A 54,036-nucleotide genomic window follows, 5' to 3' on the forward strand; every position below is an offset into this window, starting at 1 on the left:
GGGACCGGGCGGTCGATGACCACCTCCTCCGTCGTGATGCGGCAGATATAGGCGTAGGACTCGACCCCCGCCGCGAGGGCGTGCCGGAAGGCCCTGTCGTAGGCCGGGTCGATGTCGCGGGCCACGTCGAAACGCTCCGCCTCCATCTGGATCACGTAGACGAGTGCGGCCCTGGCGCCCGCCGCCACCATGTCGGCCAGCTCGTAGAGGTGCTTGGCGCTGCGCGCCGCGACGCAGTCGGGAAACTCCGCGAAGCCCGCCTCCCGCATGAGGTGGCAGTTCTTCACCTCGAGGTAGCAGGGCGGCGCGCCGTCTTTCTCCAGCAGGAAGTCGACCCGGCTGTTGCGGCCGTACTTCACCTCCGGGCGGATCCGGTCGTAGCCGGTGAAGGGCGCGAGGCGATTGTCCCGCAGGGCCTCGGCCACCAAGAGGTTCGGGCGCGAGGTGTTGATGCCGACGAGCTGATGCGGGCCGCCGCCGGCCGGAACCTCAATGAACTCCCAGTCGTACTTGAGCTTGCGGGCCGGGTTCCTAGCGCGGGAGAGATACACCCGGCTCCCCGGTTCCTTCAGGCCCATCATGGCGCCCGGATTGGCGCAATGGGCCGTCACCTGCTCGCCCGTCGAGAGAACGATGTCGGCGAGGAAGCGTTTGTAGCGCTCGACGAGCCGTCCTTCGAGCAGGGGTTCTTGAAAACGCATCGAGGTCCATCATGAAAGGAGAACGGCTCCGTAGCAGGGGAGAAGGCTAGCCTTCAACCTAACCCTTGCTTGAGAATTGCCGCATCCGGCGCTAAAGGCCCCAAAAAGGATCCATCGCATGGCCGCTTCCGTGACCGCCGCCCTCCTCGTCATCGGTGACGAGATCCTCACCGGGCGCACCAAGGACAAGAACATCGGCTACATCGCCGAGTACCTGACCGGGATCGGCATCGACCTACGCGAGGTCCGCATCGTGCCGGACGTGGAGGAGGAGATCGTCGGCGCGGTGAATGCCCTGCGCCATCGCTACACCTACCTTTTCACCACCGGCGGCATCGGCCCGACCCACGACGACATCACGGCGGACTGCATCGCCAAGGCCTTCGGGGTCGGGATCGGCCACGATCCACGGGCCGTCGCCATGCTCCAGGAGCGCTACCAGCCGGGCGAGCTGAACGAGGCGCGCCTGCGCATGGCCCGCATTCCCGACGGGGCCGACCTGATCGAGAACCCGATTTCCAAGGCGCCCGGCTTCCGGCTCGGCAACGTCCACGTCATGGCCGGCGTGCCGGCGATCATGCAGGCCATGCTCGACAACATCGCCCCGTCCCTGAAGACCGGCGCGCGCATGATCATCGAGACCATCGACGCCACCGGCCTCGCCGAGGGGAACTACGCCGAGGGGCTCGCCGCCATCGCGGCCGGGCACGAGGGCGTGACGATCGGGTCCTATCCGTCGTTCACCGCCGAGGGCTTCCGCAACCAGATCGTCGTGAGGGGCAAGGACCCCGACGCCGTGGCCCGGGCGGCGGATGCCGTTCGCGAGCTCCTCCGCCGTCTCAAGGGCGACGGGGCACCCCTTTAGAGACTTCTCCACCAGACCTGAACCCAACGAGAGCAAGCCGATGTCTCCCACCTCACCGAAAGCCTTCCCGGTTTCCTGGGACCAGTTCCACCGCGACTGCCGCGCGCTCGCCTGGCGCCTGGCTTCCGCCGGCCCGTTCGAGGGCATCGTGTGCATCACCCGCGGCGGGCTCGTGCCGGCCGCCATCGTGGCGCGCGAGCTCGACGTGCGGCTGATCGAGAGCGTCTGCATCGCGAGCTACCACGACTACAAGAACCAGGGCGAACTGCAGGTCCTCAAGGACATCTCGCCCTCCATCAAGGCCCTGGGCGACGGCACCGGCAAGGGCGTGCTCGTGATCGACGATCTCACCGACACGGGCAAGACCGCCAAGATCGTGCGCGACATGCTCCCCAACGCGCATTTCGCCGCCGTCTATGCGAAGCCCGCCGGGCGGCCGCTGATCGACACCTTCGTGACGGAAGTCAGCCAGGACACCTGGATCTACTTCCCGTGGGACATGGGCCTCGCCTATCAGGCGCCGATCCGGGAAGGCTCCGCGGGCTGACCGCCTGCGGACCGGACATCCCCCATGGCCGAATTCGACGTCGCCACCACACGCAAGACGCTGTTCGGCGCGCTTCTCGATGCGCGCGACCGGTTCGGCCGCGGCAGGGTCGCCCTCGAGGATCCGGAGCGCCAGCCCCTGAGCTTCGGCCGGCTCGTGCTCGGCGCCCTGGTGCTCGGGCGCAAGCTCGCCGGGCTCACCAAGCTGCGCGAGCACGTGGGCGTGCTCCTGCCCAACGTGCAGGGTATCGCCGTCACGCTGTTCGGGCTGAACGCCTTCGGGCGGGTGCCGGCCTTCCTGAACTTCACGGCCGGGATCAGGAATCTCGCGGCGGCCTGCGACGTGGCCGGGATCGGCACGATCGTCACGTCGCGCCGCTTCGTCGAGCAGGGCAAGCTCGACGATGTGATCGCCGCTCTGGGAGAGGGGCGTCAGATCCTGTGGCTCGAGGATGTGCGCGAGACCATCACCAGCTTCGACAAGCTCCGGGGCCTCGTGGATTCATGGTTCGCCCGCCGTGTCCACGCGCAAGCGGGGACGGGCCCGGACGACGACGGCGTCGTGCTGTTCACCTCGGGCTCCGAGGGCCGGCCGAAGGGCGTGGTGCTTTCCAACGCCAACCTCGTGGCCAACGCCTATCAGGTGAAAGCCCATGCGGGCGGCGTGCTGACGCCTGACGACGTCTTCTTCAACCCGCTGCCGATCTTCCATTCCTTCGGCCTGACCGCGGGACTGCTCACCGCCATCCTCAACGGCATGAAGTCGGTGCTCTATCCGAGCCCGCTCCATTACCGGCAGATCCCCAAGCTCATCGCCGGAACGCACGCCACGATCGTGCTCGCCACCGACACCTTCCTGCAGGGCTATGCCCGCGCGGCCGGCGAGAACGACCTGAAGACCGTGCGCTACGTGATCGCCGGCGCCGAGCGCGTGAAGGACGAGACGCGAGCGCTCTGGAGCCGTCACGGCACCGTGATCCTCGAAGGCTACGGCGCGACCGAATGTTCGCCCGTCATCGCCGTGAGCCTGCCCGACCGGAACCGCCCTGGATCCGCCGGGCCGATCCTGCCCGGTATCGAGTGGCGCCTCGATCCGGTGGAGGGAATCCACGAGGGCGGCCGCCTCCATGTGCGTGGGCCGAACGTGATGAAGGGCTATCTCGATCCCGCGGCGCCCGGCGGCATCAGGCCCCCGGAAGGTGGCTGGCACGACACGGGCGACATCGTCACGGTCGATGACAGGATGGTCACGATCCGCGGCCGCGCCAAGCGCTTCGCCAAGATCGGCGGAGAGATGGTGTCGCTCGCCGCCATCGAGGCGATGACCCAAAGCCTGTGGTCGGAGTTCAGCCACGTGGTCGTGTCGCTGCCGGATTCCCGCAAGGGCGAGCAGATCGTGCTGATCACCGAGAAGCCCGATGCCGACCGGGATGTTCTTCTGGCCCACGCGCAGGCGCAGGGTTTTCCCGAACTCTGGGTGCCACGGGCAATCCTCGTAGCGGGAATCCCGGTGCTCGGCTCCGGCAAGACCGACTATGCGGCCGCGACCGAGATGGCGCAGCGCCTGCGTGCGATGCTGTGAAGCGGCTTTCGTAACAAAGCCGATCGTGCTGCGTTTTCCTGTTCAGGAACGGGGCTTTCTCGTCGAGAGCCACCCTGATCAGGAACGATCTCATGAAGAAGTTCGTACTCGCCATCGCCATGATGGCAACGGCCGGCGGCGCACAGGCGCAGCCGCGTCCCTTCACGCCTGCGATGCCATGCGGGCAGGCCCGGCAGATCGTCTTTGCCAATGGAGCCGCCGTGCTCAGCACCGGCACCTACACCTACGACCGCTACGTCCGCGATCGCAGCTTCTGCGAGATCAACGAATATGTCGAACCCGCATGGGTCCCGACTCGCGACACGCCGCAATGTCCGATCGGGTATCGCTGCCGCAGCGGCAGGCCGTTTCCGTTCGACGATTGAGCGATTTCCGTTAGGAAAGAAGCTGTTGAAATTTTGTCACATTCGGTGGGAAAGTTTGTCGCCCTTCCCGTGAATGAACGCTTTTTGTGCAGTTCGGCGCTCGCTGCTCCAAACTTGGGCGTTGAGACGATTGTCTCCGAAATCGGCGCGGGTAATGTTGCATCTGCCGTTGGGGATCAGGCCCCACGAAAATGATTTCGGAGACACTCCATGAAGCTCGTCAAGAGCCTTCTGCTCGGATCTGCCGCGGGTCTCGCCGCTGTCGTGAGCGCCCAGGCTGCGGATCTTCCCGTCAAGAAGGCTGCGCCTGTCGAATACGTTCGCGTCTGCTCCACCTACGGTGCAGGTTTCTTCTACATCCCGGGCACGGAAACCTGCCTGCGCATCGGCGGACGCGCCCGCGCCGACTACCTGTACGGCGAACCCTTCGATCGCCGCCAGGATGCGATCGGCTTCCGCGCCCGTGGCCGCATCCAGCTCGACGCTCGTACGGCGACCGCTTACGGCCTGCTGCGCACGTTCGTCCGCTTCGAGATCACCCGCTCGTCCGGCGCCCCCTTCGGCGCGGTCAACGCCGCCGGCATCGGCACGATCAGCACGAGCCCGGATGTGGCGCAGGCGTTCGTGCAGTTCGGCGGTCTGACCGCCGGTCGCGTGACCTCGTTCTTCTCGAACGGCGACCTCCCGACCGACCACATGGGCACGCTGCGCTTCGACGACGCTCCCGACGTCAACCTGCTCGCCTACACCTTCTCGTTCGGCAACGGCTTCTCGGCCACCCTGTCTCTTGAGGACGGCCTTGATCGCCGCTCGAACGGCTTCCTGGTCGCCAGCACGACCGCGCTCCCGGTGACCTATGCTGGCCAGCGCGCGCCGGACGTGGTCGCCAACCTCAAGTATGACGGCACCTGGGGCACCGCCCAGCTCTCCGGCGCGGTTCACCAGGTTCGCTCCGACGACCTGGTGTTCCCCTTCGGCGCCGCCTTCCCGACCTACCCCGACACCGAATACGGCTTCGCGATCTCGGCACAGGTCGGCGTGAACCTGCCGATGATCGCCGAGGGCGATGCTGCCTGGATCGCGGCCACCTACACCAGCGGCGCGTTCAGCTACATCACTGGCGGCTCCACCGATACGCTCTCCGCGGGCGTGCTCAGCGGCATCCTGGCCGACGCCTACATCAACCCGGTCTCCGGCGATCTCGATCTCGGCAAGGGCTGGTCGGTGGCCGGCGGCTTCCGCCACTACTGGACCCCCGAGCTGCGCTGGAACATCTTCGGCTCCTATGCGCGCTTCGACTACTCGACCGGCGCTCTCGCCTCGGGACTTGCCGACTTCGACGAGACCCGCATCGGCACGAACCTGATCTGGCAGCCGGTCTCGGGTCTCGATATCGGCGCCGAGGTCATCTATGCCCGCCTCGATCCGCGCGGCCGCGTGACCCTGGCGGACGGCACATCGTTCGGCTCGGACAGCGCCTGGGAAGGCCGTCTGCGCGTGCAGCGCGACTTCTGATCCGGTTTCTCGGAAACGATGCAGAAACCCCGGTGGCGACACCGGGGTTTTTCTTTAGCGCCCTTCGCAGACAAGGGTACGCTAACCATGCGGTCGATTGCGCGGTGAACAACTCCCACAACGGATTGACGTCGGGCCGCGCCTTCCCACCATATGTAGGTGTCAGCAGTTCCCCGGATTCGCCTCCGGGGCTAAGAGGGAAATCGGTGCGCCTTCGGGCAAGGCCGATGCTGCCCCCGCAACTGTAAGCGGCGAGCCTTCGTCGAACACGCCACTGGTGATCCGTCACCGGGAAGGCCGACGAGAGCGGTGACCCGCGAGCCAGGAGACCTGCTTCTGACAGTCGATCACGTTCCTCGGGCGGGGTGCCCCGTTGGATCGCTCACCTGTCGTGGCGGGCGTTTTCCGCCGTTCCTTCAGGCCTGCGCGTTCCTCGGCCCAAGCCCCCAACGACATGGGGTTTGCCGAATGTCTCATCTCCACCATCAGGACTTCACGTCCGCTTCGTCGGCCCTGCCGACGACGAGCCTTCCCGCGCGTTCCGACGCAGAGCCCGGCTACGGGGTGATCCGCCGCAACGGCGCCGTGACGCCCTTCGATCCGTCGAAGATCGCGGTCGCGCTGACGAAGGCGTTCCTGGCCGTCGAAGGCAATACGGCGGCGGCATCGCGCCGGGTGCACGACATCGTCGAAGAACTCACGCGTCAGATCGCCGACGCGCTCGTGCGCCGCGCCGATCATGGGCGCGCCTTCCACATCGAGGAGATCCAGGACCAGGTGGAACTCGCCCTCATGCGCGGCGAGCACCACAAGGTCGCGCGCGCCTATGTGCTCTACCGGGACGAGCGCGCCCGTGCCCGCGCGGCGGAGGTGCAGGCTGCGGAACCGCAGAGGCCGAGCCTGAACCTGAGAACCGACGAAGGGCGGCTCGTGCCGCTCGATCTCGAGCGTCTCGCCCGAGTGGTGGAGGAGGCCTGCGAGGGGCTCGCCGACGTATCGGCCGAGCGCATCCTCGCCGAGACCCAGCGCAACCTTTATGACGGCATCTCGGCCGCGGAGTTGGCGCTGGCGCCGATCCTCGCCGCGCGCACGCTGATCGAGACCGAGCCGAACTACAGCCATGTGAGCGCGCGCCTGCTGCTCGACATGCTGCGTCGCGAGGCGCTGAGCTTCGTCCATGGCCGCACCGACGAGGCCCGGCAGAGCGAGATGGGCGAACGCTACGCCGATTACTTCACGGCCTTCATCCGCAAGGGCATCGAGGTCCAGCTGCTCGACCCGGAACTCGCGCGCTTCGACCTCGCGCGCCTCGGCGCGGCCCTCAAGCCCGAGCGCGACCTGAGCTTCCAGTTCCTCGGTCTCCAGACCCTCTACGACCGCTACTTCCTGCAGACGGACGGAATCCGCTTCGAGCTGCCGCAGGCCTTCTTCATGCGCGTCGCCATGGGGTTGGCACTGCGGGAGATCGACCGGGAGGCGAGGGCGATCGAGTTCTACGATCTCCTCTCGTGCTTCGATTTCATGTGCTCGACGCCGACCCTGTTCAATTCCGGCACCCTGCGCCCGCAGCTGTCCTCCTGCTTCCTCACGAGCGTGCCGGACGACCTCGACGGCATCTTCAAGTCGATCAAGGACAACGCGCTGCTCGCAAAGTACTCCGGCGGCCTGGGGAACGACTGGACCCGGGTGCGGGGCCTGGGCGCGCACATCAAGGGCACCAATGGCGAGTCTCAGGGCGTGGTGCCGTTCCTCAAGGTCGCGAACGACACCGCCATCGCGGTCAACCAGGGCGGCAAGCGCAAAGGCGCGGTCTGCGCCTACCTCGAGACCTGGCACATCGACATCGAGGAATTCCTCGATCTCAGGAAGAACACCGGCGATGACCGGCGCCGCACCCACGACATGAACACGGCGAACTGGGTGCCGGACCTCTTCATGCAGCGGGTCGAGGCGAATGCGGACTGGACCCTGTTTTCGCCCGACGAGGCGCCCGATCTGCACGACCTCTACGGCCCCGCCTTCGCGCAAGCTTACGAGGCCTATGAGGCGAAGGCGGACCGTGGGGAGATGAAGGTCTTCCGGCGCGTGCGTGCGGTCGATCTCTGGCGGCGCATGCTCACCATGCTGTTCGAGACCGGGCATCCCTGGATCACCTTCAAGGATCCATGCAACATCCGCTCGCCCCAGGGCCATGTGGGCGTGGTGCATTCGTCGAACCTGTGCACGGAGATCACCCTCAACACCTCCGACGACGAAGTCGCGGTGTGCAATCTCGGCTCCGTCAACCTCGCCAATCACCTGGGTGACAGCGGGCTCGATCTCGCGCGGCTCGAACGCACCGTTCGGAAAGCCGTGCGGATGCTCGACAACGTGATCGACATCAACTTCTACACCATCCCGGAAGCGCGCCGCTCCAATCTCCGCCACCGCCCGGTGGGCCTGGGCCTGATGGGGTTCCAGGATGCCCTGCAGGCCCTGCGCATTGCGGTGGCGTCCGACGACACTTTGCGCTTCGCCGATGCAAGCATGGAAGCGATCAGCTACTTCGCGATCTCGGCCTCGTCAGAGCTTGCGGCCGAGCGCGGGCGCTATCCCTCTTTCGACGGCTCCCTGTGGAGCCGGGGGATTCTCCCCATCGACTCGGTCGAGCTTCTCGCCGAGGCGCGCGGCGGCCTCGACCTCGACCGCTCCTCGACCCTGGACTGGAGCACCCTGCGGGAGCGCGTGCGCAGCGCCGGCATGCGCAACTCCAACGTCATGGCCATCGCCCCGACGGCGACGATCTCGAACATCTGCGGCGTCGCGCAGTCGATCGAGCCGGCCTACCGTAACCTCTATGTGAAGGCGAACATGTCGGGCGACTTCACCGTGGTGAACCCGGGGCTCGTGCGAGATCTGAAGGCGCGCGGGCTTTGGGACGAGGTGATGATCAGCGACCTGAAATATTTCGACGGCAGCCTCGGCAGCATCGACCGGGTTCCAGCGGATCTGAAGGCGCTCTACGCAACCGCCTTCGAGATCGACTCGTCGTGGCTGATCGAGGCGGCGGCGCGGCGCCAGAAATGGATCGACCAGGCGCAGTCGCTCAATCTCTACATCGCCAATCCCAGCGGCAGGGCGCTCGATACGCTCTACCGGCTCGCTTGGAAGCGGGGGCTCAAGACGACCTACTATCTGCGCTCCCTCGGCGCGACCCATGTGGAGAAATCGACCCTCAAGGGTACGGACGGAAAGCTCAACTCAGTGTCCGTCGCTCCCGTCGTGGCGGCACCGGAGCCGATCACGATCCCGGCCGCCCCGATGGCCTGCTCCATCGATGATCCCACCTGCGAAGCCTGCCAGTAAGCCGACGTACGAGGACAAGCACCATGCTCGATTGGTCTGAACCCACATCCGGCCGGACACCGCTGATCCCGATCGGCGGGAACTCCGCGCCCGCCGACGCCACCGGCCTCGGCACGATCGACCGCAGCGGCGGACGCGTCGGCGTCGACGACAAGGCGATGATCAACTGCCGCGCCGACGTGAACCAGCTCCTGCCGCTGAAGTACCGCTGGGCCTGGGAGAAGTATCTCGCCGGCTGCAACAATCACTGGATGCCGACCGAAGTCTCCATGCAGGCGGACATCGCGCTCTGGAAATCGAAGGACGGCCTCACGGAGGACGAGCGGCGTGCGGTGAAGCGCAATCTCGGCTTCTTCGCGGCGTCCGAGTCGCTGGTCGCCAACAACATCGTGCTGGCGATCTACCGGCACCTCACCAACCCGGAATGCCGGCAGTACCTGCTGCGTCAGGCCTTCGAGGAGGCGGTTCACACGCACACCTTTCAGTACATCGTGGAAAGCCTCGGTCTCGACGAGGGCGAACTGTTCAACATGTACCGGGAGGTTCCGTCGATCACCGACAAGGCCGCCTGGGCGCTGAACTACACCAAGAGCCTCGCCGATCCGGCCTTCCAGACCGGCACGCCGGAGGCGGACCGGACCTTCGTGCGCGATCTCATCGCGTTCTACGTGGTGTTCGAAGGGATGTGGTTCTACACCGGCTTCGCACAGATCCTGTCGCTGGGCCGGCGCAACAAGATGGTCGGCATCGCCGAGCAGTACCAGTACATCCTGCGCGATGAATCCATTCACCTGAACTTCGGCATCGACGTCATCAACCAGATCAAGGCGGAGAACCCGCATGTCTGGACAAGCGCGTTCCAAGAGGAGGTGCGCACCATGCTGCGCGAGGCGGCGGAACTCGAGGCCGCCTACGGACGGGACACGATGCCCCGCGGATTCCTGGGGCTGAATGCTGCGTCGTGCGAGCAGTACATGCACTTCATCGCCAACCGCCGCTGCGCGCAGCTCGGCCTCTCTTCCGTCTTCCCCGAGACCGAGAACCCGTTCCCGTGGATGTCCGAGGCCATGGACCTGAAGAAGGAGAAGAACTTCTTCGAGACCCGCGTCATCGAATACCAGAACGGTGGCGCGCTGAACTGGGAGTGATGCGCAGGCAAGGCAAGGCCCGGCTTGAGAGCCGGGCCTTCACCGATCATCGAATGCTCAAGCTCAGCACTCGGTGGTTTTCTTCGTCTTGGTGTCGCCGAACTCGTCGGTCTTCGTCTTGGTCTCGGTGCTGCATCCAACCGATCCGGTGGACTGGACCGTCGTCGAGGTCGACACGCTCGGCTCGGTCTTCTTCTCGATCGTGGTCTTGCTGCCGAGAATGCCGTCTTCCTTCTTGATGGTCGTGGTCGTGTCCTGCGCGAAGGCAGCCGTGCTGAAGGCCGTCGCGGCGAGAACCAATACCAGCTTCTTCATGGCGAATACTCCGTGGTTACGTTCCTAACTTCGAACGTCACCACAGCGGCCCCGGTTCCCGACAGCCTTCACATCGATGTCGTCGATCAAGCTTGGCGGGGCGAGGCCGCCTACTTCATGAGAGTCAGAACCGCCGATGCGATGTTCAGCATCGCGAGCATGCCGAGAAGGGTCGTGATGACCGGCAGGTGCGGCCGGTCGGGGCGGGTCCTGTCCTCGCGCAGGGCCTGATGATGCTCGGAACCGTTACGAAGGAAACTCATCGCTTTCGTCCTCCCAAAGAGGCCAACCGAGAGATTCACAGGAGAATGGACCCGTGGCGGGAAACGGGAGGTGCGTCTTCGCACCTTGCTGCCCGTATCGCGATCCGGGCGGAACTCGGCCATTCACGACCGGTTCAACGTGGCGGGCCGACCTTCGGGCATGAGACAATCGTGCAGTCGCCACATGGGAGACCATCTTCATGACCATCCAGCCGCGCCGCGCCGCCGTCCTGATCGCCGGAACCGCTCTCGTTGCCGCGGCCCTCGGGGGATGCACCGCGACCGCCGACATGGCCTACGGCGAGTACCAGTTCGGCCCGGGCTACGGAGCGGGGCAGGTATATGAGCGACGCGTCTATGCCGATACGGCTCAAGGGCTCGGCAGCGAGGAGTGCCGGACGGTCGTGCGGCGGCACGTGAACCGGTTCGGGGAGGTCGTGCGCCGCGAGCGCCAGGTCTGCGACGCGGCGCCGGAGGACGCGGAGGGATTCTGAAACAGGCCGTGTAAGGGGCGCCGCCGCCTTAGTGGCGCGTGGCCCCCTTGTCGATCTGGAGCAGTTGCCCCTCGATGGCCCGCATCCGCGTCATGAGCCGGTCGAGCTGCGCCAGATAGGCCTTCTCGTCCTGTTCCGCCTTCTCGATGAGATCCGCGGAACGGCTGTGATGAATGCGGTGCAGGGCGTCGGCCAATTGCCTGTCGAGGAGCGACAAACGCTCCTCCAGGCTCGAGAGCTCCTGACGAAGTTGCCGCTCCTTGATCACTGCTGAAAGGTCCGTGAAACGTGAGTGGGATTCAAGCTGGAGTATAACCGAAAGTTCCCGCATCTCCCAGATTCCGGGCGAAAATATCTGCAGCCAAGCTGAAACCGCACTGGAGGGTCACCGTTCTGTGATGGAACCTCCAAAGTAAAACGTGGGCCGGTTGAGGTCTCGCGCATTGGGACCTGACAGATGACCTATGACGATCAATCCGGCTCCAAGCCGGGCCAGAACACAGTCACGACCTTCCGAACCCCCGACGCTGCGATGATGGGGTTCGTCAGTGCGCGCCTGCGGGCGATGTACGACGACCTCTGCAGGGAGCCGATCCCGGCGCGCCTGCTGCAAGTCGTGGAAGGCTTTGATCGTACGGCAGATTCCCAGCGCAGAAGAGGAGACCTAGGGAATGGGACGGAAAATTGAGCCGGCTCGCGTGGCCCTGATCGTCGAGGATGACGTCGAGGTCCGCGAGCTCGCCGCGGCCCTCCTGGAGGAGACCGATCTCCAGGTGGTCGAAGCGGCCAGCGCCGAAGAGGCCATGGATTACCTGCGCCATCACGCGGAGGAGGTGGCCTTCCTCTTCTCGGACGTGCGTCTTCCCTGCCTGATGAACGGGGTCGACCTCGCCCGGACCGTGCGCCTGAAATGGCCGTGGGTCCGCACCGTGTTGACATCGGGCCAGCCGCTGGACGGCAAGTCCGACAGCGTTCCGCGCGACGTCCGCCTCATGCCGAAGCCCTGGCGTGCGCTCGAGGTTCTGATGGAGGCCGAACGGGCCGCCCAGACCAGCCATCGCCTGTCCTGATATCCAACGACGCTCCGAAATGGCGGCACGGGAAAGCCTCGGCTCTCCCGTGCCGCCATGCGGCCCGGCCTCATGCAGGGCGGTTGCCCTTGATGACGCTCGCAATCTTGTCCTCCGGCAGGGCGCGGGCGAACAGGTGGCCCTGCAGTTCCGTGCACCCGGACGTCGCGAGGAAGCGCCTTTGCTCCTCCGTCTCGACTCCTTCGGCCGTGACGGTGAGGCCGATGGTGTGACCGAGGGTCGTGATGGCCTTCACGATTGCGGCGGAGTCCCGGTCGACCCGGTGACCGAGATGCTGCACGAAGGATCGGTCGATCTTGATCTTGTCCACCTCGTAGCGGCTCAGGTAGCTCAGGCTCGAATGGCCGCTGCCGAAATCGTCGATCGCGATCCGGAAGCCCGCGTCGCGAAGGCGCTTGAGCGTGTCGCGGGTGAGGCTGTCGCCCAGCAGGACTCCCTCGGTCACCTCGAGTTCGATGCGGCACGGATCGGCGCCGCTCTCGCGAACGATCCGGATGATGCGCTCCGCGAGATTCGGCGTGCGGAACTGGGCCTGGGACAGGTTCACCGCCACGAAGAGATCGGGCCAGCGCAGGGAGATGGCGCAGGCCTGGCGCAGCACCATGTCGCCCAGTTGAAGGATCAGGCCGGTTTCCTCCGCGATGGGGAGGAACTGGTCCGGAGCGATGAGGCCCCGCGACGGATGCTGCCAGCGCACCAGCGCCTCGAGGCCGATGACCGGCTGGCCGGCGGCGGCCACCTGGGGCTGGTAATGCACCTTGAGTCCGGAGCCGGATGCGAGGGCCTCGCGAAGCTCCTCCTCGATGGTCGCGCGCCGCTTCACGCTCTCGTCCATGACGGGCTCGAAATAGCGATGGCAGTCGCGGCCCTGGTTTTTCGCGTGGTAGAGCGCGATGTCGGCCTTGCGTTGAAGCTCGATGGGGTCCGTCCCGGCGTCGGGCGCCAGTGCGACGCCGATGCTCACGCCCACATAGGCCTGCCCTCCCTGGAGATCGAAGGGCTTTCGCACCGCTTCGAGGATCCGGTTGCAGAGAGCCTCCACATCCCGCTGGCCGCGGATGCCGGGCTGGATGATCGCGAACTCGTCCCCGCCCAGACGGGCGATCGTGTCGCCGCTGCGGAGCAGGCCGGAGAGGCGCCGGCCGAGTTCCCGGATGAGGTTGTCGCCCGCATGGTGCCCAAGGGTGTCATTGACGTTCTTGAACCGGTCGAGGTCGAGCATCAACAGGGCAAGGCCTTCGCCGCGCTCCACCCCGCCGAGCGCGCGCTCGAAGCGGTTGTGGAACAGGGCGCGATTGGGCAGGCCGGTCAGCGTATCGTGGAACGCGAGGTGCTGCGCATGGGCTTCGCTGGCGCGCAGCTCTAAGACGGTCGCCTCCAGCTTCGCCATGGACGCGTGCAGTGAACGGACGAGCAGCGCCATCACGAGGATCATGAGGGCGCACACAAGCGCGGTGCTGGGCCCAATGACGCTGAAGATCTTCGTTCCCGGAAGTTCCGGCTTCCAGATGAAGTAGCCGATCGTCTCGCCGTCATCCGCCAGCAGCGGAACGGAGACCTCGCTTTCCGTCGGCGTATTGACCGCGGAGAAGCGCAGACCCTCGATCAGGCTGCGCTCCGACAGGCGTTTCAGAAACGTGTCGTCGAGGAAGCGGATGCTCACGAGGAGGGGTTCTGTGCCGGATTCCTGCACCACCGAGTTCGTTTCCACGACAATCTTCATCACGCTGACGGCGGCGGGGCGACCGAGCAGCTGGATCACGTGAGCGTCCCGTACTGCCTTTCCCGAAGTCAGATAGGGGCTGTCCGCCGTGCGCTCGGCATGTCCGTAGTGTCCCGACCTTGGGTCGCCGCGCAGTCCCAAGACGATGTTCTCAAGGCTGGAGCGGACGAGATCGTATTCGCCGACCGGAACGCGCTTGCCGTCGATGGTCGCGTCCATCGCCTCGTCCTGGGCATCCAGGATGTAGACTTGGTCCTGCCCGAAGGTCCGGTGCAGCCAGGGCCCGAGATTGCCGTCGAGCCATTCCAGATCGAGCGGACTTTCGCGGAGCTTCTCGACGGCGTCGTTCCAGACCGCGACCATCTCCTGCTGCTGCGCAAGCTCGTCCACGAGGGCGCGGATCGTGCGTTGCGTGGTGCGCAGCTGGCGCTCGACGGAAACCTCGTCGCTCTGCCTGACGGCCCAGAACAGGGAGAAGCCGGCAAGCGCGATCGCCGCCGTGGTCACAAGGGCAACAGGAAGCAGGATCCTGATTGAGAAACGACCGCCCAGGCGCTTGCCTGGAGACATCTGACGCAGCACTGGAGCCCCGGAAGGTTGCTGTTTTTTGGGTACTTATATGCGCCAAGCATTAAAAATATACTTTAATGCTTTGAGCTTGAATTTTCCTGTCGCGATCTTTCCGAGAACTTAGGCGCTACCTAGAGGAAGCAGGGCACGAGAACAAACGTTTCAGAGACGAACGAGCGGTTGTCCTTGGCGCGGATGGTGCCGTACGCCCCCGGTGCGCTGGAATGGAGGAACGAAGTCGTGATCTCGGCCGTTGGGCTCCCGTGGTGCAACAGTCAGGAGGGAAACACCATGAACAACATCATCTGGATCATCGGCGCCGTCGTCGTCGTCCTCGCCATTCTGTCCTTCCTCGGGTTGAGGTAAGCCGTCGAGTTGAGGCCGGCCCTTCGGTTCTCCCACGCCGGGAGCCCGACTGATCGGAAGAGGGCGGTTCAAGCTGCCTTCATCCGTTCTCCTTGCCGGGGTCCGGGGCCGGAGGCGTCGCGCAGGCGTTGATCCTGCGAAACCCCCGTCTCCTGCCCGGTCTGCCTTGTCATGGAAAATCTCCTTCGCATCCTGCCCGCCAGTCCCCCGTCGACTCTCGCGCGCTATGCCCTGACAACACTCATCGTTCTCGTCTTTTTCCTTATTCGTCTCGGCCTGCCGCTAGGCGGTGGCTACCCGTTCCTGGTGTTCTTCCCAGCCGTCTTTCTCTCGTCGATCCTGTTCGACCGTGGTTCCGGCTTTCTTGCCACGGGACTGACGACCATCCTGGCGATCTATTTCTTCATCGAGCCACGCTATCACCTCGTCCCGCCGGTCAATCAGTATCCGCCGCTCGTCCTGTACGTGCTGATCTCCTGCGGAATCGCCGTACTGAGCGAGGCGCTTCGGCGGGCCCTGGAGCGGGCCCAGATGGCCGAGCGGGAGAAGGACCTCCTGTTTCAGGAGCTGGCGCACCGGACGAAGAACAACCTCCAGATCATCGCTTCGGTCCTGGCCCTCCAGGCGCGCAGCGTCGAGGATCCGGAGATGCGCAGGATCTTCGACGCGGCCGTGACCCGCGTGCGTGTCATTGCCAATGCCCATTCCCAGCTCCAGTCCATCGGCGACCGCTCCATGGTCGACATGCGCGCCTATCTGACCGATCTCTGCCGTGACCTCGGAGACAGCCTGAGGGACGTCCGGCCGGTTGCCGTCCGGGTCGAAGCCGATGCCATCGAGCTCAGCACCGAGAAGGCCGTGCCGATCGGTCTGATCGTCAACGAGCTTGTGACCAATGCTTTCAAATATGCCTTCAAAGACGACCAGGAGGGGGCCGTCACGGTGACGTTCCGGCGGATGGAGCCAGACCGAGTCGATCTGGTGGTAGAGGACAACGGCATCGGCTGCCCGACCTTCGTTAGGGAGGGGCTTGGCAGCCGTCTCGTCAGGCTTCTTGTGCAGCAGGTGGGCGGAAGCATCACGCGAGCCCCTGGCTCACCCGGTTGCCGCGTGGTCGCGAGCCTTGCCGTGTAAAGGGAGACAGAATTCACGGTCGATTAGACTATGTTACAACAGGTCGAATTAGGAACGATTCCGCCGCTTTGTCGTCTCCCCTGAAAGACAGGGGAGCGACATGATGCAGGATCCGGCCGAGCTCGTTGCCCGGGCATTCTATGCAGCCGAACACACGGATGAATGGGAGAAGGCGCCCGCCTCCGTGAAACAGGAGTATCGGCAACTCGCCCGTGAGGCCATCGCGGCCCTAAACGATCAGAATGCCGACATCCGATCCATCCTGAGATCGTCGGTCGAGCTGCCGAAGCGTCCTCACGTCAGTTGAGATGTCGGGACTTCTGCAAAAAGAAAGCCCGCTTCGACGGCGGGCTCAAGGGACCTAGGTCTCGAGTTTACGGACCAAGCACAAGGGGAAATGCGGGGGACGCATTTGGAGGTCCGTGTCTTTAAAGTGGTCCGCGCCCATGGCTTTACCAAGGTGGCCGGAGATCAAGAATTCGTGTTTTGACGATGGGAGGCCCGAAATGGGGTGCGACATAATGGCCAAACGTCGCGGCGGCCGTTATGCAGGAGGCGGTTGGCGATGGAAGGCTTCTTCCGCAGGCCAGCCGGCCTCTTGATCCCGAAGAAACCACGGCCGGTCTCGACTGTTGATCTAGGGCCGGGACAGGCGGCGGAAACTGCTTCGCGGACCCCGGTCGGGGTCGAACCCGTTCCGATCCCGCAGACCAGTTCAGGGGTGAAATGATGCCGCGGTACTTCTTCAACGTCCATCTCGGCAAGGATGTGCTGGGCGATCCGGAAGGGCGCGAGCTGCGTGACGCCGATCAGGCCTGGGAGGCCGCCAGAGCCATGGCGCAGAGCCTCCTTGGCACCGAGTTCCCGCAGCCGATCAACTGGGCTGCGTGTCATATCGAGGTGAAGGACGAGACCGGCGGGATCGTCTTGGAGTTCCCGATCCTTGAAGCGCTTCAGGTCACCCGCGACGCCGATTGATCCCTGATCTATCCTTTCGGTTGAAGCCTTATAACTCTCGGTTGATCATCCACATGAACCTTGGTCGGAAGGTCGGTCGCATGGCAGCGTGTCGGCACGGCTGCGCGAGCGGCCGTCGCCCGTCCCGTCTTCGGGGAGGATCGCCATGCCGGACAGTGCGAGGAGAGCGGAGACGCGGTCGGTCGGTGCTGTACGGCGGCAGACCCTCGGAGAACGAATTCCCGGCCTGTGGGTCTTCGTCGGGCTCCTGATGGTGCTGCTGGCGATCGCCATCCATCCCGCGCTCCTCCGTGCGTTCGAAACCCCGGAGCCTCAGGCGCAGATGGTCGCCATGGACGTGGGGCCCGACACGACAACTTCGCTTCATCAGGTGGAGCAGGACCTGCTGGCGAGGCTGCGCGCCAGAGCGGACGCCCAGATCCGTCCCGCCGCACGGCCTCAGCCGGAGGACCCCCGCGGCGCTGGTTCCGACAGGCCGCAGGCCGCACCGGAGAAGTCGCGTTAAACTATGGTTGGTGTTCGTCGGCTAGGCTTTCCGTGACGTGGCGGCCTGGAGGAGAGACGGGCATGTGCGGACGGATCGTGCAGTATCGCAGCCCTGAGGATTATGCGGCCGCACTGCGCCTCTCCGAACCGGATCCCGGCCTTTCTCTTCGTCCGGCGACCTTCAACGGCGCGCCCGGACAGGACTTCCTGATCGTCCGCCAGGAGGGGGAGGGGAATGAGCCGGTCCTCTGCATATCTCAATGGGGATTCGCGCCGGACATCGCGGGAGATCGCAAGATGTCGGCAAGGCTTGCGACCGCCCATGCCGAGACCGTCGTGACGGAGGGGTCGTTCTGCGCGGCCTACCGCTACCGGCGGTGCCTCGTCCCCGTGGACAGCTTCTACGAATGGAAAAAGCTCGGGCCCATGGGCAAGCAGCCGCATGCGGTCGGCATGGAGGATGGCCGGCCCTTCACGCTCGCCGGCCTCTGGGAAAACTGGAGGGGTCCGGAAGGAGCCTGGCTCCGCACTTTTGCGATTGTCACCATCACGAGCAACAAGCTCCTGGCCGGCATCAACGACAGGATGCCCCTCATCATCGACCCGCAGGACCGCGCGCGCTGGCTCAGCGACGAGGGCCATCCGGGCGATCTCCTGCGCCAGCACCCGTCCGAGGGCATGGCCCGGTGGCTCGTATCGCCGGAGGTGAACAGCCTCAGGAACAACGGACCGTCGCTGCTGGCGCCGATGGCTGCCGCGGGATGAGCTTAGAGAGGCAAAAAGGGCGGATAGGCGCGCTGCCGGCGGCTGCGGACGATCTCAGCTTCCCTTCTGCTTGACGATAACCGGGACGATCATATCGCCCCAGAAGCCTTCCTCGGAATGAAACCGCTTCACCCGCTGCAACTCGACGGACAGCCCGTGATACACGCAGTTCATCACGGCTTCGTTCACACGGTGCAATTCGTTCGCCAGGATGCGGATGGCCGATTCCTGCTCGGGCGACATCGAGGTGGTGATCTCCTCGATCCTGTTCTTCATCTGCGGCTTGTCTGACGTGGTCATCGCTGCATCCCTCACGTTGTCGGCGATCGCGCAGTCCGGTCACAATGATACGGCCACGGGCGGGCGACCCCCATTCACCCTTTCGGCGGATCGGCCGTGAGCTTCGGCAACTCCTTGGTCATCCAGGCCACCATCTCGTCCCTCGTCGTCAGATGGCCGGGCATCGGGATGAAGGATCCGCCCGAGTCGTAGATTTCAATGCGATCCCGCGCGCCCATGATGGGATCAATCGCCGTGCGCTTCGGCCGCCGGCGAACCGGGGGCGGCCGGTGGCGGACCCACATCAGCTGGAGCCCTATGAATCCCGCCAGTCCCGCGAAGGACAGGAGAACCACCAGTTCGATGGACGACGCCACGGCTCATCCCTCCGGTCGAATGTGCTGTTGATCAGGGGAATTCAGGAATGGGGCTTCATTGGGGACGATGACGCACCCGAACGACCGAAAAGGTGCAGCGCATCGGCTGGCCCGACGCTCGAAAGCCTTACGGCCAAGGTTTAGTTAAGGTTAAGACTTTCGCGCCTAGGCTCGGAGCTCCACATCGAAAGGAGCCTGATCATGCGTCCCCTGAAACACTCGCTCGTCGCGCTGGTGTCCGCCGCCGTCCTGGGCCCCTTCTTCGTCGTGTCGGCCTATGCGGCGACCGTCATCGCCTCCGCGCTTATGCTTCCGTGACCCGATACGAATCCCGAATCGTCCTGTGATCCGGGCGTGGAGAATATCCACGCCCTTTTTCCTGGCTCACGGGAGCTGGCGGTCGTCGTAGCCCAAGTCCTGTCCTGCCAGGAGTGCTCACCTGGACGGCGGGGCGCTCCGACCGAAGTGATGAACGACGCCCCCCAGCAACATTCAGATGAAGTTCAATCCGCGTATCCCACCATCACGTCCATTGCAGGAACCGCGTAGAGAACGAGCGTGTTGCATTCTACACGTTCCTCTCATTGGAGGAGATCATGGTGTCTGCTCGTATCTTGAAGACCGGTCTGGCCGCTGCGGCGCTTTCCGGAGCTCTTGCCGTCTGGACGGCTCCCGTGCAGGCGGGCGCCGGCACCGGAACTTGGCGCAACGGGATGGTGGAGGGGCCCTACGGGCCCGGCTACTACACGCCCGACGGCCGCTATTATGGGAATGGCCGCCAGCAGCGGCGCAGGACCTATACCCGCGAATACTATCGTCCTCAGCGTGACTATGGATCCTATTACGAGTACCGCGACCCGTATGCCCGCCCGAGCGGATATCGCTGGCGGGGCGGCGGCTACGGCTATCGTCAGGGGCCCGACTGGGATGATGGCGGCTGGTAGGGCCGAGCCTTCAGGGGTAGGTCTGTCGAGAATAATGGTGCGGACGGCGGGGATCGAACCCGCACGGGCAAAGCCCGAGAGATTTTAAGTCTCTTGCGTCTACCAGTTTCGCCACGTCCGCGTGGCAAAGACGGTTATCGGGACGGCGCGCCGGACGCAAGCCCGGGCGCTGTGGATCAAGCCGGCGGGCGATAGCCGTAGAGCCACCCATAGCGTTCCGTCATGCCCTCTGGGCCGAGCCGGCCCATGACGATGTTGCGGCCGAAGCCGATCAGGCCGCCCGCGTGGTAGACGCGCCCGTTCTGCCGCGCCGCGCCCTGCACGCGCTTCACCCGCGACAGGCGTTCGGCCTCATACCGGGAGAGGGCCTGCGGGATGGCCGGTGCGTCGTGTCCCAACAGGGATGCGAGAGTGGCCGCGTCCTCGATTGCGAGCGCCGCCCCTTGGGCCAGGAACGGCAGGACCGGGTGCGCTGCGTCGCCGAGGAGCGCGATGCGGCCCCTGGCCATCGCTCCCGCCGGATGGTCGAACAGCGACCAGCGCAGCCATTGCGACGGAGCCGCGAGAAGCTGGCGCAGGGCCGGGGCCGCAGCCGCATAGCGGGCCGTCAGCACAGCGCCGTCGCCCGGATCGGCCCAGCCGTCGACCGGCTCGCGGCTCTCCTCGATCGCCACGATATTGATGAGGCGGCCGCCGGCGATGGGATAATGAACCACATGGCCACGCGGGCCGAGCCACAATCCGGTTTCGTCGCCGGTGAGCGGGGCGGGGGCGAGCGAGCGGTCGATGGTCGTGCGCCAGGCCACATGACCCCGGTAGGCGGGTGCCGCGGCCCCGCCGAGAAAGCGCCGCGTCTTGGACCAGACGCCGTCCGCCCCGACAAGCAGATCGAAGGAAGCCTCCTCGCGGGCGCCCTTGGACGTCACGATGCTTACCGTCACCCCGCCGGAGCCTTCGGTCACCTCGTCCACCATGCGGCCCATGACGAGGCGGATGGAGGGCATGGACCGGACCGCGTCGAGCAGGATCGTCTGCAGGTCGGCCCGGTGGACCACCCAGTAGGGCGCGCCGAAGCGCTCGCGCATGAAAGGCCCAAGGGCGATCTGCCCGATCTCTCGGCTGGAGCGGACGTCACGTATGACCACCCGCCGAGGCTCCGTCACGACCCGGCGCAGGGCGGCGCCAAGGCCGAGATCGGTCAGGATCCGGCTGGCATTGGGGGAAAGCTGAAGCCCGGCACCAACTTCGCTGAAGCCGGGGCGGCGCTCGACGAGGGTGACCGCATGGCCCTGGCGGGCCAGGGCGAGAGCCGCCGTCAGGCCGCCGATTCCGGCCCCGACGACCGCGATGGAAAGCCCGGACACCTCAGCGCGAGGCGGGATCAGTCGCGAAATCCGGCTCCCACACGCACTCGGCCGGGCGCGCCTCGTCCGCCTTCAGGGACGGGTCGTACTTGAACAGGGTCGAGCAATAGGAGCAGACCGTCTCACTGTCGTAGCCCATGTCGATGAAGATGTGCGGATGATCGAGCGGCGGCAGCGCGCCGATGCACATGAACTCCTTCGAGCCCACATGAATCACCGGAACGCCCGGCTGGTTGTGGAAATGGGGAGTGCCCTTGTCGGCCATCGTGTCGCTCGCGAGCTATGGAAAATTTGCGCGCACCATAATGTCCGATCGCCCACGCGCCTAGAGCAAAATCCGCCTCCCTTGCAGTGACTGCATGTGGGCGTGGCGATTGCATCCCGGGGGCAGCCTGCCTTAGGGTGCCGACCATCCGACACCCCGATCCCTTCAGCGCCCGGTCCCATGCGGTTCTTCAACTCCAACGGCGTCAGCATCGCCTATATCGACGTCACGCCCGACGAGGGCCACGGCGAGCCGATCCTCCTCATCCACGGCTTCGCGTCGAACCATTCGGTTAATTGGGTCAACACCCTCTGGGTGAAGTCGCTCCTGCGGGCAGGCTACCGTGTCGTCGCCTTCGACAACCGGGGCCACGGCCAGAGCGAGAAGCTCTACCGGCCGGAGGACTACGATTCCTACGTCATGGCCGAGGACGCCACGCGTCTCCTCGACCATCTCGAAATCGAGCAGGCCGACGTGATGGGCTATTCCATGGGCGCCCGGATCAGCGCCCACATGGCGCTTCGGGCGCCCGAGCGGATGCGGTCCCTTCTTATGGGCGGGCTCGGCATCCATCTCATCGAAGGGGTCGGCCTGCCGCTCGGCATCGCGGACGCCATGGAGGCGCCGTCGCTCGACGGGCTGACCGATCCGATGCAGCGCATGTTCCGCGCCTTCGCCGAGCAGACGAAGAGCGACCTCAGGGCCCTCGCGGCCTGCATCCGCGGGTCGCGCCAGGTGCTGACCGCCGAGGAGGTATCCTCGATCACGCTGCCGACCCTGATCTCCGTCGGAACGAACGACGACGTGTCGGGATCCGGCCAGGAACTCGCCAAGCTCATGCCCAACGCCACTCCGCTCGACATCCCGGGCCGCGACCACAATCTCGCGGTCGGCGACCGGGTCCACAAGCAGGGCGTGCTGGACTTCCTGTCCCGTCGGCCGTGACCGGCAAAAAGGGGAGCATCCGCAACCCCTTGGCGTGCGTCCCTCATGCCAGGGCCGTCGTCCGCAGTGAATTTCCATCCTCTGAATCCAACGATTCAGGCACAGGATCCAAGTGCCTGATATCGTTGTTGACCTTTCCCTCGTTCGGTAGGAGATCGGCATGACCCGGCTCGACAGCGCCATCCGTCGGCTCACCGCCCAGCGCGACCTGCTCGACTGGGCAAGCCGGGAGATCGCCCCCACGGGGCTCGTGCTCGAGGTCGGCCTCGGCAACGGCCGGACCTACGACCACCTGCGCGACCGGCTTCCGGGACGGGACATCTACGTGTTCGAGCGGTCTCCGGCCGCCCATCCGGACTGCATCCCGCCCGCCGACAGGCTGATCGTCGGCGACGTGTTCGAGACCGTTCCGTCCTTCATCGAGCGCGTCGGACCGGGATCGGCCGCCCTGATCCATGTGGACATCGGGACCGGGGACGAGGCCCTGAACAGGGCCTTGGCCCAGCGCCTCTCGCCTCTTCTCGAGACGCTGCTCCAGCCGGGCGGGCTCCTCCTGGGCGACCGCGCCTTCGACCTGCCGGGCGCCACCGACATTTCAGCCCGGACCGGCGTGGCCGAGGGGCGCTACTACGCCTACCGTCGGAACGGCTGAGCCTCAGCGCCCGGTGAAGACGGGCGAGCGCTTCCCCAGGAAGGCCTGGCGGCCCTCGACCGCGTCGGCGCTGTCGAAGCACAAATCCGCAGCCGCGACCGGATCGACACCGGGATGGCCGAGGCCCATGGAGTGGTCGATTGCCGCCTTGGCGGCCCGGATCGTCAGAGGCGCATTCCGGGCGATCTCCCCCGCCAGGGTCAGGACCGCGTCCTCCAGCTCCGTCGTGGGCACGACCCGCTGCACGACGCCGAGCCGGCTGGCCTCCTGCGCCCCGAGCCGGCGGGCGGTGAAGAACAGGTCCTTTGCGGCGGGTGCGCCGACGGCGGCCGTGATGATCTTCATGGCGCCGGGCGGATAGCCCACGCCCAGCCGGGCGGCCGGGATGCCGAAGACCGCATCCTCCGCGGCGATCCGCAGGTCGCAGGAGAGGGCGAGGCCGAACCCGCCGCCGAGGCAGAAGCCGCGGATCATGGCGAGAACCGGCTTCGAGCACCGGGCCACGGCCCAGAAGGCCGCTTCGTTCTCGGCCTCGTAGAGGCGCCCGCCCTCGGCGTTCGCCCGCAGGGTTTCGAACTCGCTGATGTCGGCGCCGGACGTGAAGGCGTTCTCGCCGGAGCCCCGGATCACGACCACGCGGACGCGCTCGTCCTCGTCGAGCGCCGTCATGATGGGCGGCAGGGCCTTCCACATCCCCAGGTCGAAGGCGTTGCGCTTCGACGGGTTGTCGATGGCCACGGTCGCGACCGCATCATCCAGGGAAATTGCAAGCTTGGGCGTGGGAGACGAAAAAAAGACACTCATCGGATGCTTGATCTAGGGTAAGGGGCGGGGACTTCCTATCTCATCCTCTTGTTCGCCTCGAGCCGCCAGGGAGATCATCATGGCACAACCCCACATGAAGCCTGCAGCACCGGAGACCGTTGCGGGAACCGTGGACCCGCTGTGGGAACGGTTGCGGGACGAGGCCGAAGCCATCGTGCATAAGGAGCCCGCCCTCGCAAGCTTCATCCTCGGCGCCGTCGTGCAGCAGCCGAGCCTCGAGGCCGCGGTGATCCATCGGGTGGCATGCCGTCTCGGCCATCCGGCCCTCCCGAGCGACATCATCGAGCAGACCTTCCAGGAGGCCGTCGAACGCGACTTGAGCCTGGGAGCGGCCTTCCGGGCCGACATCAACGCCGTGCTCGATCGCGACCCGGCGACGAACCGGGTCGTCGAGCCGGTGCTGTACTTCAAGGGCTTCCACGCCATCCAGACCCACCGGCTCGCCCACTGGCTGTGGCGTCATAACCGTCAGGATTTCGCGCTCTATCTCCAGAGCCGCTCCTCCGAGGTGTTCCAGACCGACATCCACCCGGCGGCCCGAATCGGGCGCGGCATCTTCCTCGACCACGCCACCGGGCTCGTTGTCGGCTCGACCGCCGTGATCGAGGACAACGTGTCCATGCTCCAGAACGTGACGCTCGGCGGCACCGGCAAGGAGCGGGGCGATCGTCATCCCAAAATCCGGCACGGCGTGCTGATCGGGGCCGGCGCCAAGATCCTCGGCAACATCGAGGTCGGCCACTGCGCACGCATCGCCGCCGGCTCGGTGGTGCTCAAGCCCGTGCCGCACAATGCGACGGTTGCAGGCGTTCCGGCCAAGGTCGTCGGCAGCGCCGGCTGCGCCGAGCCGTTCCGCTCCATGGACCATTTCCTCAGCGAGGGGATCTGACGCCCTCCTTCCGGGGGATCGAACTCCGCTTGCCCGCGTTGCCCGGGCGTGGCAATTGCAGCATCCGAGACAATGAAGAAAGGGTGAGTAGTGGATAAGACGGAGATGGCGAAAGTCGAGCGGTACCTGCGCCAGACTTTTGCAAACCACTCGATCCGCGTGGTCGGTCGTCCCAAGAAGACCGATTCGGCGGAGGTTTATATCGGCGAGGAATTCGTGGGCGTCCTGTTCGTGGACGACGAGGACGGAGACCGCTCCTTCAATTTCACCATGGCGATCCTCGACACGGATCTCGAAGACTGACCGGTTTTCATAAGCGGCAGAATCCCCCGGGTTCTGCCGCTTTTTACTTCAGGACCCGTCGATTCCCCAGCCTCCGGATGCGCGATGCCGATCTACAGCCTCGATGACGTTTCCCCAGACCTACCCGAACCGGGCGGTTTCTGGATCGCACCCGACGCCCATGTGATCGGGAAGGTTCGGCTCGGACGGGATGTCGGGATCTGGTTCGGCGCCGTGCTGCGCGGAGACAACGAGCTCATCGATATCGGCGCGGCCACCAACATCCAGGAAGGGGCCATGCTCCACACGGACGAGGGCGCACCCCTGAGCGTCGGGGCCGGCTGCACCGTCGGCCACCATGCCATCCTTCACGGCTGCACGATCGGCGAGAACTCCCTCATCGGCATGGGAGCCACGGTGCTCAACCACGCCCGGATCGGCCGGAACTCCCTCGTGGGCGCCCATGCGCTCGTCACGGAGGGCAAGGAGTTCCCCGACAATTCGCTAATTGTGGGTGCGCCCGCCAAGGCGATCAGGGTCCTCGACGGGGCCGCCGTCGAGCGCCTGCGCTGGTCCGCCCGGCACTACGTCGACAACTGGAAGCGCTACGCGAAGGGGTTGCAGCGCATCGATTGACGCCGCCCGCGGACCGGGTGCGACAGAGCGCCCGAGGGCCGGAATGGCCCCGTCCAAAAGGTTGAAAGCGACCAGCCCCAACCCTAGACCAAGAGAGCCGGGAAACCGACCCGGCGATTGAACGGAAGCAGACCATGCCAGCCAACAGTCGACGGACCATGCCGTCAGAGGCTCGCGCAGCAGGCTGATCGCTCAGCTCTCCTGCGGCCGGGCCTGTGACGGCTGGTCGTATGGAGAGTGTAATGAAGAAGTTCATCACGAACCGGTTCGAAATCCTGTCCGAGTGGATCTCCAACAACCTCGGCAGCCCCTACGCCTTCATGATCGCGTGCATGCTTGTCGTCCTGTGGGCGGTGTCGGGACCGCTGTTCAGGTTCTCCGATACGTGGCAGCTGGTGATCAATACCGGCACCACGATCTGCACCTTCCTGATGGTGTTCCTGCTGCAGAACACCGGCAACCGCACCATCGAGGAAATGCACGAGCGCCTGCGGCGGCTGGAGCTTATGAACCGCGACCTGCTGCTCGAAATCCGCGATCTGCGCACCGGGCGGCATAATTTCGAGGACGCGGCCTGAGTCAGGGCCCGGATCGCGGGTCTCTTCACGGGGCAGGGCGCTCGATGAGGGCAAAATGAAAATGGCCGGGACGAACCCGGCCATTACGAAATTCCCCAACGAACGCTTAGCGATTCGCGGTGGTGGTCGGCGAGCTGGTGATGCCGCCGAGGGAAACCCAGCCGATCGCGTTCTCGCTCTCACGCTTCACGTAGGCGTAGCCCGTGCGGTGCCACGGGAGGACGGACGAGGTCTTGTTGTCGAGCACGTAGTCGCCCTGGTTGGTGCGAATCATCAGCACGGCGTGACCTTCGCCGAGCTCGTCGATGACGACGGTCATGCGCATGGCACGGCGGGGAAGGCCGCTCTCGACGAGGATGCGGCGCTTGAGGAGCTGGTAGTCCTCGCAGTCGCCCTTGCCGTCGTCGGGAAAGCCCCACACGTCGACGACGCCCCAGTGATCGGCGTCGGTGACGGCCTTGACGCTGGAATTCACGCGCTGGTTCACCGACACGATGGTCTTCCAGGTCTGCGGCGTGAGCTGAACGGTCTCCGGCTCCGAGGTGTCGACAGCGCACTCGGCCGGATAGGTGTCGCAGAACTTCACCCAGCCCAGGAGAGGCTTGGCCGCGCCCATATTGGCGATCGGGTTGCTGGCGCTCGGCAGCGACGCAAGGGTCTGAGCCTGCGCAGCCGCACCGAAAAACATCAATGAAAGGCTCAAAAATGCCGTTTTGACGAACTTGGCAGCGAGCGAAGCCTTTTCGTTGTGACCCCTGAACCCGCCGTTCTTGAAATTATCCTGCCGCATGCCCCACCAGCCGGTTAATCTTGTTTTAACCAAGCTGACACGGTTGGATTTCAGGCTCAAGCAGAAAGTAAAGGGTGGGTTAACGCGTCGCGCCCCGGACTGGTTCCATTAAGGTTAACAAAAATTTTACCAAGCGCTGGTCAGAGGCCTGTTCTTTAATCCGACCGAGGGGAAGCCCTTCAAAGGGCCGCATTGCGCCGCACGATTCCTTACGCGGGAGAATCGGCGCCCGGCTTTCGTCCTTCGAAAAGGTGGCCGATTGTGGCCCGTCACGCAAACAATTCGTAAAAAGTCGTCCATGCCCCTGTCCTCAGAACGTCCGGCGCGCGAGCCGATATTCAATCTGCCGGCTGCCGTGACGCTGAGCATCGTGATCCTCGTGGGCATCCATGCCCTGCGCCAGCTCCTCTCAGAGGAATTCGACTTCAAGCTCATCATCGATTGGGCCGTCATCCCGGCCCGCTGGGCCGTCGCGTTCGGGGGCGTCCAGCCGGACGAGATCGTCAGCGGGCTCCAGGGAGCAGCCAACCCTCAGGAGGGAGTCTCTCCGCTCGCGGCCCTGGCGCAGTATGTCCTGGCGGACCAGGAGGCCTATCCCTGGACGGCCCTGACCTACGCGTTCCTGCACGGGTCCTGGGCCCACGTGCTCATCAACTGCGTCTGGCTCGCGGCCTTCGGGACGCCCCTCGTCCGGCGCTTCGGAATGGGGCGCTTCTTCGGTCTCGCGCTGGCCTCGGCCGTGGGCGGGGCGGTCTTCTACGCCCTGATGAACCCTCTCCAGGTCCTGCCGATGATCGGCGCCTCGGCGGCCGTCTCCGGCATGATGGCGGCCGCGTCCTGGTTCATGTTCGCGCCGGCGGACTGGCTGCCCGAGGGACGGCTGACCCAGCCTCATGAGCGGCTGCGCGAGGGGCTTGCCGACATGGCCCGGAACCGGCAGGTCCTGATCTTCCTCGGCGTGTGGTTCGCGGCGAACTACGTCTTCGCCTTCGTCCAGCCGATCGGGGTGACGGATGCCAGCATCGCCTGGGAGGCTCATATCGGCGGTTTCCTGGTCGGACTCGTGCTTTTTCCGTTCATCGACCCGCTTCCGCGCCGTCCGAGCCGCATCCCGGCTTGAAACCCGGCCTGATTCGCCGGATCATCGGCCGACTGACGCAGGGTCACTCCCGGCCCGTCGGGTGTGACGCTCCGCGTGAACGGAGGCGCATCATGCTCGTCAACCGCATCCTTTCGATCAAGGGTCACGACGTCGTCACCATCGGGCCGAACCGGACATTGAGCGAGGCCGCCCGGATCCTCTCCGAAAGGCGGATCGGCGCCCTCGTGGTCCAGGACGGGCAGAAGCCCTTCCTCGGGATCATCTCGGAGCGCGACATCGTCCGGGCGGTCTCCGCCCGCGGGGCTGGCGCCCTCGACGAGCCCGTCTCGCGGTTCATGACCGAAAAGGTGACCACCTGCACGACCCAGACCCCCATCAACGACCTGATGGAGGTGATGACCCAGGGCAAGTTCCGGCACCTGCCGGTGGTGGAAAGCGGGGCGCTTCTCGGGATCGTCTCGATCGGCGACGTGGTGAAGATGCGCCTGGAGGAGATCGAGGCCGAGGCCCAGGCCATCCGCGAGTACATCGCGACCGCCTGAGGGTGCTGGAGGGCGCCTGGATCAGGCGCCCTGCGCCTCCTGCAGGATCTCCATGATGTCCGGAAGCGCCCGCTCGGTCGCTTGGCGACCGAGATTGACGCATTCCTCGGCCCGGTGGAACTCGAACAGCCCCATCCGGGCGAGCTTCGGGGCGATCATGATGTCCGGGGGATCGCCTGCGAGCCGCGACCGCGCGATGCGGTCCTGGGTGATGTTGAAGGCGTCGACCATGACCGTGGCAAGGCCTGGGGCGTTCGGGCGGCGCGGCTTGTCCGGACGGGCCGCCGGGAAGATGCCCCAGCGCCGGGGCATCTCGATCGCCTCCTCGATCTCCTGCTCGTCGCCGGTTTCCGAGTCGTAGGACTGGATCACGGTTCCGCGCACGCGGATCTCGCCGTTGAGGTTGACGCAGATCACGATGTCGGCGCCGAGCGCCCGCGCGGCGGTGATCGGGATCGGGTTGACCAGCGCGCCGTCCATGAGCCAGCGCCCCCCGATCATGACCGGATTGAAGACGCCCGGCAGGGCGTAGGAAGCCCGCATGGCCTGGACGAGCGGGCCGCGGGTGAGCCAGATCTCATGGCCGCTCGTGAGCTCGGTCGCGATGGTGCAGAATTTGACCGGCAGCGTCTCGACGCGCCGGTCGGTGAGGTCCTGCTCGAGCAGACGCTGGAGCCGCCCGCCCGCGATGAGGCCCGATCCGCTCAGGTGAAAGTCCAGGAGGCCGACCACGCGGCGCTTGGTGAGCGAGACCGCGAAGGCCTCGAGCTCGTCGAGCTTGCCGGCCGCGTAGCAGCCCCCGACCACGGCCCCGATGGAGCACCCGGCGATCACGTCCGGCACGATACCGGCTTCCGACAGGACGCGCAGAACGCCGATATGGGACCATCCGCGGGCCGCGCCGCCGCCGAGCGCGAGGCCGATCTTCACCTTCGCTCGAGAATCCCGTTCCGTCGGGCTTCCCGCCTCGGCGACGCCCCCGCCGCCCCCAGACCCGGCGCTGCGCCGGGCAATCCCGTCCCACAACATGACCGCGAACTCCAAGGCACACGATCTTCATGCCATGCGCACATGAAGACCTTATGAATAATGCCTCAAGGGTTCATTTAGGTCACGCTTGCCCAAACTAAACGGTGGCAGGACGAAGCACCCTTCCGGAGACGGCGGTGATCACCAGGGCGAAGACGACCAAAAGGCACAGCGTCGGCCGCAGGCCCATGAGGTCGCCGCCGAAGCCGATCAGGGGCGGTCCGAGCAGCAGCCCCGCATAGCCCATGGTGGCCACCATGGCGACGCCCATGCTGGGCGGGATGCCCTTGGTCTCGCCCGCCGTGCTGAACAGCACCGGCACAGCATTGGCGAGGCCGAGCCCCACCAGCGCGAAGCCGATCGTGGCGGAGACCGGGAAGGGCGCCAGGGTCGCGAGCGCGAGGCCGAGCGTCGCCAGGAGGCCGCCCAGTCTCAGGGTGAGGGCGCGCCCGAGGCGCCGGACCACGAAGTCGCCGGTGAAGCGGCAGATTGTCATGGTGAGCGAGAAGGCCGCGAAGCCCGCCACGGCGAATTCCAGCGTCGCGCCGGTCACGGTCTGCAGATAGATCGCCGTCCAGTCCACCATGGCGCCCTCCACAAGAAGGCAGAGCAGGGTCAGGACGGCGAGCCCCATGATCTCCAGCCGTGGCAGGGCGAAGCCGTGGCCGGCCTCCGCCCGCTCCCGGTTGTCGAGGGCCCAGAAGGCCGCGATCAGGAACAGCAGGCCCATCCCGGCGCAGGACAGGAGCAGGGTGGGGACCACGCCCACGTCGAGGGCGATGAGGAGGCCCGAGGCGGCCGCCCCCGACAAGCCGCCGAGGCTGAAGAAGGCGTGAAACGAGGACATGATCGGCACGCCCCAGGCGCGCTCCACCTCAGTGGCGTTCGTGTTCATGGACACGTCCATGGCGCCGTTGCTGGCGCCCGCCAGCAGTGCCGCGGCCACGAGATAGGGCAGGCTCGGGGAGAGGCCGGGCAGGAGCAGGCTCGCGGCGAACGCGAAGGCCGCCGTGACCGTCACCACCCGGCTGCCCCAGCGGGCCGCGAGAAAGCCGACGACCGGCATGAGCACGATGGCGCCGAGCGCGAAGGCGAGGAGCGCCAGGCTCAGCTCCCCGTCCGAGAGGCCCAGGCCCGCCTTGAACCGCGGCAGCTGCGCCGCCCAGGTGCCGATGCCGAAGCCGTTGCCGAAGAAGATCGCGCTTGCGGCGACGCGCGCGAGGAGGAGGTTCCGGTGTCTCATCCGCCCGGACATAGACCGCGGGGAGGGGTTTTGCACCCCGGCATTTTTCGGCGGCAGGCCGCCATCGCGGAGGGGGCGTCTCGGTGTTGAAGGCGCAGGGGCAAAGTTGTCGCACCCCTTTGTGATTATATCAATTTTCCAGGATTGGGACGATAAGCTTTGATTCACCAGCTAACTGTCAGGCCCGCTTCGCCGCGGTTGATGCAAAAAAGACAGGGCGGGTCGCATAGGGGGCGTGGCGCAGCCGCACTCCGTTTCCGGGCGACCTCGGCGGAAGCCGTCCCATTTTCTTGATAGCAAGAAACGCACGCGCGACAGCTCGACCTCGCGCGAACGATCGAGCATGGGACAAGAGGCATGGCCATCACCATGCCCTCGGGCAGACCCGCCACGTCCCTGGATACGTCCGCAGCAGCGCATTGCACCGCCGGCATTCCCGGCGGCCGCTCAGCCATCGCTCCCCACGCGTCACCAGCCCGCAAGGGTAGCAATAGCCAAGCACCAGCGATAGCCAAGCACAGAGCACCCGATGTCACTCACAACGTTCAACGAATTTCTTCTCGCGAAACAGATCTCCTTTACCAGCGGCGGCGAGCCCGTTCTCACGCAGAGCCAGTTTTCGACTTATTACACCGCGTGGCTGACCAGCATCTTCAGCGACCCTGCCGTCCAGCAATGGCTGCGCGACAACTACAAGATCGATCTCGCGGGCAAGGCGATCCAGGTCAACCTGAACCAGAACAGCGACACTCTGCTCCCGACCGTCAACGGCATCACGGATCAGAAGATCTACGACGCCCTCTTTGGTGAAAAGTCGAGCCTCATCGTCGGCACGGGCAAGACCACGCAGGAGCGCTCGTATGTCAGCGACTTCGAGGACACGGCTCTGAAGGCCATGTTCGCCCCGAAGGTGAGCGGGCCTGTGACCGGACAGGCGACCGAGGACGGCACTGCGGCGCCCCTGAAGGCGCTCGCCAACATAACGGATGCAGACACGAAGCTCGACAGCCTGAAGGTCTTGTATTCCAACCTTCCTGCCGGGGTCACCTACGACGAGTCGACCAAGTCATTTGTGCTCGACACGTCGAACGAGGCTTACCAGCACCTTGCCAAGGGACAGACCGATAAGGTGAGCTTCACGTATATCGTGTCGGACGGAAAGTACCAGACCGAGGCTACTGCCACCTGGACGATCACCGGCACTAACGACGCGCCGGTCGTGTCGGGCGCTGTCACCGGAGTGGCTACCGAGGATGGTTCCGCGTCGACCCTCAACGCCCTCGCCAATGCGTCCGACAAGGACGACGGTACGGTTCTCGCCGTCGTGAACGTGCCTGTCGGGAAGGATCTGCAGGCGGGTGTCACCTATGACGCAGCCACGCACACTTTCAGCCTCGATCCATCGGATGCTGCCTATCAGCATCTCGCCGCCGGCCAAACACACATTGTAACCGTCAACTACGGTGTGTCGGACGGCAGCGTGACGACGGAAGCCTCGGTTTCGTGGACGATCACCGGTACCAATGACGCGCCAATCGTGTCAGGCTCCGTCACAGGCGCAGCCAATGAGGACGGGCTCGTATCGTCCCTCAACGCGCTTCTGAATGTCACCGATAAGGATGACGCCTCGGTTCTCTCCGTTGTGAACGTTCCGGCAGCCGACAAGCTTCCGGCTGGCGTCACCTATGATGCGGTCGCACACACCTTCAGCCTCGATCCGTCCAATGCCACCTATCAGCATCTCGCGGCCGGCAAGACGCAGGTCGTGACCGTAAACTACGGCGTCTCCGATGGTATTGCCACCACCGATGCTTCGGTTTCCTGGACCGTCACCGGCACGAACGATGCGCCGCGCGTGTCTGGCGCCGTGAACGGCAGCGCTTTCGAGGACACAGCGGTCTCCCAACTCGATGCGCTTGCCAATGCCTCCGACCCGGATGACAACTCGGTTCTCTCGGTTGTGAACGTGCCTGCTGCGCAGGATCTGCCGGCTGGTGTCACCTACGACGCCGCAACCAAGACCTTCACCTTTGATCCGTCGAACGGTGCCTATCAGCACCTCGCGGCTGGTCAGAAGGAAGTCGTCGTCGTCAACTACGGTGTGTCGGATGGCACCGCCACAACGGGCGCCTCGGTTTCGTGGACGATTACCGGAACCAATGACGCGCCGACCGTATCGGGAGCTGTCACCGGCACTGCCACCGAAGATGGTGCAGCCTCGACCCTCAACGCGCTCGCCAAAGCCACCGACAAGGACGACGGTGCGGTGCTGTCCGTGGTCGACGTACCAATGGCCGACAAACTCCCGGCAGGGGTGACCTACGACGCCGCGGCCGCCACTTTCAGACTCGACCCGTCGCATGCGGCCTATCAGCATCTCGCCGCCGGTCAGAAGGAGGTCGTAACGGTTCACTATGGCGTGTCCGACGGCAGCGCCACCACCGATGCGTCCGTGTCCTGGACGATCACTGGCACGAACGATGCGCCACGCATATCCGATGTGGTGAAGGGCAACGCCACCGAGGATGGAGCATTCTCGCATCTGAATGCGCTCGCCAATGCCTCCGATCCGGATGACGGCTCGGCTCTCTCCGTCGTGAACGTGCCCGCGACGGGTGATCTGCCGGCCGGCGTGTCCTATGACGCAGCAACGCACAAGTTCGGCCTCGATCCGTCGAATCTGGCGTTCCAGCACCTCGCGGCCGGCCAGGAGCAGGTCGTGACCGTGCATTACGGCGTCTCGGACGGCGTCGACACCACCGATGCTTCGGTCTCCTGGACCGTCACGGGCGTCAACGACGCGCCGAAATCCGTTTCTCTCGACCACAGCTCGGTAGCGGAGAATGCGGCGGGCGCGATCATCGGCAAGCTCTCTGCCATCGATCCGGACGACAACGACGTCGTGTCGTTCTCGGTGCTGAAGGCGGACGGATCCGGTGCGGTGGACAATCGCTTCACGGTCGATGCGAGCGGCAACCTGAAACTCGCGGCAGGCGTTTCGCTGGACTACGAGGCTGCGTCCTCGATCAACGTCGTCGTCCGCGGGATGGATAACGGCGGATCGTTCAAGGACCAGGCCTTCACCATTGCGGTGCAGGACGTGAACGAGGCTCCCACGGCGGTGCAGCTGCTGAACAAGCTCGCATCCACCCCGGAGAACGGCGCCGCCGTGAAGGTCGCGGACATCAAGGTGATCGACGATGCCCTCGGCACCAACGCGCTGAGCCTCTCCGGAGCGGATTCCGGCTCGTTCTCGATCGAAACCAACGCCACGACCGGCGCGAAGGAGCTATGGTTCAAGGGCGGCGCCGACTTCGAGAAGAAGGCTGCCTACGACGTGACGGTCAACGTGGACGATCCGACGGTCGGCGTGAATCCCGACGCGTTCGACACGTTCCACTTCGGCATCACCGATGTGGTGGAAGGCACGCGCGTGAGCTTCGACAAGGGGATCGACGGGGCTTCCTATTCGGAGAATGGCCTCAAGGTTCGCGCGTTAACGTCGGGGGATACGCTCGATTTCGTCGCCGGCACGGGTTCTGGGGACCAGGATCTGAAGCTGCATTCCGGCACGAACAGTCCCTACGAGTTCACCAAGGACGGCGGCGGCACGTTCACGCTTCTAAGCGTGGATCTCGTCGGCTCGGAAGGGAGCGGCGGGACCTGGTACGCCTACAAGGGCGCCACGCTGGTCGGATCGCAGAACGTCTCCACCGGAAGCACGATCGACTTCTCCCTGTATGGCGACCTCTTCAAGGACGTCACCTCGGTGAAGTGGGAGACGGTCAACGACAACCAGAACGCCAACCAGAGTCAGACGATCGACAATCTTTGGTTCATCTAACGCCTACCGGGTGCCGGCTCTGAGGCCGGCACCCGGCACATGCTTTATCCGCATCAACGCAGTAAAGCGAAACGGAGCGACCGGAATCGACCACAGCCGACGGGTTGGGACCGGATCAGCCCCCGACACCCGCTGCCGCGCAGGCCGCGCCCAGTTCCTCCGCGCCGAGGTCCCGACGGCAATAGCCGAGGTCCTGGCAGCCCGAGCAGCCGAGGGCGCCGTCCTTCGCGCTGGCGTCGGCGCGGGTCGCTCCGGGACGATCCGCAGCGCCCGTCTCGAATTCGCTGTTTCCGAACGGTTCGCTCTCGGATGGGAGCGAGTCGCTGCCCATGCCGGGCATGATGAGATGGATGAGCCGCATTGTGTTCCCTCTTGTGCTCCGGAGACACAGCACGGCTCTATCGCGATCGGCTTTGACCTGGCGCAAAAGGCCCTGCATTTCGTGAGGAACGCCGTGATCCGCATCCAAAGGGCTTCGGGGTGCGCACGGCCAAGGCCCACCTCTGTTACCGATTCGGTTTTCTTTCGCCGTTCCGGCAACTCCTCCCGGGCGAGGACATTGACATCGTGATCTCCAGGCAGAGGAGCACGGAATGGCCCAGGACAAGACAGGTCCCCACGGGACGCCGCGCAGCGGGCTCGATACGGGCCGGAAGGCGCTCGAAACCGCGTCCGGTCGCGAGCGGTCGGCCGATTCCGCGCAGGACGATCTGGTGGATGTGGGGTCGGAGGAATCTTTCCCGGCGAGCGATCCCCCGTCCTACATGGGCGGGACGGCCGTCTCGGGCGCCCCCTCCCACGACGGAACCGTGCGCGAGGGCGTGAGCCGGACCCTCGTCGACCCGTGCGAGGCGAAGCCCGCCGGCGACGCACCCCAGGGCACGGATCCTGCCCGTGTGGGCAAGGCACCGCCACGGCCTGGCTACGGCGGAAGCCAGTGACGGCCTCATAGGCCGCCTCGGCTGGCGTGACCGTCCGATTGTACCCGATCACAAAAGCGCCCGACGGACGAGGCACACCATGCATCGCACTGAAAATTGAGGAGAAGCGATGTTCACACTCGAGATCGGCGGTCGACCCGTCGCGGTCACCGACGCGGAGGAGGCGCAGGCGTGGGCCATCTTCGAAAGCGACGAATTCAGGCAGGATCTCACCGTCCTGACCTCCGGCGGTCTGCCCCTCTGGGACGGCAAGGCGCGCCTGAGCATTCGGCCTTCATCGGACGAGGAGGTCTCCGCCTTCGAAGCGCCGGTCCTCGATGCCGCCGATGGCCTGGACGACGATGAGGAGGACAGCCTGTCCGTGACCTTCCTCGTGCCCATCGATCACGATCATTCGGACATGGCGGCCGTTCCGCCGGAACAGCGGCACTGACCTCATCCGGACGTCGCGACTCTAGTGAAGGGCGCACGCGACGATGTGTCGAGGAGGTCACGTTCTCCATCGTCAGAGACAGGTCCGGTCTTAGGGCCTTCCGATCCTGTGCTCGATAGCGCCTGTCTGCCGTTCTGTTGTTGAGCTCGAGCCGACTTCAACCCATCGCTCCTTGAGCGGCAAGCAGAAGCGTGCATTCGTCATTTCGCCCCGGGGCCACCATTGCCCGTCCTACCTTGCGTAAAGGGAAGGGAGCAAGGAGCCCCTTGCGCCGCCCCCCGCCCTTCGCCATAGGGTTCTCCCATGTCAAAGCCCATCGTCCGCTTCGCCCCGTCCCCGACCGGGCTCATCCATATCGGCAACACCCGCGTGGCCCTGCTCAACGCGCTCTATGCGCGCCGCGAGGGCGGCACCTTCATCCTCCGGTTCGACGACACCGACCTGGAGCGCTCGAAGCGCGAATATGCCGATGCGATCGAGTTCGACCTGAGGTGGCTGGGCGTGCCCCCGGACGTGACCGTGCGCCAGTCCGAGCGGTTCGACCTCTATGACGACGTGGCCGAGCGCCTGCGGATCAGCGGGCGGCTCTATGCCTGCTATGAGACCCCTGAGGAGCTGGAGTTCCGCCGCAAGCGCCAGCTCGCCCGCGGCCTGCCGCCGATCTACGACCGCGCTGCCCTGAAGCTGACGCCGGCCGAGAAGGAGAAGCTGGAGGCGGAGGGGCGCCGGCCGCACTGGCGCTTCCTGCTAGAGCACCGGGTCGTGCCCTGGACCGACATGATCCGCGGCGACTGCCACGTGGATTGCGCGTCGCTCTCCGATCCCGTGCTGGTGCGCGAGGACGGGACCTATCTCTACACGCTGCCGTCCGTGGCCGACGACATCGAGCTCAAGATCTCCCACGTGATCCGCGGCGAGGACCACGTGACCAACACGGCGGTTCAGATCCAGATCTTCGAGGCGCTCGGCGCCGTGCCGCCGATCTTCGCCCATCACGGCCTGCTCACCACCGCCAGCGGTGAGGGGCTGTCGAAGCGCCTCGGCCACCTGTCCCTGCGCTCGCTGCGCGAGGCGGGGCTCGAGCCGCAGGCCGTCGCATCGCTGGCGGTGCTCGTGGGCTCCGCGGAAGCGGTTCGCCCGGTTGCGGACGTGGACAAGCTCGCGCGCCTGATCGACTTCAGTCACATTTCCCGCGGGCCGGCGAAGTTCGACGAGCACGAGCTGGAGCAGCTCAACGCTCGCCTGATCCACGAGATGCCCTATGCCGAGGTGCGCGAGCGCCTGGCGTCGCTCGGTGCCAATGGGGGCGAGACGTTCTGGAACGCGGTGCGCGGTAACCTCGGCAAGGTCGCCGACGTGGCCGAGTGGTGGAAGGTGGTGAACGGTCCGGTGACGCCGGTCATCGAGGACCGCGCCTTCATCGCCGCCGCCGCGCAGGCGTTGCCTGATGGGCCGTGGGACGCGACCACCTGGAAGGCCTGGACGGAGGCCGTGAAGGCCGCGACGGGCGTGAAGGGCAAGGCCCTGTTCATGCCGCTGCGCCTCGCGCTGACGGGACTCGAGCATGGACCGGAACTCGGCGCGCTGCTGCCGCTCATCGGGCCGGACCGGGCGAGGGCGAGATTGGCCGGACAGGCGGCGTAGCATGCACCACTCCCTCTCCATGATCGGAGCTGGCGAGGACATCCCGAGGAAATCAAACTCGCCCTCATCCTGAGGAGGGCCGCAAGCCCGTCTCGAAGGATGGTTCCAGTGGTCTCTGGAGACGCCTCGCCCTTCGGGACGCTTCGCTCCTCAGGGTGAGGCTGTGGTGGAGCTTCGGACCGGCATGAGGGCTGCGGGGAGGCCCTTTCCGAGCGTGCGTACCATGCGCTCGATCCTCACGCCTTGATCTTGTATCCCGTGCGGAAGATCCAGGCGACGATGCCGAGGCAGATCAGCAGGAACGTAAAGGTCATGGCGAGACTGACGCCCACGCCCACGTCGGAGACCCCGTAGAAACTCCAGCGGAAGCCGCTGACGAGATACACGACCGGGTTGAACAGGGCGATCGTCTGCCAGAACGGCGGTAGCATGTTGATCGAGTAGAAGCTGCCGCCCAGGAACGCGAGGGGCGTCACGATCATCAGCGGCACGACCTGCAGCTTCTGGAAGCTGTCGGCCCAGACGCCGATGATGAAGCCGAAGAGGCTGAAGGTCACCGAGGTCAGCACCAGGAACGCGATCATCCACACGGGATGGATGATCGTGAAGTCCACGAAGACGCGCGCCGTGAGCAGGATGATCGTGCCGATGATGATCGACTTCGTGGCGGCGGCGCCCACGTAGCCGATCACGGTCTCCATGGCGGAGACGGGGGCCGAAAGCAGCTCGTAGATCGTGCCGGTGAATTTCGGCATGTAGATGCCGAACGAGGCGTTAGAGATGCTCTCGGTGAGGATCGACAGCATGATGAGCCCCGGCACGATGAAGGCGCCGTAGCTGACGCCCTCGATGTTCGCCATGCGCGAGCCGATGGCCGAGCCGAACACGATGAAGTAGAGCGAGGTGGACAGGACCGGCGACGCGATGCTCTGCATCAGCGTGCGCCAGGTGCGCGCCATTTCGAAGAGGTAGATGGCCTTGATGGCGTGGACGTTCATGCGCGCCTCTTCACCAGGTCGACGAAGATGTCCTCGAGCGAGCTCTCGCTCGTCCTCAGGTCCTTGAAATCGATGCGGTGCTCACCGAGGCGGCGCAGCAGCTCGGCGATGCCGGTCTCCTCCTGCTGCGCATCGAAGGTGTAGACGAGCTCCGTGCCGTCCGCAGACAGGCGCAGGGGTTGCGAGGCGAGGTCGGGCGGCAGGGCCGCGAGGGGGCTTTGGAGGTGCAGGGTCAGCTCTTTCTTGCCGAGCTTCTGCATCAGGGCCGCCTTGTCCTCGACCAGGATGATCTCGCCCTTGTTGATCACCCCGATCCGGTCGGCCATCTCCTCGGCCTCCTCGATGTAGTGGGTGGTCAGGATGATGGTGACGCCGCTCTCGCGCAGGCCCCGCACCATCTCCCACATGTCGCGCCTGAGCTCCACGTCGACGCCGGCGGTCGGCTCGTCGAGAAAGAGGATCTTGGGCTCGTGCGACAGGGCCTTGGCGATCATGACGCGGCGCTTCATGCCGCCCGAGAGGGTCATGATCTTGCTGTCGCGCTTTTCCCAGAGGGAGAGGTCCTTCAGGATCTTTTCCAGATAGGCCGGGTCGGGCCGCTTGCCGAAGAGGCCGCGGCTGAAGCTCACGGTCGCCCACACACTCTCGAACGCGTCGGTGGAAAGCTCCTGCGGCACGAGGCCGATCGCCGAGCGGGCGGCCCGGTAGTCGCGGACGATGTCGTGCCCGTCGGCCAGGACGGTGCCGGTGCTCGGGTTCACGATCCCGCAGACGATGCTGATCAGGGTTGTCTTTCCGGCCCCGTTCGGACCCAGCAGGGCGAAGATCTCGCCGCGGCGGATTATGAGATCGATGCTGCGCAGGGCCTGGAAGCCCGTCGCGTAGGTCTTGGAGAGCCCGGAGACCGAGATGATCGGGTCCGCAGCGCCCGCAGGCTGGCGGTTATGGGTGTAATCGGCGGGTTTCATGCGAAGCCTGATAGCACAAAGCAGGAACGGGCCAAACTCCGCCTGCACCTTCAGGCGGAGTCATCCAAAGCAATTTTCAGCCTTCGGCCGTTGCCGCAGGATCAGTTCCTGGCGTTCGGAACCGGCACCACGTTCGGGGCGATCACGCGGATGGTCCGCTTGGTGCCGTCCCGGGCCGTGACCTCCTGCTTCGCGCCTTCGCCCTGGTTCACAACCGTGGCGTTCTCGATCGACTGGGGGCCGATGCCGGCGGATTCCTTGCTGGCGGTCGGCGCGGAGGCGGCGACCTCGGCGGCCTGTTGCGTCTCCTCGTCGGCCTTCTTGTCGGCGGCCTTCTTGGCCTGGGCCTGCTTGGGCCGCGACAGCTCCTCCGACTTCTCGGCGGTGACGATCACGTCCCCCTTGCGCTGCTCCAGCATGCCCTCGGCGCGGCGCAGGACCACGGCCCAGCTCTCGTTCTCGCGCTTGCAGGCGCAGCTCTCGTCGAAGCTCTTGCGGAACTTGAACGCGTTGGCGAGCGAGGTGTAGGGCTGGTTCGACGAGACCGAGACGGCTCGGCTCAGGCCGTTGTCGCCGCCCGGATAGGCGTAGGCATGGGTTTCCGTGCCGGGGCAGAGGGCCTGGCACATCTCCTCGGCGCCCTGGCGGCCGCCCGGGGAGTTGCTTAAGGGGAAGAACGAGCCGTCGCAGCTCTTCACGCAGACGAGCTTGCCGCCGCCGAGCGACTGCTGCTCGTCGGCGATGATCGGCTGGCCCTCGGGCATGATCTCGGACGGCTGCGGCTGGCCGCGTGGCGGGCCGAACAGCGATTCGAAGAAGCCGCGGGGCTGTTCGGTGCTGCAGGTCTGCTGCACGGCGGCCTGCAGCTGCCGGCGGCGGAACTCGACCTCGCCCGAATCGGCGGCCTGCTGCGCCAGACGGGCGTAGCCGGCCTCCATCTGCCGGATCTGGCCCGCGATGGTGGGGCACTCGGCCGGGGGCGGTCCGGCCAGGAAGCCGAGGGGACCGCGCTCGCAGCCGATGGAGCGGTAATAGCGCAGGAGCCGGTTCAGCTCGTTGCGCTGGGTCTGCATGGCGGCCGTCTGCGGGCCGGCGCCGCGGTCGAGGGCGGCCAGTTCCGCGCGGAAGCGCTGGCATTCCGGCGACTGGGCGACGGCGACGCCGCCGGTGACCAGGAAAGCCGCCGCGGCGATGAGGGTGCGGAAGAAGGGTGTCTTTGTCATCAGGCTTGTCGCAGAACCGATTTCGTCAGGGCGCGTGATCGCGGGTCGATGGTCCTATGACCCGTGAACTTGGCCCGATTGTGGTTAACCCCTTGCCCGCCCCGAAGAAGGCCCCTTAGCCTTCCGTGAGAACCAAGTCTCCCGGACCGGATACGAGGCCCTCATGTACAGCCATACGACCATCGGATCAAATGACCTTGCGCGGGCCAGGGCGTTCTACGACGCCGTGCTCGCGCCCTTGGGCCTGGAGGTGCGCTATTCCGACCCGATGCTGCTGGGCTACGGCGAGCCCGGCGGCCGTCCCCAGTTCATCGTCGCGCGGCCCTTCGACGGCCGCGAGGCGTCTCCCGGCAACGGCGCCATGGTGGCACTCCTGGCGCCAAAGCGGTCCGCCGTGGATTCCTGCCATGCCGCCGCCATGATGCGGGGAGGGGCCGACGAGGGCGCGCCGGGCCTGCGGCCGCACTACCACAGGAACTACTACGGGGCGTATTTCCGGGACCTCGACGGCAACAAGATCTGCGTCGTCAGCCATCATCCCGAGTGACCCCTCCCCAAAACGAGGTGCCGTCCCCACATACGAGCTTAACGGTGGGAGTGTGAAATGTTGTCGCGATTCGTTCTGGCTCTGGCGCTGGTCACGGGCGTGTCCCTCGGGTCCGCTTCCGGTGCCGCCGCCCAGGAGCCGGACATGATCTTCAAGAAGTCGACGGTCTGGCGGGCACTGACGCCCGACGACAAGCTCGCCGTCTATGGAATCGACGACCCGCTCGTGGAGGGCGTGGCTTGCCACTACACCACCCCGGAGCGCGGCGGCATCTCGGGCACCTTCGGGGTAGCCGAGGAGGTCTCCGACATCTCGCTCTCCTGCCGCCAGATCGGCCCGGTGAAATTCAAGGGCAAGTTCGGCCAGGGCGACGTGGTGTTCAGCGAGCGCCGTTCGCTGATCTTCAAGAAGATGCAGATCGTGCGCGGCTGCGACGCCAAGCGCAACACCCTGGTCTACATGGTCTATTCCGACCGCCCCATCGAAGGCTCCCCGAAGAACTCCACCTCGAGCGTCCCGCTCATGCCCTGGGGCACGGAGGTGCCGCCGAGGTGCGGGGACTGGGTGAAGTAGGCAGGGTGCGCAGCGGTCGGCCTGCTTCTCCATCAGCGAGAAGCAGGCCCATTCATTCGAGGGTTCTAGTCCTCGACCGCCTTGAAGCGGCCCAGTCCCTTGAGGACGAAGGGGGCCACGAGGGCTACGAGGGCGATGAACAGCAGGGTGGCCGAGATCGGACTCTCGAGCAGCACCATCGGGTCGCCGAGGCTGATCGAGAGCGCGCGCCGGAGCTGGCTTTCCGCCACGGGACCGAGGATCAGGCCGACCACGACCGGAGCGATCGGGAAGTCGAACCGCCGCATCAGGAAGCCGAGCACGCCGAACACCGTCAGCATGACCAGTTCCACCGGCGAGGGGTTCGCCGCGATGGTGCCCATGGTGGCGAAGACCAGGATGCCCGCGTAGAGCCAGGGCTGCGGGATCGACAGAAGGCGCACCCACAGGCCCACGAGGGGCAGGTTCAGCACCAGCAGCATGCCGTTGGCGATGAACAGGCTCGCGATCAGGCCCCAGACCAGGTCCGGCCGTTCGGCAAAGAGCAGCGGCCCGGGATTGAGGCCGTATTGCTGGAAGCCCGCGAGCATCATGGCGGCGGTGGCCGAGGTCGGCAGGCCGAGCGTCAGCAGCGGCACCAGAGTGCCGGCCGCTGAGGCGTTGTTGGCGGCCTCCGGACCGGCGACGCCCTCGATCGCGCCCTTGCCGAAATCCTCGGGGTGCTTCGTCAGGCGCTTCTCGGTCGCGTAGGACAGGAAGGTCGGGATCTCGGCGCCGCCCGCCGGCAGGGCGCCGATCGGGAAGCCGTAGAGGGTGCCCCGCAGCCAGGGCTTCCAGGAGCGCTTCCAGTCCTCCTTGGTCATCCACAGCGATCCGCGCACCGCCTCGAGCTTCTCCTCGTGGATGTGCCGGCGCGAGGCCACGTAGAGCGCCTCGCCGACGGCGAAGAGGCCGACCGCCAGGGTCGTGACCTCGATGTTGTCGTAGAGCTCCGGAACCCCGAAGCTCAGCCGCGACTGGCCGGACAGGATGTCGATGCCCACGAGGCCGAGCAGCAGGCCGATGAACAGGCTCGTCAGGCCGCGCACGGGGGAATCGCCGAACGTGGCCGAGACGGTCACGAAGGCGACGCACATGAGGGCGAAGTAGTCCTCGGGTCCGAACCTCACGGCCAGCTCGACCAGATAGGGAGCGAGCAGCGTCAGGCCGAGGGTCGCGATGGTGCCGGCCACGAAGGAGCCGATAGCCGAGGTGGCGAGCGCCGGACCCCCGCGTCCCGCCTTCGCCATCAGGTTGCCTTCGAGGGCGGTGGCCATCGAGGCGCTTTCGCCCGGCGTGTTGATCAGGATCGCCGTGGTCGAGCCGCCATACATGCCGCCGTAATAGATGCCGGCGAACATGATGATCGATCCGGCCGGATCGAGCTTGAAGGTGATCGGCAGGAGCAGCGCCACGGTGAGCGCCGGGCCGATGCCCGGGAGCACGCCGACGGCGGTGCCGAGCAGGACGCCGATGAGCGCGAAGAGCAGGTTCATCGGCTGAATCGCCACGGTCAGGCCGTGGGCGAGGGACACGAAGGCTTCCATGGCCAGTCCTCAGATCAGGCGTTCGAGCGGCCCTGTCGGGAGCGACAGCGCGAGCAGCTTTGAAAACAGAACGTAGACGATCAGGGCGACCACGAAGCCGATCAGAAGGTCGACCAGGAAGGCCCGGCGCCCGAAGGCGGCGGAGGTGGTGGCGAACAGGAGGGCCGTGCCGATGATGAAGCCGCCGCCGAAGGCGATCAGGAGGATCAGCGCCGCGAGGCCGCCGAGGATCAGGATGATCGGCCGCCAGTCGAGGCTGTCGCGGGCGGGAAGCTCACCGCGGAAGGCCGAGATCGCGTTGCCGATCGCGAGGATCGCCAGACCGGCCGAGACGATGATCGGCATCACCTTCGGGCCGAGATCGTAGGGGGAGAGGATCTGGAGCTTGCTCATATCCCACCAGACCAGGCCGGCGAGGACCAAGAGGATAAGGGCAATAACGAGACCGGCTGCGTCGATGCGCCGATGGGACGATGTGCTCATGGCAATTCCTGGAAAAAAGAGGCGCCGCGCTGGAAAACGCGGCGCCTCCCGAATCGCTTTAATCGGAGACTTACGACTTGACCAGACCCACGGAGGTCAGAACCTCCTTCGTGCGGGTCTGCTCTTCGGCCAGCGACTTGGCGAAGGCGTCGCCGGACTGGTAGGCATCCTCCCAGCCCTTGGCCTTGAGGATCTCCTGCCACTCCTTCGACTTGGCCATCTTGTCCATGGCGTCGGTCAGGGCCTTCTTCTGGTCGGCCGAGATGCCGGGAGGGGCCACGACGGCGCGCCAGTTGGCGATCTCGAGATCAATGCCCTGCGCCTTGATCGAGGGCATGTCGGCCGTGGCCTTGTCGGCCGGGGTCGTGAGGCCGATCAGGCGCAGCTTGCCGGCCTTGATCTGGCTCTCGAACTCGCCGTAGCCGGAGATGCCGGCCGTGACCTTGCCGCCGAGGATGGCCGCCAGGGCCTCGCCGCCGCCGGAGAACGGGATGTAGTTGATCTTGGTCGGGTCCGCGCCCGCAGCCTTGGCGAAGAGGGCCGCCGCGATGTGGTCGACGCCGCCGGCCGAGCCGCCGGCCCAGGTCACCTTGGCGGGATCCGCCTTGATGGCCGCCGCCAGTTCCTTGGCGTCCTTGATGGGCGAGTTGGCCGGCACCACGATCGCCTCGTACTCCGCCGTCAGGCGCGCGATCGGGGTGGTCTGGTCGAGGGTGATCGGCGACTTGTTGGTGAGGAGCGCGCCCACCATCACGTAGCCCATGACCATGAGCTGGCTGCCGTCGCCCTTGGAGTTGTTCACGAGCTGGGCGATGCCGATCGAGCCGCCGGCGCCCGGCACGTTGGTGACCTGCACGCTCTTGGCGATTCCGGACTGCGTCAGGGCCTGCTGCATGGAGCGGGCGGTCTGGTCCCAGCCGCCGCCAGGGGCTGCCGGAGCCATGATCTTGAGCTCCATCTGGGCCGCTGCCGTGCCGACGAAGCCGGCGACGGCCGCCGCGGCGATGGCGGTGCGCCAAAGCCCTTTGCGGAATTGAGTCATCTTGTGTTTCCTCCACGGACGCGTGAGACGCTGGTCGCCCAAAAGGGGGGCGCGTCGTGCCGCGAACGTAAAGGCGGAACCGAAAGGCGGCAAGCCGTCCGCGAGAGCTTCCGACTTTATCGTTGTTGATCCTTGGCGTATGAGCCTCGCCATGAACACTCTCCCCCTGGCCTCCGCCGGACGGCCCGTCTCCGACCTGCGCCTCCGGCTGGCCGAAGCCCTGTGGCGGGCCGGGATGACGGCGCTGGCGGTCATGCCCTTCGCCATGGCGATCGCACACCGCTCGACCCCGCTGTTCCTGGCGCTGAGCGCCCTGTTCTGCCTCGGGGCGGTGGCGGCCGAGGGCGGGCTGCGGCAGCTCGGGCGCGATGCGGCCTCGGCGCTGGCCTCGCCCCTGGGGCTCGCCGTGACGGCGTTTTTCGCATGGTCGGTGGCGTCGATCGCCTGGAGCCCTTTCAAGGAGCTCTCCGTCGCAGCGCTCGGCGAACTCTGGATCCCGATCGCCTGTGGGTTCGTCCTCGCCCTGGTCCTGCCGGAGCGGATGACCTCCGGCGCCTTCAGGCTCCTGGCCTGTTCGGTCGTGGCGGCCTGTCTTCTGATCCTGGTCGACCTGACCACGGGCCTCGCGGCCCGGCAGGCCCTGGGGATGCGCGCCAACACCTTCATCTTCAACCGGCCGACCCTGACGCTTCTCGTCCTGATGCCGCCGCTCCTGGCCTGGCTCGCCACGTCGGGACGCCGCGGCTGGGCCTGGGCCGCCGCGGTCGCCGTGGCCTTCGGGATCACGCTGGCGCATTCCGACAGTGGGGCGGCGCTGCTGGGCCTCCTGGTCATGGCGCCGGTCTTCGGCCTCGCGTGGCTCCGGCCGCGGCTCACCGGCTGGCTCGCCGCCGCTGCCTGCGTCCTAGCCGTCGCGTCGGCGCCGTTCCTCGGCACCATCAGCGAAAGCCTGATCTCGCCCGCCATGCACGAGCACATGACGGAGCACCACACCCGCGAGCGCGTGGACGTCTGGCGCAGCTTCGGCGCGGCGGTGCGCGTGAAGCCGGTCGTCGGCTCCGGCTTCGGGGTGAGCCCCCGCATGCATCAGACGCCAGTGGCCCGGAAGGTCCCGCGGGAGCTGCGCCCGATGCTCGCCATCGGCCATCCCCACAGCACACCGCTCCAGGTTTGGATCGAGCTCGGAGCGGTCGGCGCCTTCCTGGCGCTGGTCGTGCTGCTCCTCCTCCTGCGCAACCTCGGCCGCCAATCCCATATGATCAGGAGCCTCTCGCTCGCGCTCTTCGCGGGCGCCGCATCGGTCGCGCTGGTCGGCCACGGCGCCTGGCAGGGCTGGTGGGCGGCGTCGCTCGGGGCGGCGGTCGTGTGGATGCTCGCGTTGAAGAAAACCCGGTTGGAGACAGAACCATGAGTGAGTTCGATGTGGACCTCTTCGTCATCGGCGCCGGGTCCGGCGGCGTGCGTGCCGCGCGCATCGCCGCGAGCTACGGCGCCAAGGTCATGGTGGCGGAGGAGTACCGAGTCGGCGGCACCTGCGTGATCCGCGGCTGCGTCCCGAAGAAGCTCATGGTCTATGCCAGCCGCTTCCCGCAGGAATTCGAGGAGGCTACCGGCTTCGGCTGGACCCTCGGCGAGGCCCGCTTCGACTGGGCGACCCTGATCCGCAACAAGGACAAGGAGATCGACCGGCTCGAGGGCATCTACCGCACCAACCTGGAGCGCTCGGGCGTCGAGGTGGTCGACAGCCGCGCCGTGATCGAGGACCCGCACACCGTCCATGTGCTCAAGACCGGGCAGCGCGTCCGCGCCCGCACCATCCTGGTGGCGGTAGGCGCCCATCCGACGCTGGAGCCGGTGGTGCCGGGCGGGGAGCTCGGCATCACGTCGAACGAGGTCTTCCACCTGAAGGAGCAGCCCCGGCGCATCCTGATCGTCGGCGGCGGCTACATTGCGGTGGAGTTCGCGGGCGTCTTCGCCGGGCTCGGGAGCGAGGTCACCCTGCTGCACCGGGGCGACAAGCTCCTGCGCGGCTTCGACGAGGACGTGCGCGATGCGCTCGGCGCGGCCTATGCCCAGCGCGGCATCAACCTGGCGCTCGGCCGGACCGCTTCGCGCTTCGACCGGACGCCGGACGGCATCGTCGCGACCCTGTCGGACGGCTCCGTGGTCACGGTCGACCAGGTGCTCGTCGCCACCGGCCGGCGCCCGAACACCAAGGGTCTCGGGTTGGAGAAGGTCGGGATCGAGGTGGACGAGGTCGGGGCGATCCCGGTCGATGCCTATTCCCAGACCCTGATCCCGTCGATCTACGCGGTCGGCGACGTGACCAACCGGGCGAACCTGACCCCCATCGCCATCCGCGAGGGCCATGCCTTCGCCGACACGGTCTTCGGCCACAAGCCCACGATCGTGGACCACGACCTGATCCCGACGGCGGTGTTCTCCAGCCCCGAGATCGGCGTCATCGGCTGCAGCGAGGCCGCCGCCTGGGCCCGCTACGGCGACATCGACGTCTACCGGACCGCCTTCCGGCCCATGAAGGCGACGCTGTCGGGCGCGCACGACCGCATGCTCATGAAGCTCATCGTCGACAAGGCCAGCGACAAGGTCGTGGGCGTCCACATCGTCGGCCACGATGCGGGCGAGATGATCCAGCTCGCCGGCGTCGCCGTCACCATGGGGGCCACCAAGGCCGATTTCGACCGCACGGTGGCTGTCCACCCGACCGCTGCCGAGGAGCTGGTGACCATGCGCACGCCAGCGGTGGTCAAGAAGCCCGTGGCGGTGGGATAGGGGGCCCGTCCTTCCCGCACCCGGTGTCATCCCCGGCCGAAGCGGAGTGGAGGGTAAGGGGAGCCATGACGCTCGGCTGGAGGCTGGATCCCCTTCCCAGCCCTTTTGACCACCGGGGATGACGCCGTATCCGTTCAGGCGCACGGGCAGCCTGCGCCAACGCGTCCACGCTCCGCACTCGCCTTTTTGAATATGTCGTGTATAGGTGCCTTTTCGTGCCGCTTGTTGCGGTGCACGATGAGGATTCCAAACCGACACGGGGGTATGTGTCATGAGCGAGCGGTGGACGCCGTCGAGCTGGAGAAACAAGCCGATCCAGCAGGTCCCGGCCTATCCGGACCTTGATGCGCTGAAGGACGTCGAGCGGCAGCTCGCCGGCTTTCCTCCGCTCGTTTTTGCGGGCGAGGCCCGCAAGCTGAAGCGCGCGCTGGCCAAGGTGGCGGCGGGCGAGGCCTTCCTGCTCCAGGGCGGCGACTGCGCCGAGAGCTTCGCCGAGCATTCGGCCGACAACATCCGCGACTTCTTCCGCCTCTTCCTGCAGATGGCGGTGGTGATGACCTATGCGGGCGGCTCGCCCGTGGTGAAGATCGGCCGCTCGGCCGGCCAGTTCGCCAAGCCGCGCTCCTCCGACACCGAGACGGTGGACGGGGTGTCGCTGCCGAGCTATCGCGGCGACATCATCAACGACATCGGCTTCACGCCGGAATCGCGCATCCCGGATCCGCGCCGCCAGACCGAGGCCTATCGCCAGTCGGCCGCGACCCTGAACCTCCTGCGCGCCTTCGCGACCGGCGGCTACGCCAATCTCGAGAACGCCCATCGCTGGATGCTGGGCTTCGTGAAGGATTCGCCGCAGTCCAGCCGCTACAGCGAGCTGGCCGAGCGCATCACCGAGAGCATCGCATTCATGCGGGCGATCGGCATCGATCCCGAGACGCATCCCGAGATGCGCCAGACCGATTTCTACACCAGCCACGAGGCCCTGCTGCTCGGCTTCGAGGAGGCCATGACCCGCGTCGATTCGACGACCGGCGACTGGTACGCCACCTCGGGCCACATGCTCTGGATCGGCGACCGAACGCGCCAGCCGGACCATGCTCATGTGGAATACATGCGCGGCATCAAGAACCCGATCGGCCTGAAATGCGGCCCGTCGCTCACAGCGGAGGGCCTGCTCCGGCTCATCGACGCGCTCAACCCCGAGAACGAGGCCGGCCGGCTCACGCTCATCTGCCGCTTCGGCGCCGACAAGGTGGGCGATCACCTGCCGGCCTTGGTACGCGCCGTGAAGGCGGAAGGGCGTACGGTGGTGTGGTCCTGCGACCCGATGCACGGCAACACCGTGAAGGCGGGCTCAGGCTACAAGACCCGGCCGTTCGAACGGATCATGGGCGAGGTGCGGGACTTCTTCGCGGTCCATCAGGCGGAAGGCACGCACGCAGGCGGCATCCACCTGGAGATGACCGGCAAGAACGTGACGGAATGCACCGGCGGCGCCCGCGCGCTCACGGATGCGGACCTTTCGGATCGCTACCACACCTATTGCGACCCCCGCCTCAATGCCGAGCAGGCGCTCGAAATCGCGTTCCTGACCTCCGAGCTGATCAAGCGGGAAAGCAATTCCCGCCAGCGCCCGGCGCCGCTCGCGGCCGAGTGAGACCTGCGACACATGAAATCCAGAGGGGGCGCTGAACGGCGCCCCTTCGCATTTTCGGGAACGGCGAAGCCTCGGTGCCGGTTGATGTGACACCGGTTCAACGAGGCGAGTGTCGACCGTGTCGAAGAAGCACTCCTATTCCGCTCCCAAAAGCACCCTGGGCAAGGACTTTTCCGTTTTCCGCGATATGGGGTTCCTCATCACGCTGGGCATCTACGTCCTGATCGTGGCGGCCGCCATCGGCATCACAGTGTGGGCCAACTCCACGCACGGCATTCCGCCCTTCCGTCTCTGACCGCAGGAGCCGGTTTCCGGAACGGGCTTATCCAACGGCTTCTCGACGAGCCTGCTGTTCAACCCGCGCCCGCGCTGCCACGATGCGCCCTGTCTGGAACTGATCCGAGGCCATCGTGTGATCCACCTGGCAGCCTTCGCCCTGATGGCGCTGATCTGGGGCGTGACCTGGCTCCCCATGAAGCTGGCCTCCGAGGTCGTTCCGCCGATCTTCCTTGCAGCGACGCGCTTCCTGCTCGCGGCATCGTGCTTCCTGCCGATCCTGCTCGCCCGCGGGCTGCCGCTGCGCTCCGCAATGTTCGGCCGCATCGTGGTCGCGTCGCTCCTGATCACGACGGGCTGCTACGGCTTCCTGTTCTGGGGCGTCGCGGTGGCGCCGAGCGGCCTGTCCGCGACCGTCAACCTGGCCTTGATGCCGATCTTCCTGGTGGTGATCGGGGCACTCTACGGCCAGGAGCGGATCACCGCGCGCCGCATCGGGGCGATTGCGCTCGGCGTGGCGGGCCTCGTGCTGCTGTTCTCCGGCCGGAACGGCGCGGTCCAGGGCGGCGCGATGGCCGCGCTCGGCCTGGGGGCGGTGGCGGTCGGGACGGTGTCCTATGCCTGGGGCTCGGTGATCAGCCGGCCCCTCACCAAGGCCATGCCGCCGATGGTGCTTGCGTTCTGGCAGAGCCTGATCGGAGGCCTCGGGCTGGTTCCCGTGTCGCTTGCGCTCGAAGGCTACGATCCGGCCCGCTTCGCGGCGCTCGCCGACGGTCGGGCCATTCTCGGCCTGAGCGTCCTCGTCATCGGCGGATCGCTTTTCGCCTTCTCGATTTTCCTGTGGCTCGTGCGGGATTGGGGCGCCTTCCGGGCCGGGCTCTATTCCTTCGTCAGCCCGATCATCGCGGTCGTGATCGGGGTTGTCTACGCGCAGGAGCCGTTCGGGTGGGCCGAAACGGTCGGGATGGGCGTCATGCTGGCCGCCACGGCCCTGACCCTGGCGGAGCCGAAGGGCGCGGCCGGCAGCGAGCGCCCATAAAAGACGCGACGCAGGAGTTTTCCTCCTGCGTCGCTCACTATTCCCGTCTTGCCTCGACGTGCAGGGCCGGTCGAAACCCTGCCTGAGCGATCAGCTCAGGTAGCCGAGGAAGAAGAGGATGAGGATGATCGGCAGCGGAATGCCGATGAGCCAAAGAAGACCGCCTTTCAACATCTCTAATCTCCCAGTGTTTCGTGGGGGAACAACGAACTAGGCTGTGGCGGGTTCCACTTAAGCTTGGGATCCACGATCAAGGTCTTGTTCACGTCTGCACGGGAAGAGCCGGGGCGGCAGAGGCGAAGGCTCCGTTGCTGCTCGCGGGCGCACGCGCTACATCCTGAGGTCATGGCTCAGCACAGACTCACCATCGCCCTCGCGCAGCTCAACCCCGTCGTCGGCGACGTGGCCGGCAACGAGCGCAGGGCCCGCGAAACACGCGCCGAGGCAGCCCGAATGGGCGCCGACATCGTGATGTTCACGGAGCTTTTCCTCGCCGGCTACCCGCCCGAGGACTTGGTGCTCAAGCCCGCCTTCCAGGATGCCTGCCGGGCAGCTGTGGAGCGGCTCGCCCGCGAGACGGCGGATGGAGGGCCCGCCATGCTGATCGGTCTGCCCTGGCGCGACGGCGAGGCCCTCTACAACGCTTATGCGCTCCTCGACGGCGGCGCGATCTCCGTGCGCTACAAGGTCGACCTGCCCAATTACGGCGTCTTCGACGAGAAGCGCGTCTTCGAGCCCGGGCCGCTGCCGGGCCCGGTGAACTTCCGCGGCATCCGCCTCGGGCTTCCTGTCTGCGAGGACATCTGGGCCGGGGACGTGGTCGAGTGCCTGGCCGAGACCGGCGCCGAGATGCTGCTGGTGCCGAACGGCTCGCCCTATTGGCGCGGCAAGACGGAGGAGCGCTTCAACATCGCGGCCGCGCGGGTGACGGAGAGCGGCCTGCCGCTCGTCTATCTCAACGAGGTCGGTGGCCAGGACGAGCTGGTGTTCGACGGCGCCTCCTTCGTGCTCAACGCCGATTGCTCGCTGGCCTGCCAACTCCCGGCCTACGAGGAGACGATCGCCCTCTCGGTATGGGAGAAGTCGGAGGAGGGCTGGGCCTGCATCGGAGCCCCGAAGGTGACGGTAGAGGAGGGCGACGAGGCGGATTATGCCGCCTGCGTGCTCGGGCTGCGCGACTACGTGGAGAAGAACCGCTTTCCCGGCGTGGTGCTCGGCCTGTCGGGCGGCATCGATTCCGCCATCTGCGCCGCTCTCGCGGTGGATGCGCTCGGGCCTGAGCGCGTGCATTGCGTGATGCTGCCCTATCGCTACACCTCGGACGAATCCTTGCGCGACGCGCAGGCCTGCGCCCGCGCGCTCGGCGTCCGCTACGACACGCTGCCCATCGCGCCCGCCGTCGAAGGCTTCGAGGAGCTGCTCGCGCCTCTGTTCGCCGGCAGGCCAAGGGACATCACGGAAGAAAACCTCCAGAGCCGCGCCCGCGGCACGATCCTCATGGCGATCTCGAACAAGTTCGGCGCCATGGTGGTGACGACCGGCAACAAGTCCGAGATGTCGGTGGGCTACGCCACGATCTACGGCGACATGAACGGCGGCTACAACCCGATCAAGGACCTCTACAAGACCGAGGTCTACCGCCTCTCGCACTTGCGCAACCGGTGGAAGCCGAAGGGTGCGCTGGGACCGGACGGCACCGTGATCCTGCCGAACATCCTCGCGAAGGCGCCGACCGCCGAGCTGCGCGAAGGCCAGAAGGACCAGGATTCCCTGCCGCCCTACGACGTGCTCGACGAGATCCTGCGCGGCCTCGTGGAGCAGGAGCTGCGGGTCTCGGAGATCGTCGCGAAAGGTCACGACGAGGAAACCGTCCGCAAGGTGGAGCGGCTGCTCTACCTCGCCGAGTACAAGCGCCGCCAGGCGCCGCCAGGCGTGAAGGTGACCCGCCGCAACTTTGGTCGCGACCGGCGCTACCCCATTGTCAACCGCTTCCGCGACGAAGGCATGGCGGCCCACCGGACCGACGAGGCCCTGGAGCGCGCCACCGGGAAGCCGCGGATCGGCGGGATGGACGCCTAGAACGGCAGAGCCTCACTGATATAGCGCGAGTCCATGAGGTGTGCCGCAAGCATGCCTGATGCAGCGAAGTGGGCTTTCAGGACCGCTTCAGATCGCCGTGCCGCGGCTCTCGTGATCTTTCGGGCGTCGCCTGTCGCGTCTGCCAGCGCGACCGGTGAAGGCATAGCAAATCCTACGCAAAGGTGAGCCTCGCCCCGTCCTTGCCCGTCTCGACCTTCCGGTAGAAGCATGAGCGCCGGCCGGTGTGGCAGCAGCCGCTGTCGCCTGCGACCTTCACCTTGAGCCACAGGGCGTCTTGGTCGCAATCCACGCGCATCTCCACCACCGTCTGGATCTGCCCGCTCGTGGCGCCCTTGTGCCAGAGCTCGCTCCGGGAGCGAGACCAGTACCAGGCCTCGCCGGTTTCAATCGTCTTCGCCAGCGCCTCGGCGTTCATGTGCGCGACCATGAGGAGCTCGCCCGTCTCGGCTTCCGTCGTGACGCAGGTGACGAGGCCGTCGGGGCCGAAGCGCGGGGTCAGGACGGCTCCCTCCTCGAGATCGGCCTTCGGTCCGGGAGCCGGGAAGGGGTGGGACGCGCACATGGGGAACCTCTCGCGAAAAAGGAGCCGGAACGGCGCCGGCTCCCTTCAGAACGTCACTGGGTGAGAAAACTCAAGCCTTGCCGTGCCGTACCAGGGTCAGGAAGCGCACCTGCTCGGCCGGGTCGTCCTTGAAGACGCCGGTGAACTGGGTCGTCAGGGTCATGGCGCCGGCCTTCTGCACGCCCCGCATGGACATGCACATGTGCTCGGCCTCGAGCATCACGGCGACGCCGCGCGGCTCGAGCGCCTCCTCCATGGCGGCGGCGATCTGGGCCGTCATGGTTTCCTGGGTCTGGAGGCGACGGGCGAAGACCTCGACGAGGCGCGCGAGCT

At 66.1% G+C, this 54,036-nt stretch carries 59 protein-coding genes, 1 tRNA gene and 1 riboswitch (2 of these 61 cut by a window edge); of the genes, 37 read left to right on the forward strand and 23 right to left on the reverse strand.

The window, feature by feature from the left end; all coding sequences use genetic code 11:
- Window positions 1–701 carry the 5' portion of a DNA/RNA nuclease SfsA gene (sfsA, locus tag DES45_RS06290; RefSeq protein WP_114769133.1) on the reverse strand. The gene continues 19 nt to the left of window position 1, outside the view, so the window shows 701 of its 720 coding nt (coding positions 1–701); it begins with the start codon at window positions 699–701; the stop codon falls past the left edge of the window.
- A 118-nt stretch (window positions 702–819) separates the two neighbouring features.
- On the opposite strand from sfsA, the gene DES45_RS06295 reads away from it, so the two are divergent.
- The 7 genes from DES45_RS06295 (at window position 820) to DES45_RS06325 (ending at window position 10,088) form a co-directional block, all read left to right on the forward strand.
- The gene (locus DES45_RS06295) at window positions 820–1,566 is read left to right on the forward strand and encodes a competence/damage-inducible protein A (RefSeq protein WP_114769134.1); all 747 of its coding nucleotides are present in this window, start codon (window positions 820–822) and stop codon (window positions 1,564–1,566) included.
- A 40-nt stretch (window positions 1,567–1,606) separates the two neighbouring features.
- Window positions 1,607–2,113 (forward strand): xanthine phosphoribosyltransferase, encoded by a 507-nt coding sequence (gene gpt, locus DES45_RS06300; protein ID WP_114769135.1) that lies wholly within the window; start codon window positions 1,607–1,609, stop codon window positions 2,111–2,113.
- A 24-nt stretch (window positions 2,114–2,137) separates the two neighbouring features.
- On the forward strand, window positions 2,138–3,694 hold the full coding sequence (locus DES45_RS06305) for an AMP-binding protein (protein ID WP_114769136.1): 1,557 nt from the start codon (window positions 2,138–2,140) through the stop codon (window positions 3,692–3,694).
- Between the two features lie 92 nt (window positions 3,695–3,786).
- Window positions 3,787–4,080, forward strand: a complete 294-nt coding sequence (locus DES45_RS06310) for a hypothetical protein (protein WP_114769137.1) — start codon at window positions 3,787–3,789, stop codon at window positions 4,078–4,080.
- Window positions 4,081–4,290: 210 nt separating this feature from the next.
- Window positions 4,291–5,595 (forward strand): porin, encoded by a 1,305-nt coding sequence (locus DES45_RS06315; protein ID WP_114769138.1) that lies wholly within the window; start codon window positions 4,291–4,293, stop codon window positions 5,593–5,595.
- Window positions 5,596–5,744: 149 nt separating this feature from the next.
- Window positions 5,745–5,947, forward strand: a riboswitch (cobalamin riboswitch).
- A gap of 116 nt (window positions 5,948–6,063) precedes the next feature.
- Entirely contained in the window at window positions 6,064–8,940 is a 2,877-nt protein-coding gene (locus tag DES45_RS06320) for a ribonucleoside-diphosphate reductase subunit alpha (RefSeq protein WP_114769139.1), read from the forward strand.
- Between the two features lie 23 nt (window positions 8,941–8,963).
- On the forward strand, window positions 8,964–10,088 hold the full coding sequence (locus DES45_RS06325) for a ribonucleotide-diphosphate reductase subunit beta (RefSeq protein ID WP_114769140.1): 1,125 nt from the start codon (window positions 8,964–8,966) through the stop codon (window positions 10,086–10,088).
- 63 nt (window positions 10,089–10,151) lie between these two features.
- Here the strand turns inward: DES45_RS06325 and DES45_RS06330 are convergent, their stop codons facing one another.
- Both DES45_RS06330 and DES45_RS25035 read right to left on the reverse strand, forming a co-directional pair.
- Window positions 10,152–10,403 carry a hypothetical protein gene (locus DES45_RS06330; protein WP_114769141.1) on the reverse strand — a complete coding sequence of 84 codons (252 nt, stop codon included), beginning with the start codon at window positions 10,401–10,403 and terminating at the stop codon, window positions 10,152–10,154.
- A 110-nt stretch (window positions 10,404–10,513) separates the two neighbouring features.
- The gene (locus DES45_RS25035) at window positions 10,514–10,666 is read right to left on the reverse strand and encodes a hypothetical protein (RefSeq protein ID WP_170151412.1); all 153 of its coding nucleotides are present in this window, start codon (window positions 10,664–10,666) and stop codon (window positions 10,514–10,516) included.
- A 200-nt stretch (window positions 10,667–10,866) separates the two neighbouring features.
- Here DES45_RS25035 and DES45_RS06335 point away from each other — a divergent pair, with 200 nt between their 5' ends.
- The gene (locus DES45_RS06335) at window positions 10,867–11,160 is read left to right on the forward strand and encodes a hypothetical protein (protein WP_114769142.1); all 294 of its coding nucleotides are present in this window, start codon (window positions 10,867–10,869) and stop codon (window positions 11,158–11,160) included.
- 28 nt (window positions 11,161–11,188) lie between these two features.
- On the opposite strand, the gene DES45_RS06340 is transcribed toward DES45_RS06335, so the two are convergent.
- Window positions 11,189–11,428 (reverse strand): hypothetical protein, encoded by a 240-nt coding sequence (locus tag DES45_RS06340; protein WP_147282355.1) that lies wholly within the window; start codon window positions 11,426–11,428, stop codon window positions 11,189–11,191.
- A gap of 189 nt (window positions 11,429–11,617) precedes the next feature.
- Between DES45_RS06340 and DES45_RS06345 the strand changes: the two genes are divergently transcribed.
- A complete protein-coding gene (locus DES45_RS06345) occupies window positions 11,618–11,848 on the forward strand; it encodes a NepR family anti-sigma factor (protein ID WP_114769144.1) in 231 nt (76 codons plus the stop codon).
- Window positions 11,832–12,230, forward strand: a complete 399-nt coding sequence (locus DES45_RS06350) for a response regulator (protein ID WP_114769145.1) — start codon at window positions 11,832–11,834, stop codon at window positions 12,228–12,230. Before DES45_RS06345 ends, DES45_RS06350 begins: the two co-directional genes overlap by 17 nt.
- Before the next feature lie 70 nt (window positions 12,231–12,300).
- Here DES45_RS06350 and DES45_RS06355 read toward each other — a convergent pair whose 3' ends face one another.
- Window positions 12,301–14,481 (reverse strand): putative bifunctional diguanylate cyclase/phosphodiesterase, encoded by a 2,181-nt coding sequence (locus tag DES45_RS06355; protein WP_170151413.1) that lies wholly within the window; start codon window positions 14,479–14,481, stop codon window positions 12,301–12,303.
- Between the two features lie 303 nt (window positions 14,482–14,784).
- Between DES45_RS06355 and DES45_RS26005 the strand changes: the two genes are divergently transcribed.
- The 6 genes from DES45_RS26005 to DES45_RS06380 all read left to right on the forward strand — a co-directional run bounded on the left by DES45_RS26005 (window position 14,785) and on the right by DES45_RS06380 (window position 18,273).
- Window positions 14,785–14,910 carry a hypothetical protein gene (locus DES45_RS26005; RefSeq protein ID WP_281024065.1) on the forward strand — a complete coding sequence of 42 codons (126 nt, stop codon included), beginning with the start codon at window positions 14,785–14,787 and terminating at the stop codon, window positions 14,908–14,910.
- A 171-nt stretch (window positions 14,911–15,081) separates the two neighbouring features.
- Entirely contained in the window at window positions 15,082–16,044 is a 963-nt protein-coding gene (locus DES45_RS06360) for a sensor histidine kinase (RefSeq protein WP_114769147.1), read from the forward strand.
- Between the two features lie 100 nt (window positions 16,045–16,144).
- Window positions 16,145–16,351: a hypothetical protein gene (locus DES45_RS06365; protein WP_114769148.1), complete on the forward strand. Its 207-nt coding sequence runs from the start codon at window positions 16,145–16,147 to the stop codon at window positions 16,349–16,351.
- A 419-nt stretch (window positions 16,352–16,770) separates the two neighbouring features.
- Entirely contained in the window at window positions 16,771–17,022 is a 252-nt protein-coding gene (locus tag DES45_RS06370) for a DUF6894 family protein (RefSeq protein WP_425374265.1), read from the forward strand.
- 145 nt (window positions 17,023–17,167) lie between these two features.
- Window positions 17,168–17,527, forward strand: coding sequence for a hypothetical protein (locus DES45_RS06375; protein WP_114769149.1), 360 nt, complete (start codon window positions 17,168–17,170; stop codon window positions 17,525–17,527).
- 62 nt (window positions 17,528–17,589) lie between these two features.
- The gene (locus DES45_RS06380; protein WP_114769150.1) at window positions 17,590–18,273 is read left to right on the forward strand and encodes an SOS response-associated peptidase; all 684 of its coding nucleotides are present in this window, start codon (window positions 17,590–17,592) and stop codon (window positions 18,271–18,273) included.
- A gap of 54 nt (window positions 18,274–18,327) precedes the next feature.
- Here DES45_RS06380 and DES45_RS06385 read toward each other — a convergent pair whose 3' ends face one another.
- Together DES45_RS06385 and DES45_RS06390 are read right to left on the reverse strand one after the other, a co-directional pair.
- A complete protein-coding gene (locus DES45_RS06385; protein WP_114769151.1) occupies window positions 18,328–18,573 on the reverse strand; it encodes an SMc00767 family acetate metabolism repressor in 246 nt (81 codons plus the stop codon).
- Between the two features lie 74 nt (window positions 18,574–18,647).
- Window positions 18,648–18,929 carry a hypothetical protein gene (locus DES45_RS06390; protein ID WP_114769152.1) on the reverse strand — a complete coding sequence of 94 codons (282 nt, stop codon included), beginning with the start codon at window positions 18,927–18,929 and terminating at the stop codon, window positions 18,648–18,650.
- 596 nt (window positions 18,930–19,525) lie between these two features.
- On the opposite strand from DES45_RS06390, the gene DES45_RS06395 reads away from it, so the two are divergent.
- On the forward strand, window positions 19,526–19,873 hold the full coding sequence (locus tag DES45_RS06395; RefSeq protein WP_114769153.1) for a hypothetical protein: 348 nt from the start codon (window positions 19,526–19,528) through the stop codon (window positions 19,871–19,873).
- Between the two features lie 35 nt (window positions 19,874–19,908).
- Here DES45_RS06395 and DES45_RS06400 read toward each other — a convergent pair.
- From DES45_RS06400 to DES45_RS06410, 3 genes are all read right to left on the reverse strand, one after another.
- Window positions 19,909–19,994 (reverse strand) — tRNA-Leu (locus DES45_RS06400).
- A 55-nt stretch (window positions 19,995–20,049) separates the two neighbouring features.
- Window positions 20,050–21,237: an FAD-dependent oxidoreductase gene (locus tag DES45_RS06405; RefSeq protein ID WP_114769154.1), complete on the reverse strand. Its 1,188-nt coding sequence runs from the start codon at window positions 21,235–21,237 to the stop codon at window positions 20,050–20,052.
- A 1-nt stretch (window position 21,238) separates the two neighbouring features.
- Window positions 21,239–21,502 (reverse strand): zinc-finger domain-containing protein, encoded by a 264-nt coding sequence (locus DES45_RS06410; protein ID WP_114769155.1) that lies wholly within the window; start codon window positions 21,500–21,502, stop codon window positions 21,239–21,241.
- A 180-nt stretch (window positions 21,503–21,682) separates the two neighbouring features.
- Between DES45_RS06410 and DES45_RS06415 the strand changes: the two genes are divergently transcribed.
- A complete protein-coding gene (locus tag DES45_RS06415) occupies window positions 21,683–22,447 on the forward strand; it encodes an alpha/beta fold hydrolase (protein ID WP_114769156.1) in 765 nt (254 codons plus the stop codon).
- Window positions 22,448–22,607: 160 nt separating this feature from the next.
- Window positions 22,608–23,099, forward strand: coding sequence for a class I SAM-dependent methyltransferase (locus DES45_RS06420; RefSeq protein WP_114769157.1), 492 nt, complete (start codon window positions 22,608–22,610; stop codon window positions 23,097–23,099).
- A 3-nt stretch (window positions 23,100–23,102) separates the two neighbouring features.
- Here the strand turns inward: DES45_RS06420 and DES45_RS06425 are convergent, their stop codons facing one another.
- Window positions 23,103–23,903, reverse strand: a complete 801-nt coding sequence (locus DES45_RS06425; RefSeq protein ID WP_114769158.1) for an enoyl-CoA hydratase — start codon at window positions 23,901–23,903, stop codon at window positions 23,103–23,105.
- A 79-nt stretch (window positions 23,904–23,982) separates the two neighbouring features.
- On the opposite strand from DES45_RS06425, the gene cysE reads away from it, so the two are divergent.
- From cysE to DES45_RS06445, 4 genes are all read left to right on the forward strand, one after another.
- On the forward strand, window positions 23,983–24,813 hold the full coding sequence (gene cysE, locus DES45_RS06430; protein ID WP_114769159.1) for a serine O-acetyltransferase: 831 nt from the start codon (window positions 23,983–23,985) through the stop codon (window positions 24,811–24,813).
- Window positions 24,814–24,903: 90 nt separating this feature from the next.
- Entirely contained in the window at window positions 24,904–25,116 is a 213-nt protein-coding gene (locus DES45_RS06435) for a DUF3126 family protein (protein WP_027315475.1), read from the forward strand.
- Window positions 25,117–25,200: 84 nt separating this feature from the next.
- Entirely contained in the window at window positions 25,201–25,731 is a 531-nt protein-coding gene (locus DES45_RS06440; RefSeq protein WP_114769160.1) for a gamma carbonic anhydrase family protein, read from the forward strand.
- 242 nt (window positions 25,732–25,973) lie between these two features.
- Complete coding sequence (locus DES45_RS06445; protein ID WP_114769161.1) at window positions 25,974–26,309, forward strand: low affinity iron permease family protein; 336 nt, start codon at window positions 25,974–25,976, stop codon at window positions 26,307–26,309.
- Window positions 26,310–26,415: 106 nt separating this feature from the next.
- Here DES45_RS06445 and DES45_RS06450 read toward each other — a convergent pair whose 3' ends face one another.
- Entirely contained in the window at window positions 26,416–26,997 is a 582-nt protein-coding gene (locus DES45_RS06450) for a transglutaminase-like cysteine peptidase (protein WP_245571589.1), read from the reverse strand.
- A gap of 400 nt (window positions 26,998–27,397) precedes the next feature.
- Between DES45_RS06450 and DES45_RS06455 the strand changes: the two genes are divergently transcribed.
- Together DES45_RS06455 and DES45_RS06460 are read left to right on the forward strand one after the other, a co-directional pair.
- Entirely contained in the window at window positions 27,398–28,219 is an 822-nt protein-coding gene (locus DES45_RS06455; protein WP_114769163.1) for a rhomboid family intramembrane serine protease, read from the forward strand.
- Between the two features lie 92 nt (window positions 28,220–28,311).
- Window positions 28,312–28,743 (forward strand): CBS domain-containing protein, encoded by a 432-nt coding sequence (locus DES45_RS06460; protein ID WP_114769164.1) that lies wholly within the window; start codon window positions 28,312–28,314, stop codon window positions 28,741–28,743.
- A gap of 21 nt (window positions 28,744–28,764) precedes the next feature.
- Here the strand turns inward: DES45_RS06460 and DES45_RS06465 are convergent, their stop codons facing one another.
- Together DES45_RS06465 and DES45_RS06470 are read right to left on the reverse strand one after the other, a co-directional pair.
- The gene (locus tag DES45_RS06465; RefSeq protein ID WP_114769460.1) at window positions 28,765–29,772 is read right to left on the reverse strand and encodes a patatin-like phospholipase family protein; all 1,008 of its coding nucleotides are present in this window, start codon (window positions 29,770–29,772) and stop codon (window positions 28,765–28,767) included.
- A gap of 97 nt (window positions 29,773–29,869) precedes the next feature.
- A complete protein-coding gene (locus DES45_RS06470) occupies window positions 29,870–31,015 on the reverse strand; it encodes an MFS transporter (RefSeq protein ID WP_170151414.1) in 1,146 nt (381 codons plus the stop codon).
- 529 nt (window positions 31,016–31,544) lie between these two features.
- On the opposite strand from DES45_RS06470, the gene DES45_RS06475 reads away from it, so the two are divergent.
- The gene (locus DES45_RS06475; RefSeq protein ID WP_114769166.1) at window positions 31,545–34,859 is read left to right on the forward strand and encodes a VCBS domain-containing protein; all 3,315 of its coding nucleotides are present in this window, start codon (window positions 31,545–31,547) and stop codon (window positions 34,857–34,859) included.
- Between the two features lie 115 nt (window positions 34,860–34,974).
- Here DES45_RS06475 and DES45_RS06480 read toward each other — a convergent pair whose 3' ends face one another.
- Window positions 34,975–35,220, reverse strand: a complete 246-nt coding sequence (locus tag DES45_RS06480; RefSeq protein ID WP_114769167.1) for a hypothetical protein — start codon at window positions 35,218–35,220, stop codon at window positions 34,975–34,977.
- A 232-nt stretch (window positions 35,221–35,452) separates the two neighbouring features.
- On the opposite strand from DES45_RS06480, the gene DES45_RS06485 reads away from it, so the two are divergent.
- From DES45_RS06485 to gltX, 3 genes are all read left to right on the forward strand, one after another.
- Window positions 35,453–35,800, forward strand: coding sequence for a hypothetical protein (locus DES45_RS06485; protein ID WP_114769168.1), 348 nt, complete (start codon window positions 35,453–35,455; stop codon window positions 35,798–35,800).
- Between the two features lie 109 nt (window positions 35,801–35,909).
- A complete protein-coding gene (locus DES45_RS06490; protein ID WP_114769169.1) occupies window positions 35,910–36,233 on the forward strand; it encodes a hypothetical protein in 324 nt (107 codons plus the stop codon).
- 303 nt (window positions 36,234–36,536) lie between these two features.
- Complete coding sequence (gltX, locus tag DES45_RS06495) at window positions 36,537–37,877, forward strand: glutamate--tRNA ligase (RefSeq protein ID WP_114769170.1); 1,341 nt, start codon at window positions 36,537–36,539, stop codon at window positions 37,875–37,877.
- A gap of 236 nt (window positions 37,878–38,113) precedes the next feature.
- Here the strand turns inward: gltX and DES45_RS06500 are convergent, their stop codons facing one another.
- The 3 genes from DES45_RS06500 to DES45_RS06510 form a co-directional block, all read right to left on the reverse strand.
- Window positions 38,114–38,875: an ABC transporter permease gene (locus DES45_RS06500; RefSeq protein WP_114769171.1), complete on the reverse strand. Its 762-nt coding sequence runs from the start codon at window positions 38,873–38,875 to the stop codon at window positions 38,114–38,116.
- A complete protein-coding gene (locus DES45_RS06505) occupies window positions 38,872–39,843 on the reverse strand; it encodes an ABC transporter ATP-binding protein (RefSeq protein WP_114769172.1) in 972 nt (323 codons plus the stop codon). Before DES45_RS06505 ends, DES45_RS06500 begins: the two co-directional genes overlap by 4 nt.
- 101 nt (window positions 39,844–39,944) lie before the next feature.
- The gene (locus DES45_RS06510) at window positions 39,945–41,066 is read right to left on the reverse strand and encodes a DUF2865 domain-containing protein (RefSeq protein ID WP_114769173.1); all 1,122 of its coding nucleotides are present in this window, start codon (window positions 41,064–41,066) and stop codon (window positions 39,945–39,947) included.
- A gap of 163 nt (window positions 41,067–41,229) precedes the next feature.
- On the opposite strand from DES45_RS06510, the gene DES45_RS06515 reads away from it, so the two are divergent.
- Entirely contained in the window at window positions 41,230–41,613 is a 384-nt protein-coding gene (locus tag DES45_RS06515) for a VOC family protein (protein ID WP_114769174.1), read from the forward strand.
- 57 nt (window positions 41,614–41,670) lie between these two features.
- Complete coding sequence (locus tag DES45_RS06520; RefSeq protein ID WP_114769175.1) at window positions 41,671–42,186, forward strand: CreA family protein; 516 nt, start codon at window positions 41,671–41,673, stop codon at window positions 42,184–42,186.
- A 65-nt stretch (window positions 42,187–42,251) separates the two neighbouring features.
- Here DES45_RS06520 and DES45_RS06525 read toward each other — a convergent pair whose 3' ends face one another.
- The 3 genes from DES45_RS06525 to DES45_RS06535 all read right to left on the reverse strand — a co-directional run bounded on the left by DES45_RS06525 (window position 42,252) and on the right by DES45_RS06535 (window position 45,276).
- Complete coding sequence (locus DES45_RS06525) at window positions 42,252–43,751, reverse strand: tripartite tricarboxylate transporter permease (protein WP_114769176.1); 1,500 nt, start codon at window positions 43,749–43,751, stop codon at window positions 42,252–42,254.
- A gap of 9 nt (window positions 43,752–43,760) precedes the next feature.
- Window positions 43,761–44,234 (reverse strand): tripartite tricarboxylate transporter TctB family protein, encoded by a 474-nt coding sequence (locus tag DES45_RS06530; RefSeq protein ID WP_114769177.1) that lies wholly within the window; start codon window positions 44,232–44,234, stop codon window positions 43,761–43,763.
- Between the two features lie 70 nt (window positions 44,235–44,304).
- Window positions 44,305–45,276, reverse strand: coding sequence for a Bug family tripartite tricarboxylate transporter substrate binding protein (locus tag DES45_RS06535; RefSeq protein ID WP_114769178.1), 972 nt, complete (start codon window positions 45,274–45,276; stop codon window positions 44,305–44,307).
- 151 nt (window positions 45,277–45,427) lie between these two features.
- On the opposite strand from DES45_RS06535, the gene DES45_RS06540 reads away from it, so the two are divergent.
- The 6 genes from DES45_RS06540 to DES45_RS06565 all read left to right on the forward strand — a co-directional run bounded on the left by DES45_RS06540 (window position 45,428) and on the right by DES45_RS06565 (window position 53,120).
- The gene (locus tag DES45_RS06540) at window positions 45,428–46,687 is read left to right on the forward strand and encodes an O-antigen ligase family protein (RefSeq protein WP_147282357.1); all 1,260 of its coding nucleotides are present in this window, start codon (window positions 45,428–45,430) and stop codon (window positions 46,685–46,687) included.
- Window positions 46,684–48,069, forward strand: a complete 1,386-nt coding sequence (gene gor / locus DES45_RS06545) for a glutathione-disulfide reductase (protein ID WP_114769180.1) — start codon at window positions 46,684–46,686, stop codon at window positions 48,067–48,069. The genes DES45_RS06540 and gor overlap by 4 nt, the downstream gene beginning before the upstream one ends.
- Window positions 48,070–48,340: 271 nt before the next feature.
- Window positions 48,341–49,726 (forward strand): class II 3-deoxy-7-phosphoheptulonate synthase, encoded by a 1,386-nt coding sequence (locus tag DES45_RS06550; RefSeq protein ID WP_114769181.1) that lies wholly within the window; start codon window positions 48,341–48,343, stop codon window positions 49,724–49,726.
- A 118-nt stretch (window positions 49,727–49,844) separates the two neighbouring features.
- Window positions 49,845–50,021 (forward strand): hypothetical protein, encoded by a 177-nt coding sequence (locus tag DES45_RS25040; RefSeq protein ID WP_170151415.1) that lies wholly within the window; start codon window positions 49,845–49,847, stop codon window positions 50,019–50,021.
- A gap of 117 nt (window positions 50,022–50,138) precedes the next feature.
- Complete coding sequence (locus DES45_RS06560; protein ID WP_245571565.1) at window positions 50,139–51,041, forward strand: DMT family transporter; 903 nt, start codon at window positions 50,139–50,141, stop codon at window positions 51,039–51,041.
- 345 nt (window positions 51,042–51,386) lie between these two features.
- Window positions 51,387–53,120: an NAD+ synthase gene (locus DES45_RS06565; RefSeq protein ID WP_114769183.1), complete on the forward strand. Its 1,734-nt coding sequence runs from the start codon at window positions 51,387–51,389 to the stop codon at window positions 53,118–53,120.
- Between the two features lie 172 nt (window positions 53,121–53,292).
- On the opposite strand, the gene hisI is transcribed toward DES45_RS06565, so the two are convergent.
- Both hisI and folE read right to left on the reverse strand, forming a co-directional pair.
- Window positions 53,293–53,703, reverse strand: a complete 411-nt coding sequence (gene hisI / locus DES45_RS06570; RefSeq protein WP_114769184.1) for a phosphoribosyl-AMP cyclohydrolase — start codon at window positions 53,701–53,703, stop codon at window positions 53,293–53,295.
- A gap of 70 nt (window positions 53,704–53,773) precedes the next feature.
- Window positions 53,774–54,036 carry the 3' portion of a GTP cyclohydrolase I FolE gene (folE, locus tag DES45_RS06575; protein ID WP_114769185.1) on the reverse strand. 373 nt of this gene lie beyond the right edge of the window, so only the last 263 of its 636 coding nucleotides appear in the window; the start codon falls outside the window, past its right edge — the gene reads right to left on this strand; its stop codon occupies window positions 53,774–53,776.

The organism is Microvirga subterranea (assembly GCF_003350535.1).
Classification (GTDB): Bacteria; Pseudomonadota; Alphaproteobacteria; order Rhizobiales; family Beijerinckiaceae; genus Microvirga; species Microvirga subterranea.

What these genes read in the sequence shown, in the direction of transcription:
- DES45_RS06520 (WP_114769175.1), top strand. Translation starts at nt 41,671, where the DNA reads ATGTTGTCGCGATTCGTTCTGGCTCTGGCGCTGGTCACGGGCGTGTCC.
- DES45_RS06460 (WP_114769164.1), top strand. Translation starts at nt 28,312, where the DNA reads ATGCTCGTCAACCGCATCCTTTCGATCAAGGGTCACGACGTCGTCACC.
- DES45_RS06295 (WP_114769134.1), top strand. Translation starts at nt 820, where the DNA reads ATGGCCGCTTCCGTGACCGCCGCCCTCCTCGTCATCGGTGACGAGATC.
- DES45_RS06305 (WP_114769136.1), top strand. Translation starts at nt 2,138, where the DNA reads ATGGCCGAATTCGACGTCGCCACCACACGCAAGACGCTGTTCGGCGCG.
- gor (WP_114769180.1), top strand. Translation starts at nt 46,684, where the DNA reads ATGAGTGAGTTCGATGTGGACCTCTTCGTCATCGGCGCCGGGTCCGGC.
- gpt (WP_114769135.1), top strand. Translation starts at nt 1,607, where the DNA reads ATGTCTCCCACCTCACCGAAAGCCTTCCCGGTTTCCTGGGACCAGTTC.
- DES45_RS06465 (WP_114769460.1), bottom strand. Translation starts at nt 29,772, where the DNA reads ATGTTGTGGGACGGGATTGCCCGGCGCAGCGCCGGGTCTGGGGGCGGC.
- hisI (WP_114769184.1), bottom strand. Translation starts at nt 53,703, where the DNA reads ATGTGCGCGTCCCACCCCTTCCCGGCTCCCGGACCGAAGGCCGATCTC.
- DES45_RS06475 (WP_114769166.1), top strand. Translation starts at nt 31,545, where the DNA reads ATGTCACTCACAACGTTCAACGAATTTCTTCTCGCGAAACAGATCTCC.
- gltX (WP_114769170.1), top strand. Translation starts at nt 36,537, where the DNA reads ATGTCAAAGCCCATCGTCCGCTTCGCCCCGTCCCCGACCGGGCTCATC.
- DES45_RS06320 (WP_114769139.1), top strand. Translation starts at nt 6,064, where the DNA reads ATGTCTCATCTCCACCATCAGGACTTCACGTCCGCTTCGTCGGCCCTG.
- DES45_RS06410 (WP_114769155.1), bottom strand. Translation starts at nt 21,502, where the DNA reads ATGGCCGACAAGGGCACTCCCCATTTCCACAACCAGCCGGGCGTTCCG.
- DES45_RS06480 (WP_114769167.1), bottom strand. Translation starts at nt 35,220, where the DNA reads ATGCGGCTCATCCATCTCATCATGCCCGGCATGGGCAGCGACTCGCTC.
- DES45_RS06505 (WP_114769172.1), bottom strand. Translation starts at nt 39,843, where the DNA reads ATGAAACCCGCCGATTACACCCATAACCGCCAGCCTGCGGGCGCTGCG.
- DES45_RS06315 (WP_114769138.1), top strand. Translation starts at nt 4,291, where the DNA reads ATGAAGCTCGTCAAGAGCCTTCTGCTCGGATCTGCCGCGGGTCTCGCC.
- DES45_RS06470 (WP_170151414.1), bottom strand. Translation starts at nt 31,015, where the DNA reads ATGAGACACCGGAACCTCCTCCTCGCGCGCGTCGCCGCAAGCGCGATC.
- DES45_RS06535 (WP_114769178.1), bottom strand. Translation starts at nt 45,276, where the DNA reads ATGACTCAATTCCGCAAAGGGCTTTGGCGCACCGCCATCGCCGCGGCG.
- DES45_RS06515 (WP_114769174.1), top strand. Translation starts at nt 41,230, where the DNA reads ATGTACAGCCATACGACCATCGGATCAAATGACCTTGCGCGGGCCAGG.
- DES45_RS06385 (WP_114769151.1), bottom strand. Translation starts at nt 18,573, where the DNA reads ATGACCACGTCAGACAAGCCGCAGATGAAGAACAGGATCGAGGAGATC.
- DES45_RS06310 (WP_114769137.1), top strand. Translation starts at nt 3,787, where the DNA reads ATGAAGAAGTTCGTACTCGCCATCGCCATGATGGCAACGGCCGGCGGC.
- DES45_RS06530 (WP_114769177.1), bottom strand. Translation starts at nt 44,234, where the DNA reads ATGAGCACATCGTCCCATCGGCGCATCGACGCAGCCGGTCTCGTTATT.
- DES45_RS06415 (WP_114769156.1), top strand. Translation starts at nt 21,683, where the DNA reads ATGCGGTTCTTCAACTCCAACGGCGTCAGCATCGCCTATATCGACGTC.
- DES45_RS06565 (WP_114769183.1), top strand. Translation starts at nt 51,387, where the DNA reads ATGGCTCAGCACAGACTCACCATCGCCCTCGCGCAGCTCAACCCCGTC.
- DES45_RS06350 (WP_114769145.1), top strand. Translation starts at nt 11,832, where the DNA reads ATGGGACGGAAAATTGAGCCGGCTCGCGTGGCCCTGATCGTCGAGGAT.
- DES45_RS06380 (WP_114769150.1), top strand. Translation starts at nt 17,590, where the DNA reads ATGTGCGGACGGATCGTGCAGTATCGCAGCCCTGAGGATTATGCGGCC.
- DES45_RS06330 (WP_114769141.1), bottom strand. Translation starts at nt 10,403, where the DNA reads ATGAAGAAGCTGGTATTGGTTCTCGCCGCGACGGCCTTCAGCACGGCT.
- DES45_RS06490 (WP_114769169.1), top strand. Translation starts at nt 35,910, where the DNA reads ATGTTCACACTCGAGATCGGCGGTCGACCCGTCGCGGTCACCGACGCG.
- DES45_RS06325 (WP_114769140.1), top strand. Translation starts at nt 8,964, where the DNA reads ATGCTCGATTGGTCTGAACCCACATCCGGCCGGACACCGCTGATCCCG.
- DES45_RS06425 (WP_114769158.1), bottom strand. Translation starts at nt 23,903, where the DNA reads ATGAGTGTCTTTTTTTCGTCTCCCACGCCCAAGCTTGCAATTTCCCTG.
- DES45_RS06335 (WP_114769142.1), top strand. Translation starts at nt 10,867, where the DNA reads ATGACCATCCAGCCGCGCCGCGCCGCCGTCCTGATCGCCGGAACCGCT.
- DES45_RS25035 (WP_170151412.1), bottom strand. Translation starts at nt 10,666, where the DNA reads ATGAGTTTCCTTCGTAACGGTTCCGAGCATCATCAGGCCCTGCGCGAG.
- DES45_RS06445 (WP_114769161.1), top strand. Translation starts at nt 25,974, where the DNA reads ATGAAGAAGTTCATCACGAACCGGTTCGAAATCCTGTCCGAGTGGATC.
- DES45_RS06375 (WP_114769149.1), top strand. Translation starts at nt 17,168, where the DNA reads ATGCCGGACAGTGCGAGGAGAGCGGAGACGCGGTCGGTCGGTGCTGTA.
- DES45_RS06455 (WP_114769163.1), top strand. Translation starts at nt 27,398, where the DNA reads ATGCCCCTGTCCTCAGAACGTCCGGCGCGCGAGCCGATATTCAATCTG.
- DES45_RS06345 (WP_114769144.1), top strand. Translation starts at nt 11,618, where the DNA reads ATGACCTATGACGATCAATCCGGCTCCAAGCCGGGCCAGAACACAGTC.
- DES45_RS06370 (WP_425374265.1), top strand. Translation starts at nt 16,771, where the DNA reads ATGATGCCGCGGTACTTCTTCAACGTCCATCTCGGCAAGGATGTGCTG.
- DES45_RS06450 (WP_245571589.1), bottom strand. Translation starts at nt 26,997, where the DNA reads ATGTTTTTCGGTGCGGCTGCGCAGGCTCAGACCCTTGCGTCGCTGCCG.
- DES45_RS06540 (WP_147282357.1), top strand. Translation starts at nt 45,428, where the DNA reads ATGAACACTCTCCCCCTGGCCTCCGCCGGACGGCCCGTCTCCGACCTG.
- DES45_RS06365 (WP_114769148.1), top strand. Translation starts at nt 16,145, where the DNA reads ATGATGCAGGATCCGGCCGAGCTCGTTGCCCGGGCATTCTATGCAGCC.
- cysE (WP_114769159.1), top strand. Translation starts at nt 23,983, where the DNA reads ATGGCACAACCCCACATGAAGCCTGCAGCACCGGAGACCGTTGCGGGA.
- DES45_RS06500 (WP_114769171.1), bottom strand. Translation starts at nt 38,875, where the DNA reads ATGAACGTCCACGCCATCAAGGCCATCTACCTCTTCGAAATGGCGCGC.
- DES45_RS06360 (WP_114769147.1), top strand. Translation starts at nt 15,082, where the DNA reads ATGGAAAATCTCCTTCGCATCCTGCCCGCCAGTCCCCCGTCGACTCTC.
- DES45_RS06525 (WP_114769176.1), bottom strand. Translation starts at nt 43,751, where the DNA reads ATGGAAGCCTTCGTGTCCCTCGCCCACGGCCTGACCGTGGCGATTCAG.
- DES45_RS06420 (WP_114769157.1), top strand. Translation starts at nt 22,608, where the DNA reads ATGACCCGGCTCGACAGCGCCATCCGTCGGCTCACCGCCCAGCGCGAC.
- DES45_RS06485 (WP_114769168.1), top strand. Translation starts at nt 35,453, where the DNA reads ATGGCCCAGGACAAGACAGGTCCCCACGGGACGCCGCGCAGCGGGCTC.
- DES45_RS06510 (WP_114769173.1), bottom strand. Translation starts at nt 41,066, where the DNA reads ATGACAAAGACACCCTTCTTCCGCACCCTCATCGCCGCGGCGGCTTTC.
- DES45_RS06550 (WP_114769181.1), top strand. Translation starts at nt 48,341, where the DNA reads ATGAGCGAGCGGTGGACGCCGTCGAGCTGGAGAAACAAGCCGATCCAG.
- DES45_RS06395 (WP_114769153.1), top strand. Translation starts at nt 19,526, where the DNA reads ATGGTGTCTGCTCGTATCTTGAAGACCGGTCTGGCCGCTGCGGCGCTT.
- DES45_RS06440 (WP_114769160.1), top strand. Translation starts at nt 25,201, where the DNA reads ATGCCGATCTACAGCCTCGATGACGTTTCCCCAGACCTACCCGAACCG.